General features: G+C 68.9%; 58 protein-coding genes and 1 pseudogene (2 of these 59 cut by a window edge). 30 read left to right on the plus strand and 29 right to left on the minus strand.

What is annotated here, in order from left to right:
• Positions 1–696 carry the 5' portion of an HAD family hydrolase gene (locus BDK92_RS32660; protein WP_246017378.1) on the minus strand. It extends 84 nt beyond the left edge of the window, so the window shows 696 of its 780 coding nt (coding positions 1–696); its start codon is at positions 694–696; its stop codon lies off the left edge, out of view.
• A 108-nt stretch (positions 697–804) separates the two neighbouring features.
• Between BDK92_RS32660 and BDK92_RS32665 the strand changes: the two genes are divergently transcribed.
• Positions 805–1,737 (plus strand): hypothetical protein, encoded by a 933-nt coding sequence (locus BDK92_RS32665; RefSeq protein WP_121160202.1) that lies wholly within the window; start codon positions 805–807, stop codon positions 1,735–1,737.
• Positions 1,738–1,794: 57 nt separating this feature from the next.
• Here the strand turns inward: BDK92_RS32665 and BDK92_RS32670 are convergent, their stop codons facing one another.
• Entirely contained in the window at positions 1,795–3,063 is a 1,269-nt protein-coding gene (locus tag BDK92_RS32670; protein ID WP_121160203.1) for an MFS transporter, read from the minus strand.
• Between the two features lie 131 nt (positions 3,064–3,194).
• Between BDK92_RS32670 and BDK92_RS32675 the strand changes: the two genes are divergently transcribed.
• On the plus strand, positions 3,195–4,160 hold the full coding sequence (locus BDK92_RS32675) for a GNAT family N-acetyltransferase (RefSeq protein WP_121160204.1): 966 nt from the start codon (positions 3,195–3,197) through the stop codon (positions 4,158–4,160).
• A 40-nt stretch (positions 4,161–4,200) separates the two neighbouring features.
• Here the strand turns inward: BDK92_RS32675 and BDK92_RS32680 are convergent, their stop codons facing one another.
• Positions 4,201–4,869, minus strand: coding sequence for an HAD family hydrolase (locus BDK92_RS32680; RefSeq protein WP_121160205.1), 669 nt, complete (start codon positions 4,867–4,869; stop codon positions 4,201–4,203).
• Between the two features lie 99 nt (positions 4,870–4,968).
• On the opposite strand from BDK92_RS32680, the gene BDK92_RS32685 reads away from it, so the two are divergent.
• Complete coding sequence (locus BDK92_RS32685; RefSeq protein ID WP_246017379.1) at positions 4,969–5,514, plus strand: GNAT family N-acetyltransferase; 546 nt, start codon at positions 4,969–4,971, stop codon at positions 5,512–5,514.
• A gap of 3 nt (positions 5,515–5,517) precedes the next feature.
• Here the strand turns inward: BDK92_RS32685 and BDK92_RS32690 are convergent, their stop codons facing one another.
• The 4 genes from BDK92_RS32690 to BDK92_RS32705 form a co-directional block, all read right to left on the minus strand.
• Complete coding sequence (locus BDK92_RS32690) at positions 5,518–6,453, minus strand: DUF2332 domain-containing protein (protein WP_121160206.1); 936 nt, start codon at positions 6,451–6,453, stop codon at positions 5,518–5,520.
• A 67-nt stretch (positions 6,454–6,520) separates the two neighbouring features.
• On the minus strand, positions 6,521–6,769 hold the full coding sequence (locus BDK92_RS32695) for a zinc ribbon domain-containing protein (protein WP_121162788.1): 249 nt from the start codon (positions 6,767–6,769) through the stop codon (positions 6,521–6,523).
• Between the two features lie 107 nt (positions 6,770–6,876).
• A complete protein-coding gene (locus tag BDK92_RS32700; RefSeq protein ID WP_121160207.1) occupies positions 6,877–7,434 on the minus strand; it encodes a hypothetical protein in 558 nt (185 codons plus the stop codon).
• Between the two features lie 71 nt (positions 7,435–7,505).
• The gene (locus tag BDK92_RS32705; protein ID WP_121160208.1) at positions 7,506–8,435 is read right to left on the minus strand and encodes a LysR family transcriptional regulator; all 930 of its coding nucleotides are present in this window, start codon (positions 8,433–8,435) and stop codon (positions 7,506–7,508) included.
• Between the two features lie 120 nt (positions 8,436–8,555).
• Here BDK92_RS32705 and BDK92_RS32710 point away from each other — a divergent pair, with 120 nt between their 5' ends.
• Together BDK92_RS32710 and BDK92_RS32715 are read left to right on the plus strand one after the other, a co-directional pair.
• The gene (locus BDK92_RS32710; protein ID WP_211349713.1) at positions 8,556–8,900 is read left to right on the plus strand and encodes a YybH family protein; all 345 of its coding nucleotides are present in this window, start codon (positions 8,556–8,558) and stop codon (positions 8,898–8,900) included.
• 31 nt (positions 8,901–8,931) lie between these two features.
• Positions 8,932–10,461 carry an MFS transporter gene (locus tag BDK92_RS32715; RefSeq protein WP_121160210.1) on the plus strand — a complete coding sequence of 510 codons (1,530 nt, stop codon included), beginning with the start codon at positions 8,932–8,934 and terminating at the stop codon, positions 10,459–10,461.
• Positions 10,462–10,467: 6 nt separating this feature from the next.
• Here the strand turns inward: BDK92_RS32715 and BDK92_RS32720 are convergent, their stop codons facing one another.
• From BDK92_RS32720 to BDK92_RS32735, 4 genes are all read right to left on the minus strand, one after another.
• Positions 10,468–11,028 carry a hypothetical protein gene (locus tag BDK92_RS32720; protein ID WP_121160211.1) on the minus strand — a complete coding sequence of 187 codons (561 nt, stop codon included), beginning with the start codon at positions 11,026–11,028 and terminating at the stop codon, positions 10,468–10,470.
• Between the two features lie 291 nt (positions 11,029–11,319).
• Positions 11,320–11,931, minus strand: coding sequence for a peptide chain release factor H (gene prfH, locus BDK92_RS32725; protein ID WP_425462328.1), 612 nt, complete (start codon positions 11,929–11,931; stop codon positions 11,320–11,322).
• A gap of 14 nt (positions 11,932–11,945) precedes the next feature.
• Entirely contained in the window at positions 11,946–13,145 is a 1,200-nt protein-coding gene (locus BDK92_RS32730; RefSeq protein WP_246017380.1) for an RNA ligase RtcB family protein, read from the minus strand.
• Positions 13,146–13,421: 276 nt separating this feature from the next.
• A complete protein-coding gene (locus BDK92_RS32735) occupies positions 13,422–14,075 on the minus strand; it encodes a TOPRIM nucleotidyl transferase/hydrolase domain-containing protein (protein WP_121160214.1) in 654 nt (217 codons plus the stop codon).
• A gap of 362 nt (positions 14,076–14,437) precedes the next feature.
• Between BDK92_RS32735 and BDK92_RS32740 the strand changes: the two genes are divergently transcribed.
• Both BDK92_RS32740 and BDK92_RS32745 read left to right on the plus strand, forming a co-directional pair.
• Entirely contained in the window at positions 14,438–15,169 is a 732-nt protein-coding gene (locus BDK92_RS32740) for an NPP1 family protein (protein ID WP_246017381.1), read from the plus strand.
• Positions 15,170–15,257: 88 nt separating this feature from the next.
• On the plus strand, positions 15,258–15,782 hold the full coding sequence (locus BDK92_RS32745) for a GNAT family N-acetyltransferase (protein ID WP_121160216.1): 525 nt from the start codon (positions 15,258–15,260) through the stop codon (positions 15,780–15,782).
• A gap of 116 nt (positions 15,783–15,898) precedes the next feature.
• Here the strand turns inward: BDK92_RS32745 and BDK92_RS32750 are convergent, their stop codons facing one another.
• Positions 15,899–16,642: a VOC family protein gene (locus BDK92_RS32750; protein WP_121160217.1), complete on the minus strand. Its 744-nt coding sequence runs from the start codon at positions 16,640–16,642 to the stop codon at positions 15,899–15,901.
• Between the two features lie 444 nt (positions 16,643–17,086).
• Between BDK92_RS32750 and BDK92_RS32755 the strand changes: the two genes are divergently transcribed.
• Complete coding sequence (locus BDK92_RS32755) at positions 17,087–17,611, plus strand: M15 family metallopeptidase (protein ID WP_121160218.1); 525 nt, start codon at positions 17,087–17,089, stop codon at positions 17,609–17,611.
• A 110-nt stretch (positions 17,612–17,721) separates the two neighbouring features.
• Here the strand turns inward: BDK92_RS32755 and BDK92_RS32760 are convergent, their stop codons facing one another.
• The gene (locus tag BDK92_RS32760; protein ID WP_121162789.1) at positions 17,722–18,879 is read right to left on the minus strand and encodes an FAD-dependent oxidoreductase; all 1,158 of its coding nucleotides are present in this window, start codon (positions 18,877–18,879) and stop codon (positions 17,722–17,724) included.
• Positions 18,880–18,980: 101 nt separating this feature from the next.
• Between BDK92_RS32760 and BDK92_RS32765 the strand changes: the two genes are divergently transcribed.
• Both BDK92_RS32765 and BDK92_RS32770 read left to right on the plus strand, forming a co-directional pair.
• The gene (locus BDK92_RS32765; RefSeq protein WP_121160219.1) at positions 18,981–19,577 is read left to right on the plus strand and encodes a TetR family transcriptional regulator; all 597 of its coding nucleotides are present in this window, start codon (positions 18,981–18,983) and stop codon (positions 19,575–19,577) included.
• Between the two features lie 240 nt (positions 19,578–19,817).
• Positions 19,818–20,741, plus strand: coding sequence for an NBR1-Ig-like domain-containing protein (locus tag BDK92_RS32770; protein WP_211349450.1), 924 nt, complete (start codon positions 19,818–19,820; stop codon positions 20,739–20,741).
• 203 nt (positions 20,742–20,944) lie between these two features.
• Here the strand turns inward: BDK92_RS32770 and BDK92_RS32775 are convergent, their stop codons facing one another.
• Positions 20,945–22,195, minus strand: a complete 1,251-nt coding sequence (locus BDK92_RS32775; RefSeq protein WP_246017382.1) for a peptidase inhibitor family I36 protein — start codon at positions 22,193–22,195, stop codon at positions 20,945–20,947.
• A gap of 297 nt (positions 22,196–22,492) precedes the next feature.
• Here BDK92_RS32775 and BDK92_RS32780 point away from each other — a divergent pair, with 297 nt between their 5' ends.
• Positions 22,493–23,401, plus strand: a complete 909-nt coding sequence (locus tag BDK92_RS32780; protein WP_121160220.1) for a leucine-rich repeat domain-containing protein — start codon at positions 22,493–22,495, stop codon at positions 23,399–23,401.
• A 29-nt stretch (positions 23,402–23,430) separates the two neighbouring features.
• Positions 23,431–23,628, plus strand: coding sequence for a hypothetical protein (locus BDK92_RS32785; protein ID WP_121160221.1), 198 nt, complete (start codon positions 23,431–23,433; stop codon positions 23,626–23,628).
• Positions 23,629–23,722: 94 nt separating this feature from the next.
• Here the strand turns inward: BDK92_RS32785 and BDK92_RS32790 are convergent, their stop codons facing one another.
• From BDK92_RS32790 to BDK92_RS32800, 3 genes are read right to left on the minus strand one after another with little or no spacing between them, the layout of a single operon-like run.
• The gene (locus BDK92_RS32790; protein WP_121162792.1) at positions 23,723–24,340 is read right to left on the minus strand and encodes a GNAT family N-acetyltransferase; all 618 of its coding nucleotides are present in this window, start codon (positions 24,338–24,340) and stop codon (positions 23,723–23,725) included.
• Between the two features lie 52 nt (positions 24,341–24,392).
• On the minus strand, positions 24,393–25,100 hold the full coding sequence (locus BDK92_RS32795) for a response regulator (RefSeq protein ID WP_121160222.1): 708 nt from the start codon (positions 25,098–25,100) through the stop codon (positions 24,393–24,395).
• On the minus strand, positions 25,097–26,317 hold the full coding sequence (locus BDK92_RS32800) for a sensor histidine kinase (protein WP_121160223.1): 1,221 nt from the start codon (positions 26,315–26,317) through the stop codon (positions 25,097–25,099). Before BDK92_RS32800 ends, BDK92_RS32795 begins: the two co-directional genes overlap by 4 nt.
• Before the next feature lie 110 nt (positions 26,318–26,427).
• Between BDK92_RS32800 and BDK92_RS32805 the strand changes: the two genes are divergently transcribed.
• Together BDK92_RS32805 and BDK92_RS32810 are read left to right on the plus strand one after the other, a co-directional pair.
• Positions 26,428–27,348, plus strand: a complete 921-nt coding sequence (locus BDK92_RS32805; protein WP_121160224.1) for an ATP-binding cassette domain-containing protein — start codon at positions 26,428–26,430, stop codon at positions 27,346–27,348.
• On the plus strand, positions 27,345–28,193 hold the full coding sequence (locus tag BDK92_RS32810; RefSeq protein WP_246017383.1) for an ABC transporter permease: 849 nt from the start codon (positions 27,345–27,347) through the stop codon (positions 28,191–28,193). The genes BDK92_RS32805 and BDK92_RS32810 overlap by 4 nt, the downstream gene beginning before the upstream one ends.
• Before the next feature lie 65 nt (positions 28,194–28,258).
• Here the strand turns inward: BDK92_RS32810 and BDK92_RS32815 are convergent, their stop codons facing one another.
• The 4 genes from BDK92_RS32815 to BDK92_RS32825 form a co-directional block, all read right to left on the minus strand.
• The gene (locus tag BDK92_RS32815; protein ID WP_121162794.1) at positions 28,259–29,089 is read right to left on the minus strand and encodes a sugar nucleotide-binding protein; all 831 of its coding nucleotides are present in this window, start codon (positions 29,087–29,089) and stop codon (positions 28,259–28,261) included.
• Between the two features lie 59 nt (positions 29,090–29,148).
• Positions 29,149–29,874, minus strand: coding sequence for an alpha/beta hydrolase (locus tag BDK92_RS32820; protein WP_121160225.1), 726 nt, complete (start codon positions 29,872–29,874; stop codon positions 29,149–29,151).
• Positions 29,875–29,975: 101 nt separating this feature from the next.
• Entirely contained in the window at positions 29,976–30,143 is a 168-nt protein-coding gene (locus BDK92_RS39365) for a hypothetical protein (RefSeq protein WP_170208772.1), read from the minus strand.
• A gap of 222 nt (positions 30,144–30,365) precedes the next feature.
• Positions 30,366–31,241: an alpha/beta fold hydrolase gene (locus tag BDK92_RS32825; protein ID WP_121160226.1), complete on the minus strand. Its 876-nt coding sequence runs from the start codon at positions 31,239–31,241 to the stop codon at positions 30,366–30,368.
• Between the two features lie 93 nt (positions 31,242–31,334).
• Here BDK92_RS32825 and nudC point away from each other — a divergent pair, with 93 nt between their 5' ends.
• Both nudC and BDK92_RS32835 read left to right on the plus strand, forming a co-directional pair.
• Positions 31,335–32,282, plus strand: coding sequence for an NAD(+) diphosphatase (nudC, locus tag BDK92_RS32830; protein ID WP_121160227.1), 948 nt, complete (start codon positions 31,335–31,337; stop codon positions 32,280–32,282).
• Positions 32,283–32,476: 194 nt separating this feature from the next.
• Positions 32,477–32,935: pseudogene (locus BDK92_RS32835) on the plus strand (transposase family protein); the annotation flags it as partial.
• A gap of 63 nt (positions 32,936–32,998) precedes the next feature.
• On the opposite strand, the gene BDK92_RS32840 reads toward BDK92_RS32835, so the two are convergent.
• The gene (locus BDK92_RS32840; RefSeq protein WP_121162795.1) at positions 32,999–33,352 is read right to left on the minus strand and encodes a nuclear transport factor 2 family protein; all 354 of its coding nucleotides are present in this window, start codon (positions 33,350–33,352) and stop codon (positions 32,999–33,001) included.
• Between the two features lie 409 nt (positions 33,353–33,761).
• On the opposite strand from BDK92_RS32840, the gene BDK92_RS32845 reads away from it, so the two are divergent.
• The 3 genes from BDK92_RS32845 to BDK92_RS32855 all read left to right on the plus strand — a co-directional run bounded on the left by BDK92_RS32845 (position 33,762) and on the right by BDK92_RS32855 (position 36,527).
• Positions 33,762–33,947 carry a hypothetical protein gene (locus BDK92_RS32845; protein WP_121160228.1) on the plus strand — a complete coding sequence of 62 codons (186 nt, stop codon included), beginning with the start codon at positions 33,762–33,764 and terminating at the stop codon, positions 33,945–33,947.
• 309 nt (positions 33,948–34,256) lie between these two features.
• Positions 34,257–35,492 (plus strand): hypothetical protein, encoded by a 1,236-nt coding sequence (locus tag BDK92_RS32850; RefSeq protein WP_121160229.1) that lies wholly within the window; start codon positions 34,257–34,259, stop codon positions 35,490–35,492.
• A 108-nt stretch (positions 35,493–35,600) separates the two neighbouring features.
• On the plus strand, positions 35,601–36,527 hold the full coding sequence (locus tag BDK92_RS32855; protein WP_121160230.1) for a JmjC domain-containing protein: 927 nt from the start codon (positions 35,601–35,603) through the stop codon (positions 36,525–36,527).
• Positions 36,528–36,540: 13 nt separating this feature from the next.
• On the opposite strand, the gene BDK92_RS32860 is transcribed toward BDK92_RS32855, so the two are convergent.
• Complete coding sequence (locus tag BDK92_RS32860) at positions 36,541–37,209, minus strand: hypothetical protein (RefSeq protein WP_121160231.1); 669 nt, start codon at positions 37,207–37,209, stop codon at positions 36,541–36,543.
• Between the two features lie 355 nt (positions 37,210–37,564).
• On the opposite strand from BDK92_RS32860, the gene BDK92_RS39370 reads away from it, so the two are divergent.
• A complete protein-coding gene (locus BDK92_RS39370) occupies positions 37,565–38,215 on the plus strand; it encodes a DUF4328 domain-containing protein (RefSeq protein WP_170208773.1) in 651 nt (216 codons plus the stop codon).
• Positions 38,216–38,376: 161 nt separating this feature from the next.
• On the opposite strand, the gene BDK92_RS32870 is transcribed toward BDK92_RS39370, so the two are convergent.
• Positions 38,377–38,946, minus strand: a complete 570-nt coding sequence (locus BDK92_RS32870; protein ID WP_121160233.1) for a TetR/AcrR family transcriptional regulator — start codon at positions 38,944–38,946, stop codon at positions 38,377–38,379.
• Positions 38,947–39,045: 99 nt separating this feature from the next.
• Between BDK92_RS32870 and BDK92_RS32875 the strand changes: the two genes are divergently transcribed.
• From BDK92_RS32875 to BDK92_RS32895, 5 genes are all read left to right on the plus strand, one after another.
• Positions 39,046–40,008: a zinc-dependent alcohol dehydrogenase family protein gene (locus tag BDK92_RS32875; RefSeq protein ID WP_121160234.1), complete on the plus strand. Its 963-nt coding sequence runs from the start codon at positions 39,046–39,048 to the stop codon at positions 40,006–40,008.
• Between the two features lie 211 nt (positions 40,009–40,219).
• Complete coding sequence (locus BDK92_RS32880) at positions 40,220–40,582, plus strand: nuclear transport factor 2 family protein (RefSeq protein ID WP_121160235.1); 363 nt, start codon at positions 40,220–40,222, stop codon at positions 40,580–40,582.
• A gap of 125 nt (positions 40,583–40,707) precedes the next feature.
• The gene (locus BDK92_RS32885) at positions 40,708–41,031 is read left to right on the plus strand and encodes a hypothetical protein (RefSeq protein WP_121160236.1); all 324 of its coding nucleotides are present in this window, start codon (positions 40,708–40,710) and stop codon (positions 41,029–41,031) included.
• A 176-nt stretch (positions 41,032–41,207) separates the two neighbouring features.
• On the plus strand, positions 41,208–42,140 hold the full coding sequence (locus BDK92_RS32890) for a hypothetical protein (RefSeq protein WP_211349451.1): 933 nt from the start codon (positions 41,208–41,210) through the stop codon (positions 42,138–42,140).
• Positions 42,141–42,595: 455 nt separating this feature from the next.
• Entirely contained in the window at positions 42,596–43,174 is a 579-nt protein-coding gene (locus BDK92_RS32895) for a serine hydrolase (RefSeq protein ID WP_170208774.1), read from the plus strand.
• 12 nt (positions 43,175–43,186) lie between these two features.
• Here BDK92_RS32895 and BDK92_RS32900 read toward each other — a convergent pair whose 3' ends face one another.
• The gene (locus BDK92_RS32900; protein ID WP_211349452.1) at positions 43,187–43,882 is read right to left on the minus strand and encodes a TetR/AcrR family transcriptional regulator; all 696 of its coding nucleotides are present in this window, start codon (positions 43,880–43,882) and stop codon (positions 43,187–43,189) included.
• Here BDK92_RS32900 and BDK92_RS32905 point away from each other — a divergent pair.
• On the plus strand, positions 43,849–45,225 hold the full coding sequence (locus tag BDK92_RS32905) for an erythromycin esterase family protein (RefSeq protein WP_147457199.1): 1,377 nt from the start codon (positions 43,849–43,851) through the stop codon (positions 45,223–45,225). The two genes, BDK92_RS32900 and BDK92_RS32905, sit on opposite strands and share 34 nt — an antisense overlap.
• A 241-nt stretch (positions 45,226–45,466) precedes the next feature.
• Here the strand turns inward: BDK92_RS32905 and BDK92_RS32915 are convergent, their stop codons facing one another.
• Entirely contained in the window at positions 45,467–46,150 is a 684-nt protein-coding gene (locus tag BDK92_RS32915; RefSeq protein WP_484199174.1) for a TetR/AcrR family transcriptional regulator, read from the minus strand.
• On the opposite strand from BDK92_RS32915, the gene BDK92_RS32920 reads away from it, so the two are divergent.
• Positions 46,097–47,092 carry an alpha/beta hydrolase gene (locus BDK92_RS32920; protein WP_121160241.1) on the plus strand — a complete coding sequence of 332 codons (996 nt, stop codon included), beginning with the start codon at positions 46,097–46,099 and terminating at the stop codon, positions 47,090–47,092. The two genes, BDK92_RS32915 and BDK92_RS32920, sit on opposite strands and share 54 nt — an antisense overlap.
• A gap of 191 nt (positions 47,093–47,283) precedes the next feature.
• Here BDK92_RS32920 and BDK92_RS32925 read toward each other — a convergent pair whose 3' ends face one another.
• Positions 47,284–51,024 (minus strand): S8 family serine peptidase, encoded by a 3,741-nt coding sequence (locus tag BDK92_RS32925; RefSeq protein ID WP_246017385.1) that lies wholly within the window; start codon positions 51,022–51,024, stop codon positions 47,284–47,286.
• Between the two features lie 368 nt (positions 51,025–51,392).
• Entirely contained in the window at positions 51,393–51,833 is a 441-nt protein-coding gene (locus BDK92_RS32930; protein ID WP_121160242.1) for a VOC family protein, read from the minus strand.
• Between the two features lie 348 nt (positions 51,834–52,181).
• Between BDK92_RS32930 and BDK92_RS32935 the strand changes: the two genes are divergently transcribed.
• The 3 genes from BDK92_RS32935 to BDK92_RS32945 all read left to right on the plus strand — a co-directional run bounded on the left by BDK92_RS32935 (position 52,182) and on the right by BDK92_RS32945 (position 54,588).
• Positions 52,182–53,363 carry a low temperature requirement protein A gene (locus tag BDK92_RS32935; protein WP_170208775.1) on the plus strand — a complete coding sequence of 394 codons (1,182 nt, stop codon included), beginning with the start codon at positions 52,182–52,184 and terminating at the stop codon, positions 53,361–53,363.
• Positions 53,364–53,486: 123 nt separating this feature from the next.
• Complete coding sequence (locus BDK92_RS32940) at positions 53,487–54,050, plus strand: P-loop nucleotide/nucleoside kinase family protein (RefSeq protein WP_211349453.1); 564 nt, start codon at positions 53,487–53,489, stop codon at positions 54,048–54,050.
• 46 nt (positions 54,051–54,096) lie between these two features.
• Entirely contained in the window at positions 54,097–54,588 is a 492-nt protein-coding gene (locus BDK92_RS32945; RefSeq protein ID WP_121160245.1) for a YcxB family protein, read from the plus strand.
• A 130-nt stretch (positions 54,589–54,718) separates the two neighbouring features.
• On the opposite strand, the gene BDK92_RS32950 is transcribed toward BDK92_RS32945, so the two are convergent.
• Positions 54,719–55,260 carry the end of a TerD family protein gene (locus BDK92_RS32950; protein WP_121160246.1) on the minus strand. 1,618 nt of this gene lie beyond the right edge of the window, so only the last 542 of its 2,160 coding nucleotides appear in the window; its start codon lies off the right edge, out of view — the gene reads right to left on this strand; the stop codon is at positions 54,719–54,721.

Genomic DNA, 55,260 nt, shown 5'->3' on the forward strand with positions numbered 1-55,260 from the left:
GGTGAACAGGCGCAGCAGGCCGGAGAGTTCGCGCAGGGACGTGATCCGAAGGCGCTCGTCGGCGGAGCCCTCGTTGTGGCGATCCAGATGTACGGCGTGTAGCCCGGCGGCGCGTGCCGCGACCACGTCCAGGTCGTGCCGGTCGCCGACGTGCACCACCGCCCCGGCCGGCAGCCCCCACCGCTGGCATGCGGCGAGGAAGGCGCCAGTGGCGGGCTTGGCGACGCCCAACTCCTCGGCGGTGTACACCGGCCCGACCCGTTCCAGCAGCCCGACCCTGGCAAGCTTGGCGTGCTGCTGCTCGACCGTACCGTTGGTCAACACCGCTGTTCGAAGCCCCATTCGGGCAAGTGTCTCCAGCGTCTCTGCCGCGTCCTCGAAGGCCCGCCAGGACCGTTCGTACCAGTGCAGGTACCCGCCGAAGACCCGGTCGAGCTGCTCCTCGTCGTCGGCGAACGGGACACCGATGGTCGGCAGGAAGTCGCGGAGCCGCCGACGACGCTGCTCCTGGAAGCTGATCCGCCGCTCGCGCCAGGCGACCAGGTGCCGTTCCTGCGCCGTGGACCAGGCTGCGATCACCTCGTCCGTCGCCGCCACCCCGAGGGTCGGCAACCAGGCGCGGAGCGCCTCGGTCACGGCTGCCTCGTGGTCGACGAGAGTTCCGTCCAGATCGAGCAGCACCCCTCGAAGATTCACCCACCGAGCCTAGACGCGGTCCTACGCCTACGGGTTGGGCACGCCGCCTGACCCGCTTCGCCGACACCGTCCTGGGCGGGTTGGCCCGAGTCGTCTACCTTCTGCGGCATGCCACGGTTTCCGCGCCTGATCACCCGGATCGAGGGTGAGCTGATCCGCGCCTACGGCTTCGCCGCCCCTCCGTCGACGACGGTCACCCCCGAACCGGTGGCCGCCTTTCCCGTGCCGGAAGGCATCGAGGTGGAGAGTCCGACGGTGGCGCCGGACCTTAGTCGTGCGGCGTACGCGGCCTCCGGCGCCGTGGTCTGCGTCGATCGCGAGGGACGGACGCTCTGGCGGCTCGACGGGGTCGGTGACCGCGTTCCGGAGTCCGGGCTGGCGGCCACGAGCTGCGTCTTCTCGCTCGACGGTACGGTCGTGTGGATCTACACGGTGGACGGTGTGGCTCTGTGGATCGCCGTCGCAGCCGACACCGGAACCGTCGTCGACCGGGCGGTGCTGGACGGCGCCGGGGCCGGCGGGCGTCAGTTCGTCCACCCGGACGGTGTGCACGTACTGCTCGGTGTGGCCGAGGAGCAGAGCACTCTCCGGGTGCACCGTGCCCGGCTGGAGCGGAGGACCATCGAGCTGACCACGTACCCGTGGGACGACCGGAGGCTGGTCGACCTCTCGCCGGCCGGAGACTTCCTCATGACGATCCACCACGACCAGCGTGATGTCGCATTCCACAGCTACCCGGAGGGGGAGGTGGTGATCCGGGTACCGGCCGCGTCGTTCGGTTACGACGACAACACCTACCCGGCGTTCATCATCGACGGGGGCTACCTGGACTCCGACACCGCGATCGTCACCCTCGCCGGCGACCTCGACGAGACCCTGGAGTGGGAACTGAGCCACTACGTCGACGTGCGCACCGGGCGCAACGGCGAAATGGTGGAGCGGGAACCCGGACCGTACCGGGACGGGACGCTGGTGCCGCTCGGCGACGGGACCTGGCTGAGCATCGACATCGACCACCGGTTCCGGCGCAACGTCCGCTGATCAGGCCAGCGGCCGTCGACCCGCACCGGCCGCCGTCAGCCGGCGCGACCGTCCGCCTCAGGCCCGTGCCGGGTCTACCTGTCGCTCGTCGGGCGCGGGTTCTTCGTCCGCGTGGGCGATCAGGGTCAGGTTGCGCCAGAGGGCCACGACGAAGATCGCCGACCCGATGAACGCGAACCAGAAGGGTGCTGTCACGTCGATGCGTGCGGCGAGCAGACCGCCCACCGTCGAACCGACGACCAGCCCGCCGAAGACACAGGTCATGTTGACACTGCCGACCCGTCCCTGGAACTCCGTCGGGACCGCGCGCTGCCGCACGGTGACCGAGGTGGTGCTCCAGATGAAGGCGTGTGCGCCGAAGACGAAGAGGACCACCGACGCCACCCACGCCGACGTCGTGAGGGCCAGGGCCAGGTGGGTGAGGGTCTCGATCACCAGTCCCACCCGCATCACGTTGCCCAGGCTGACCCTCCGGGTGATCCACCCGTAGAGCGCGGTGCCGGCGAGGCCGCCCACGGCGGAGACGGTGCTGAGGATGCCGAAACCCACGGCGCCGAGGCCGAGCCGTTCGGTGGCGTAGAGCACCAGGACCGACCAGGCCGCACCGAAGGTGACGTTGAAGATCAGGATGGTCAGGGCAAGGGTACGCACCGCCGGGTGCCTCATCGTCCATCGCAGCCCCTGCACCATGTCCCGCCCGACGCTGCCACGGGTCGCGGGATCGCGACCGTGAGTGGGCAGTTTGATCTGCCACACCAAGGCCACCCCCCAGCCGACGAGGACGGCCTCGGTCACGAACGGCCAGGCGCTGCCGGCCGCGAACAGGGTGGCGCCGATCGCCGGGCCGCAGAGCTGGTTCAACGTGATGAAGCCGGTCTGCAGCCGGGAGTTGGCGATCGCCAGGTCGTCGCGGTGCACCAGCATCGGGAGCAGGGTGGAGGTGGTGTTGTCGGCGAAGACCTCCGTGGTGGCGAGCAGGCCCAGCGCGAGCAGCGCTCCGGTCACCGAGGCGCTGTCGGTGGTCAGCATCACGACGAGTGCGCCGAGGACCACCGTACGGACCACGTTCGCGGCGATGATGATCCGGCGGCGGTCGAACCGGTCGGAGAGAACACCCGCGTAGAGGCCGAAGAGCAACGGCGGTGCCCAGCGCAGCAGCGCGGCGAGCGAGACGAGGAATGCGTCGGTGGTCAGGGAGGCCACCAGCAGCGGTCCGGCCGCCAGGGCGATGCCGTCGCCGAGGTTGGTCGCCCAGGACGAGGCGAGCAGCCAGCGGAATCCGGTACCGAATCGCGCTGGGGCGGTAATCTCGACGAAACGGCTCACAAGGGGTACACCCTAAGGGTCCGCGTACGTTCCTGTCGTGCCGATATCCGGGTGGACCCGTCGAGGCGCGGTCGATGAAGTGGCCCAGCTCATAGGGCGGATTCACCCGGCCCGAACCTACAGTCGATCTCGTGAGTGCCTCCCTGAACTCGGCAAACGTCACGATCCGGCCCATGACGGCGGCGGATCTGAAGCCGACCATCGAGCTGTTGGTGCTCGCCGCGGGCGCGGACAAGCGGCACCGGCTGACCGAGAGACTCACCAGCGCGGCGGCAGACGAGATCCACTACGCGTTTGTCGCGGAGCGGGCCGGCACCGTGATCGGCGCGGGCAAGCTGACCAGCGAACCGGTCTTTCCCGGCACCGCCTCGACGCTCGTCGCGGTCGCGGAGGAGCACCGGGGCGGGGGTGTCGGGACGGCCCTCGCCGCCAAGCTGTCCGAGGCGGCGCGGGAGCTCCCGCCCGGGACCGTGGTGACCAGCACCCTGCGTGACGACCTCGACCGTGGCCGGCGCTTCGCGGAGCGCTACGGCCTGGCGGTCACCCACCACAGCGTGGGTTGGCGGTTCGACCTCGCCGGTCGGGGCGAGGAGGTTACCGGTCTGGCCACGGCCGCCGCCGAACGGGCCGGTATCCGGATCCAGGTCACCGACCTCAAGTCCGACGACGCGACCGTCATGGCATGTGTCGGCCGTACCCTGGTCGGACTACCGGTGCCCGGCGGCGAGAACCAGGATGTCGATCTGGCGCAGATCCGCAGATACTTCTCCGACACGTCGGTGGTACTGCTGGCCGAACCGCTCGACCCGGGCCAGTCGGCGCCGTGGGGTCTGAGTATCGTCGACGAGCAGGTCGGCACCGGTGACTGGTACACGGTGTATACCGGTGTGGAAGTCGCCCGCCGGGGTGCGGGCGTGGCCAGCGCGCTGAAGACCGCCGCCCTGCGGTACGCGTACGACGTCGGCGCGGTTGCCCTGACCACCCACAACGACGACACCAACGAGCCGATCCTGCGGTTGAACCGCGCCCTCGGCATGGCGCCCAGCGTCGGCTACTGGAGCCTTGCGGGTACCCCGGACGTGGCCGACCCGGCCTGACCGCGCGTGCCTCGTCAGAGGCGTACGCCGGAACACCTGATCACCTTGGTCGGAGGAGCGCGGCCAGTCCGGCGAGGTCGGTGACCTCGTACGCAACCGGCGTCCCGTCCGGCGCGACCCTGCCACGGCGGTTGACCCACGCCGCCCGGATGCCCGCCGCGTGCGCCCCGCGTACGTCGGCGCCGAACGAGTCGCCGACGTGCATCACCTCGTCCGGCCCGAGTCCCAGCGCGTCGAGCGCCCGGGTGAACATCGCCCGGTCCGGCTTGTACGCGCCCACGTCCTCGCTGGTCACCACGGCGGTGAAGGTCAGGCCGTGGAGTGCCGTCGCCGCTTCCAGGTCGGCGCGGTCGACATCCGACACGACACAGACCGGCACGTCGAGGCGGGAGAGGAACTCGCGGGTGCCGGGGCGCAACGGCGGCGACCGCCAGTGCGTGAACTGCGGCACGCAGAGCGCGGCGGCGTCACCGGGGCAGCCCACCTCGCCCATTACCGTGGCGAGGCTTTGCGAGGCGCATTCGCGCAGCGTACGGAACCAGGGCCCGGAGGCGACCGCCTCGTACTCCCGGCCCCAGGCGGCGCCGACCTCGGCCCCGGTGACCGGCCCGGCCGCGCTGGCGGCGACCCGGCCGGCGATTGCCGCCATGATGTCGTCGTCGTCCTCGACCACCGTGCCGTAGAAGTCGAGCAGCAGCCCTCGGAGCACGGTCCAGAGCCTAGTGCTGCGCGGCCGGTCAGCGCGGTGGGTTGACCGGGCAGGCCGCCCCTGGCACTCGCGTCCGGGGTGGCGTGGCAGTCTTGCCCGGTGATCGAACAGCATCAGGTCGCGACCTCGACGCCGGACGTGCGCATCGTGCACCTGAATGGACCGGCGTTCCGGGCGCTCGCCGACGGTGATCTGGTGGCGGCGAACGAGGCCAGCCCGGTGCCTGTCTCGGCCTACTTCGTGGGTCCGGACTGGCGGGGGACGTGGCGGATGCGCAGCCGGCAGGTGGAGCAGGACCCGGCCAGCGCGGCGTGGGTCACCGGCGTCATCTGGGACGAGCAGCGGCGGCTCGCGGTGGGCCGGGCCGGCTACCACGGGCCTCCGGACGCGGCGGGGATGGTGGAGATCGGGTACGCGGTCGATCCGGCGTACCGCAGACGTGGTTACGCCCGCGGGGCGCTGGAGTTCCTGCTGCGACGTGCCGCCGAGGAGTCGACCGTGCGTACGGTCCGGGTCTCCATCAGCCCCGACAACGTGGCCTCCTACCAGTTGGCCTCGCAGTACGGATTCACCAAGGTCGGGGAGCAGTGGGACGACGAAGACGGCTTGGAGATCGTTTACGAGGTGACCGCGGATCGGCGGTAGCCGTCACCCGAACCAGGTGATCTGCTGCCCGTGTGACCGGGTCCAGGCCAGTGGCGTCCCATCCAGCGCGAGCACGTTGTACAGCGCGCCGACCGGTGGCTTCGGCAACGTCCCGTAGGGCAGCACTTCCGGGTCCTCGTTCGAGACCCAGTGTCCGGGCAGTTTCCGTACCGCCGCCGCGAACGCCTCCCGCCGCGCCGTCGACACCTGATACAGCACGGAGGTGTGGAAGACGACCAGCGTCGCGTCGGCCGGTGCCCGCGCGGCCAGCGCCGGCAGGTCGTCGACCATGTCACCGCGTACGAGCAGTGGTGGCTCGACGGCGGCGACGGACGCGGCCGCGCGTAGCCGGGCTCGGCGGTGCGTGTGCTCCGGCCAGATCAGCGCGTCCAGCCAGGCGACATCCGCTGGGTCGGTCACCCGCAACGGGTTCAGGTCCAGGCCAGCGCGCCACACCACCTCGGGTAGGACGGTCGGCGGCGCCACCCCGATGGCCGCACACTCCAGCACCGGCTCGCCCGAGCCGATCGCGTGCTGCCCGTAGCGGTAGGCGTACCGGTCGGGGTAGAGGCAGAGCCCGGCGGAGGCACCGACCTCCAGCAGCGCGAGCGGCTGCGGCAACGCGGCGAGCACGGGCAGGAGTACGGCACATCGCCCGGCCTCGTTCGTCTGGGTGGCCCGTACGCGTATCTCCGCCTCGATCGTCGGCCAGTTCGCCACCGTGTAGTCGTGGAACTCGGCCGGGTCCTCCACCGGACCGCCGAGGAAACGTACGACGCCGAAGAGCAGGTTCGGTTGCCGCTTGTGCGGTGGCAGCGTCTCAAGCAACTCCAGGATCTTGTTGTCCCGCGACACCGCGTACGCCAGCCGCTCGTACGCGGGTGACACACCGTGCGCCTCGCGGGCGGCGAACTCGGCGTACGTGACAGCGGTCGTCATGCCCCGATGATCGCAGCGAATTCGCGCGCCGTGGGCCCGCCGGCCGGGCGGCGTGTACCTCGATCCGCTATGCGGTCCCGGCGTCGAGCAGTCGACGGGCCTCGGTGGCGCTCACCTTGACCGCGGCACCGCAGTACGGGCTGGCGCAACGCAGCAGGTGTCTCGTCCTGACCGGGATCAGGGGGATGAAGAACAGGCTGAGTCTGGTGACCTCGCGTACCACCAGCAGGTTGCCGTGACGGCCGCAGACCCGGCACGTCGCCGTCACCGTGCCGACGTGATGAGCCTTCGTACGCCAACCGAAGATCAGGAACATCGGTACCTCCCGGGGTGAGGACGGGGCCACAGTCGCGGACGACTCTCCCTACGATCATGGCGTCACGGCACCGACCGACAACCGGTAGCCGTTCACGGGACGCGCGCTCAGCGGAGCGCGTACGCGCGGGTGCGGGTCAGCGGCGCGAGTCCGGCCAGGATGAGAAGTGCGCCGACCGGCAGCAGGTCGAGGTTCACCCCGATCGACAGGAATCCGGTGAACACCAGCACCGGGCTCCAGGCGGGAAGCCGGCGCGGTCGTGTGGTCACCAGCATCGTCAGCAGGGTCAGGATGCCGAGCTGGAAGAGGATCGGGCCGATCATCTCCAGCGGGTCCGGTAGTGGTGCGGCGTCACGGAGGCCCGCGAACAGGTCACCGAGGATCACCCAGAGAAAGCAGGCGACACCGAACAGGCCGGCGACCGTGGCAAGGTTCGCCAGCAGTCGGGTCCGGACCGTGACGGCGGGGGCGACCTGTCGCAGCCCGATGGTCAGGATGCCGAGAGCCACGAACGCGACGAGGAAGAAGGCATGTCCGAGGTTCCAGGCGGGTCCCGGTCCGTGGTCCCCGTCCAGACCGTCGACCAGTCGGAGTACGCCGTACAGGAACAGCAGGGCCGACGCGAGAACGGCGGGGATACGTACGTGGGGCGGCGTAGTGATCATGTCACGAGAGTCGCAGCGTGCTGACGTACGGCCTATCGGGTGTGCCCCCGATTCGTCCCCCGGTTGGCGCCTTACTGGTTGGCGTGGGAACCGGATCGGGCCAGGTCCCGTAGGGCGGGGGCGGGCTTGCCGAAGGCGTGCCGTGCGTGGCGGAGCAGCTGGCGCAGCGCGGGGCTCTGTGCGGCCCTCCAGACGAGCGAGAGCAGGGCGGGTGTCTCGACATCGTCGATGGGGAGGGCGACGAGCCGGTCCCGGTGGTGCGCGACCATCGAGTCGCAGAGGATGGCGACGGCGAGCCCCCGGGCGGCGAGATCGGCGATCGCGTCCGCGGCGCTGGCCTGGAGCGCGATCACCGGCTGCCGGCGCTGTGCGGCGCACGCCTGGTCGAACACCGTGCGCAGTCCGGTGCCGGGTGGCATGCACGCGACCGGATGGGCTTCCAGGTCGCGCAGGGTGACCCGCTGCTGCTGTGTCAACGGGTGCCCGGTCGGGACTGCCGCGACGAGTCGCTCACTGACGATGGTCAGGGTGTGCAGCCCGGCCAGGGTGGCGGTCGCGCTTCCGGCGAGTGCGAGGTCGAGGGTGCCGGCGCGTACCCCCTCGACGAGCCGGTCGGAGTTCTCCTCGAGGAGTGAGAGCTCGACGCCGGGATGGGCCCGGTGGAACGCGGCGAGTGCGTCGAAGAGCGGTGTGACGGTGCAGCCGATGACCATTCCGATGGTGAGCCGACCCCGGACGAGGTCGGTCACCTCGTCCACCGCCTGTCCGACCGCCCCGGCGGCGGCGAGCGCGGCGCGGGCGTGGTCGAGTGCCGCCTTTCCGGCGACGGTGAGGGTGGCGGTACGCGCCGAGCGGTCGAACAGTTCGGCACCGACCTCACGTTCGAGCTGGCGGATCTGGGCGCTGACGCCGGACTGGCTGATGTGTACGCGCTCGGCCGCTCGGGTGAAGCTCTGCTCCTCGGCCACCGCGACGAAGTACTCGAGCTGCCTCAATTCCATGACCGGAAATTCTAGCCACCAGTAGAAGCATCTGTTGGACTTCTGGTTCGAGGTTGCCCAGGCTGGTCGAGTCGAAGCCACACAGGCCAGGAGAGATCGATGCCGGAGTACGAGAAGGCCATGCGCCCCGAGGACATCACCCGCTTGTTCGTCGAACGGTCGAACGCCGGTGACGCGGCCGGAGTCGCCGCGTTATACGAGGAGGACGCGGTGTTGGCGTACCCGCCCGGCGGTCGGACGGTGGGCCGGGAGGCGATCCGCAGTCTGTGGGAAAAGGTGTTGGACAACCGTCCCCGCTTCGAGCCGGAGGATCCGCTACCGACGTTGATCAGCGGCGACATCGCCCTCACCTCGACCCCACCGAGGGACGGGGCCGGTGCCCGTGCACAGGTCCTCCGACGCCAGTCCGACGGGAGTTGGCTACGCCTGCTCGACCGACCCGAGTTCGTTCCCCCGACCCGCTGAACCACCCGCCCCGAGGAACGTAGGTACCGACATGCGCAAGTGGCTGCCACTGACGACGATCTGCCTGGGTACGTTCATGCTGCTGATCGACGTCACGATCGTGAACGTCGCCCTGCCCGACATGGTCGGCGACCTGGACGCGTCCTTCGGTGCCCTGCAATGGGTGATCAACGCGTACGCGCTCGCGCTGGGCGCACTTGTGCTCGGCGCGGGCTCGATCGCCGACCTCGTCGGGCACCGCCGCACGTACGTCGCCGGGCTCGTGATCTTCGCGGCCTCGTCACTGCTCTGCGGGCTCGCCCCCAACCCGGGTGTGCTGATCGCCGCCCGTACGGTGCAGGGCATCGGCGCGGCGGCCATGTTCGCGACCACGTTCGCGTTGCTCAACAGCACCTACGCGGGCCGCGAGCGGGGCAGCGCGTACGGCATCTGGGGCGCCGTCTCGGGCGCCTCGGCCGCCGTCGGCCCGATCCTCGGCGGTCTGCTCACCGACGGCGCGTCGTGGCGTTGGATCTTCTTCGTCAACCTGCCGATCAGCGCGATCGCCATCACGCTCTGCCTCACGATGCTCGGCGACGGCCACCGGACCGGCCGGGGCAGGGTGGACATCGCCGGCATGGCCAGCTTCACCGCCGCGGCGGCCTGCGCGACGTACGCGCTGATCCGGGCCAACGAGGACGGCTGGTCCGATCGTGGAGTCTGGTGGCTGCTCATGCTGGCAGGGCTGCTGCTGGCCGGGTTCGTCGCGATCGAGGCGCGCTCACGACACGCGATGTTCGACCTCGGACTGCTGCGAAACCGATCGTTCGTCGGGGTGCTGCTCGCCGGACTCCTGATGACGTTCGCGGCCTTCGCCGTGTTCACGTACACCTCGATCTGGCTGCAGTCGGTGCTGGGAATGAGCGCGATCGGTGCCGGGCTCACCGGCGTGCCGATGTCCGTCACGGCGTTCGGTGTCTCGGCCGTCCTGGGCCGGATGCTGCACGGCCGGCGGCCGGATCTGGTGATCGGCGCGGGGCTGTTCTTCATCGGCCTCGGCTGCCTGATCACCGTCGCGCTCGTGCACGGTTCGGCGACCTGGCCGGCGTTGATTCCGGGACTCGCCGTGATCGGCGTCGGCGTCGGCCTGGCGACACCCATCCTCGGTTCGGTCTCCATGTCCCTGGTGCCCGCCGAGCGTGGCGGCATGGCCGCCGGTGCGGTCAACACCACCCGTCAGCTCGGGTTCGCCTTCGGCGTCGCCGCGTTGGGCAGCGTCTTCGCCGCCCGCGCGGAGAGCAGTCTCTCCGCACACGGCGTCCCGGACGCGCAACAGACCGCGCACGCCATCGCCGGCGGACAGACGCCCGCCCTGCTGCACTCCGCCCCGGCAGAGGGCCGACAGCTCCTCGACAGCGCGGCGCACGCCGCCTCGGTTACCGGTGTCCAAGCGACCTTCGCCGTAGCCGGAGTCGTCGGCATCCTCGCCGCCCTGCTCGTCGTGATCCTCATGCGACCCGTCCGGGCCCGCGCCATTCACGAGGACGAGCTTCCGCCCGTGCCGCAGCCGACCCGCCCCTGACCCCGGTCAGCGTACGAACTCGATTTTCCGCATGTGATCGGGATAGAGGTTGACCCTGCCCGTGTCGGGGTTTCCGATGAATTCGCAGCCGGCGTCGATCGTCCCCTGGAGATTTTCGCCCGAGGTCAGGACGATGCGGACATCCGCTCTGCCGCCGAATGACAACGCGACATCGGAGCGCAGGATGTCGATCGACACCATCTGCTCGAACGCGATGTTCTGTCTCTGATCGAAATACACGCCACCGCCGCCGTTGATGCAGAACCCCATGGTACGGGCGGGCATCCGGATCGTCGTGCCCTCAGTGGTGGTCCAGACGGCCTCCGCCTGGGACCACGGTTCCTCTGCTACCGCCCCGGTGACCGAGGCCGACGTGGCGGGACGCCCGGTCGTTCCCGTTGCCGTGACTCCCGGAGGCCGTTCGTCCCCGCCACCGATGATCCCCAACTGCAGCAGTACGGCGAGCAGTCCGCCGACCCCGGTGATGATCGCCGCGACGGCGGCGAGGATGCCGGGGGCGGAGGAATGCCAGAAGCCCCGTGTCCGTGGTTCGTCGCCCAGAGTCATCGTCGACGGTGTCCTTTCGTTCGTCACACGGTAAGCCGCTGAGCCGCCTGGCACTGTCAGCTATGCGAGAGCATCGGCCGTCCAGCCCTCCGGTGACGATTCTCGTCCGTAATGGGCGCCGTTCATAGACTGAGGCCGCATTGTTGACGCATTCCATTGGAGGATCACTCCCGTGACCGCACCGGAACCGGCACCGACATCGGACGAGGACGTGTCGCGGTCGCACGGCGCGTACCGGTCTCCCCGGGTGTGGTGCGGTCCGAGAAGTCGCTCGTAGTGATCGATCACGCTTCAGTGTCCCGGTCCCGACGTCTCCGGACGCTCGATCCGGGTCGGGTTGCCGCGTTCGAGTTCGTCGTGGATGCGCCACCGGGCGGTGATGACGGCACGTCCCGACGCCTCGTCGCCGTACTCGATGCGCTGCCGTAGTCGCCGCATGGCGATGCCGCGATTGAGGCTGAACTGCCGCTCGGTGTCGACCACGACGACGATCCCCGAGGGGCGGTGGGTTGCCCGCACCGCTGTGCTGGCCTTGTTGCGGTGTTGACCGCCAGGACCGCCGGTGCGGCAGGCGACAATATCGACATCCGACTCGGAGAACCCCGTACGCGGGGTGTCGACCTGGCACGGTCGGGCGGTGACGTACCAGTTCTTCCTGCCGGTTTCGGACCGGTAGGGACTGGGGGCCTGCCAGCACAGGGTCCCGGTCCACGACGCGGCGAACACCTCGGCGCCGGGCCCCGCGATCCGGACCAGGACCGATCGATGGGTCCCCGGCCGGTCACCGGGGACGGTCTCGACCCGATGGGTCGTCAGGTTCTGCCGGGCGGCCTCGGCCTCCAGCCGGGACAGCAGCCGGGCCAGGGCCCAGGCACACTCCTGTGGGCCGCGCCCGGCTGTCATGAACAGGTGGACGGTCACGACCGGCCTCGCTTGCGACGCTGCTCGCGACGATCACGTTCAGGAGTGGAGCCGAGATCGGGCGTCTTGTAGGTGACCAGGGGGACCGTGGTGGCCACGGGCGTGGCCAGGTCGTGGTCGACGAGGTCGGCGATCACCTGCTCGATGCGTTTGTACGCCCCCGGTGCCTCCTCGAAGAGAAGTTGACGGTCACCGCACACCACCAGCGATCCCATCGGCGTACGGCGCAGCTCCTCGACCGTGTGTTTGGCCCGGCCCCGGCGCAGGGCGTCGGCGCGCGACATCTTGCGGCCCGCGCCGTGCGCCACGGAATGGTTGGCCTCCGGCCCGGCGTGGGCGGCGACGAGGTAGGAATGGGTGCCTCGGGTGCCGGCGATGAGCACGTCGCGGCCGTCGCCGGGCGCGGCCCCCTTGCGGTGCAGGTAGACCCCGTCGCGGAGTTCGACCAGGTTGTGGCACTGGTCGACGATCGGCTCGGTCGGCTCGGCGCCGAGCGCGTGGGCGACCCGGGCGGCCAGCAGCCGCCGGTTGAACGAGCCCCAACGGACGGCGCCGTCATGCATCGCCAGGTACCCGGCCGGGTCGGGAGTGGGGCCCGCCCCGTGGACCTCGGTGTGTGCTCGCAGGATCCGTTCGCCCAAGCCCCGGGAACCGCTGTGCACGATGAGTACGAGGTCACCGGCGGCGAGACCGAGACGGATCGCCTGGTCCGGCTCGAAGACCGTCCCGATCCGTGCCAGCTCGACGAAGTGGTTGCCCCGGCCGACCGTGCCGAGACCCTCGATGTGACCGGCGGGGATCTCGCCATCCAGCACGGCCCAGGCCGGGTCGTCGGCATCCTGCTCGGGGTCTAGCGCGCGGTCGAGGTCGGGGAAGCGGGCGGCCAGCTTCTCGGGCACGGCGCGCTTGAGCTTGAGGGGGAACACGGCGATGCCGCAACCGATGTCGGAGCCCACCAGGAACGGGTACAGCACTGTCGACGCCATGGCGGCCCCGATCGGGGCGCCCTTGCCGGGGTGCAGGTCCGGCATGGCGGCGACGTGGATCATGCCGTCGAAGGCGGCCACCTGCCGGCACTGCGCGACGGCGTCGGACTCGATCCAGCTGGTGGGGGAGGCGAAGACGGTGACGGTGGCCGGTCCGGTGGGCAGCGTGGACTGCGGCAGGGTGTCCTGCCGGGAGTGTTGCACAGACAAGGACGATCTCTTCCCTGGGAAGGGGGCATGGACGGATGGCATTGCGGCACGGTTCGGTGCCGTGGGCCTGGGAGTGTCAGGGGTGCTGTCCGTCAGAACGTCATGGCATGACCTTGCCGGAATCCGCGGGACCAAGGCAAGCGATTTTCGGGCGTCCGGGCGCCGGGACGCGTTTCATCCCCGGTCGGCTACGGCGGGTTGCCGTACCAGGGGTGTCCGGCCTCATGTGATCGGCAACTCCGCGGGGAACGGGCCGGGTACGCCGATACGGCTGGGTCAGCTCGCGAGCAGGTGATCCAGTGGCCGTGGCACCTGGTCCAGGTCGAGGGCGCGGACGAGGGCGCGGGCGTAGCGGGCCTTACGACCGCTGGTGGTGCCCATGAAGCGGCGCAGTTGCCGGTCGACCGCTCGCCCGCGCTGCGCGGGCTGGTTCTGGAAGACCCGGAATCTGGCCAGATCCTGTTCGGCCGCGAGCACGCGCTCAACGCCCGAGGTGCCAAGCGCCCGGATCAGTTCGTCCTCCAGGTCGGCCACGCATACGTAGAAGCCGAGCGCCTCCATCGCGGACCGGGTCAGGCCGGTGCCGAGGCCAGTCTGCTCCAGGCCACGCCGGAAGTAGCCCTCCTCCGCCTCGTCGCAGAGCCCTCGCACGTTCACGGCGAGCCCGGTCGCGCCGAAGATCCGCAGAAACCGACCGACGCCCATCGCGCCGCCGAGGGAGAGGACGCACACACCCTCGTCAGCCAGATCACGGTTGCGGCGGGCGGCCAGCGCCTCCACCGCGCTCTGGTCGCTGACCCCTTCGACGAGCACGACCGTGGACAGGCCGTCGCCGGCCAGTTCGCGGGCGACCGTGGCGGCGGCCGCGGAGTCCGTGCCGCCGGCCGCCCATCTGCCGACGGCGACTCGGAAACGATCTGGTTCTCGCACGGATCAGAGTCTGGCAATGGCAGGTCGGGGCCGCCACCGGAATTTTGTGGACGTGGACGGCGGTTGATCGTCGCGCCGTCGCGCCGGCCCGGTGTCCATCGTGCCCGGCGGGGCAGGAGCCCGGAAATCGCCCGCAATTCATGCGTTCTTCTCGTGTCTGGACATTGACCCCCAGGACGGCTTTGTGAAATATAGATGATCACGCGTGGGTCGACGGACCGGCCAGCGCGCGTCGATTCCAGGAAAGGCGAGGAATGGCACACACGTCATCGCCGTCTGCCATGCCGGGGTCTCCCTCGGTGTGGTCCTCCGGCACGTTCGTCAGGCGTCAGCGTCGTCTTCTGTCCCGGATCGTGGCCGGGGTGGCCGCGCTCGGGGTCATGATCCCCGCGACGGCGGCGTACGCCGATTCGCTGCCCAACCTGCCGGCGAACGCCGGAGGGTACGAAGCATCGTTCTCGCCCGCCTACGACTACGACACCGACGGCTGCTACGCCGTGGCGGCCATCAGCCCGGACGGCACGATCAACCCCGGACTGAACACCACCGGGGCCATCAACGGCAGTTGCCGGGACCAGTCGGATCTGGACAGGTCGCAGACGTACGCCCGGTCGAAGTGCAACAACGGCTGGTGCGCGATCGTCTACGCCAGCTACTTCGAGAAGGACCAGGCGGTGCACGGGAGCGGCCTCGGCGGACACCGGCACGACTGGGAGCACGTCATCTCCTGGGTCAACCAGGCGTCCAACCAGGTCGAGTTCGTGACCACCACGCAGCACAGCAGTCAGCGGACCTACACCCGTTCGCAGGTGCGTTTCGACGGAACGCACCCCAAGGTCGTCTACCACAAGGACGGCGCGTCCACGCACTTCTTCCGGCTCGCGAACGGCAACGACGAGCCGCCGGAGAACCACTACCACGGCTGGCGTTACCCGCCCACGGTGGACTGGAACGGGTGGCCCAGCGCCCAGTTGCGGGACAGACTGATGAGCGCCAACTTCGGCTCCGCGACTATCAAGATCAAAGATGGTTCCTTCGAATACCTGCTCAACGTCTCCAAGCCCGCCGGGATACCGTTCAACCCGCAGGGCTGAGCCGGGCGGCCGTCGGACGGCCCACGTGCAGACGTCGGTCGTCCGGTGGTCGGGGCGCGTCGTTCGCTACCACGCTATCGTCGCCGCCATGCCCGAACTGATCGCGCCCACCGTCCGCCTGCACACCGCCTGGCTCGAGGCGCATCAGGAGTGGGGCCCCGGCCGCCACGAGGACGGGTTCGGGCTGCGGCCGTCCGACGAGGTGGACTCACCGGCGGGGTTCGCGGCCTGGGTGGCCCGGCTGACCGACGAGTCGAACCCGGCACAGCCGCTCGACACCGACCAGGTGCGTTGCACGTACCGATGGATCGTCGAAGGCGACCGGGTACTCGGGGGGATCGCGCTGCGGCACGGGGCCAACGATCCCCGGCTCCAGGTCATCGGTCACATCGGCTACGGCATCCGGCCGTCCGCGCGTCGGCGAGGGCTGGCCACCTGGGCGCTTGGCCGAATGCTCGACGAGGCTCGTGCGCTCAGCCTGGACCGGGTGCTGATCGTCTGTGCGGTGGACAACGTCGCCTCTGCCAGGACCATCGAGCAGCACGGCGGCGTACGGGAGGACCTCCGGGAGACGGAGCTCGGCCCCGCGTGGCGGTACTGGATCGCGATCTAGCGGCACTGCCCATCAGCCGGCTGTCCCCGGCTCGATGCCGATCCGCGCCAGCGCCTCGTAGGTGAGCGCGAGGACGCTCCGCCGGTCGATCGGTCACGCGGCCACCGGCCGGTGCGTCAGGTGGCGGTCGGCATCCATCCGTCGAGCAGCGTGGGGTCGGCCACGGCGGACTCGACCTGACGCCGCTCCTCCGTGGTCAGGACGAGTTGGCTGAGCCTGGCGCCCCACTCCGGCACTCGCTGCGGCTCCTCCAACGCCGTCGACAGCTCGATGAGCACGGCCAGCGCCACCGCCTGCTCCACTGCTGGCGCCGAGTCGCCGTGGCGGCGCAACCCCGAGTTCAGCGCGCGGAGAGCGGCCCGGTCGTCCTGCTTGAACTCCTGCAGATTCCGGGCGTTGTCCAGGACCCGGGCAAGCCCCTCGAGCTGCTTGGAGCCGCCGTACTCCAGTGTTTCCGGCTCGTCGCGCTGAATAAAGACGATCGAGTTTCCGGACGGGTCCATGACGGTGAACCGGGTGGCGCCGGGCCGGTACCGGGTGATCCGGGGGAGCCCCTTGGAGAGCACTTTCCCGTACGTGTGTCGCATCGCCTCGGTGAACGCGGCGTGGTACGGCGCGACCGCGTCGACCATCACCAGGCAGCCGCCGGTGTTCTCCACCGACGGGTCCACGCCGCTGGCCGCGCGCCCGTAGTGCAGTGCGAACCCGCTCCACCGGAACGCCAGGTACAGATAGGGCTTCGTCTGCTCGTAGGCCACGGCGAAGCCAAGGGCGCGCCAGAAGGCCAGGGTTTCGTCCGGTGCCACGCAGGGCAGCAGCGGCACGGTGCTCTCGTTCGGCTGGATTTGGTCCTCAGACATCGTCGGCGCCTCAATGTTCGAAAGGGCGGGCCAGGCAACAGTCTGCCAAATCCGCGGCCAGCTCGCACATGGCGAACCCGACCGGCGCCGTCCACCGAGGCCGACGCCCCGATACTCGGTGACAAAGGCGTAGACCAGGTTGCCCGTGCCGCAAAGGGCCGACGTTTGCCGCCTGTCGAGGAAAATTAGGAACCGCCGGCTGACAGGTGCGATAGCCCGTCCGATCTGCGGTAAGGACATGAAGCGTCGCCGTTACAGAGCTGTAGCGGTTCTATTGCCGAGGCGTGCCAATCGCCGAACGCCGTCAGGACAATCCGCGGGTGCAATGGTCAGCAGGTAACCGGGCGATCCGCCCGGTCGCGATGGAAAGGCGCCCTGATGACAGCCCAGCCCCCACGACCGGCCCCACATCGGCGAACGGCTCTCGCTGTCGCCCTCGTCTCCATGCTGTCGCTCGGTGCGGCCGGCTGTGCCGCAGTGGACAAGGCTCACTCGATCGTGGGCCACGCCGCCGCGGCCGGCCCCGAGCTGACCGTTGCCAATGGGTATATCCCGGATGGGCAGTCGGTGTCGCCGTTCGCCAACGACGTACCCGCCATCGCCAAGCTCGACCCGGACCTCCGGGCGGCGATACAGCGGGCAGCGCGCGACGCCGCCGCGGATGGGGTGCAGATGGGGATCAACAGCGGTTGGCGTAGCAAGCGCCTCCAGCAGAACCTGCTCGATGAGGCGATCAGGAAGTACGGCAGCAAGCAGGAGGCCGGCAAGTGGGTCAACACCCCCGACAAGTCCAGCCACGTCTTGGGCAAGGCGGTGGACGTCGGACCGACTGACGCGGACAGCTGGCTCAGCCAGCACGGCAACGACTACGGCCTCTGCCAGACCTACAACAACGAGATGTGGCACTACGAGCTGGCGGTGGCGCCAGGGGACACCTGTCCACAGCCGCTCGCGCCCGACGGGATTTGATCTTGCCTGGTCGTGAATCCACGCCCTAACCATGCGCGCCCTCCGGAGTTGGTGGTGCATCACGACCGACCGCTTCGCCTTGTCGCTGCCCCTGCCCTGTCGGCTGGGTATCAGCGGGCCGACCGTTCGATGCCACGCCGAACGAGACCGCGAACGACGGGAAGGGTGATCGCCCGGATGGTCATTTCACTGCTCCAGACGTGGAACCGGCTGGGTGGCGCGTACTGGTGCATTCCCCGGCGGGCGAGTGCCTGCCGCCTGGAGACCTCCGGGCGCAGATCAGCTTCCCATTCGGCCAGTGCCGCCGGGATGTTGTCGCCGTGCTGCCGCAGGGCGGCGCCGAGCTGATCGGCGCCGGCAAGCGCGAGGGCCGCGCCGTGTCCGGCGAAGAGCGTGACGCACCAGGCCGCGTCTCCGAGCACCACCACCCGACCGCTGCTCCATTGCGGCATGACGACCTGGCTCACGGCGTCGAAGTAGGCGCCAGCCGGGTCCTTCTCAAGATGGCGGATCGCGTCCGGCACGCTGCCGCCCAGATCTCCGAACGCCGTACCGAGCGCGTCCACCGGCCCGCGTCCGAGTTCGGCCCCCGGTTGCGCGCACCGGTAGGTGAAGAACGCCGACGAGCGTTGCGGGCCCAGGTTGACCATAGCCGCGGTGCGTCCCGGGCCGATGAACGTGGTGGCGGACGGCTCCGGAACCCCCGCCACCGGGTGGGGCAGGGGAAAGGCACCCACGATGTACGGCAGGTCGACCCGGAAGCCTGCGCCGAACACTGCCGTACGGGTGGTGGAGTGCACGCCATCGGCGCCGACCAGGAGGTCGACGTGCTGCACGGTGCCGTCGCTCAGCGCGACCCGTACCAGGTCGGTGTCCTGGTCGATGGAGGTGACGGTGGTGCCGAAGCGGATCTCGGTGCGGTCGCGCACGGCTTCGTAGAGCGTGGATTCGAGGGTGCCGCGGAACACGGACAGCGCCCGTTTGCCGAGGGCGGCCTCGGCGAGGGCGGTTGGCACGGTGAACTTGGGACGTCCGTCGGCGCGGGTCAGTACGGTCGTGAACAGGCCCAGGTTGTGGGCGGAGAGCACGGGGAGCAGGCCGAGGCGCTCGGCGGCGTCGTAACCCGGTCCGAGCAGGTTCACCATGTAGCCGCTGCTGCGCCGGGTCGGGGCGCGCTCCACCACGATGGTGTGCCATCCGTCCCGTCCGAGCCGCAGGGCGGTGGCCAGCCCGGCTATGCCCGCGCCGACGATCACTGCACGCTTCATCCCACACTCCCGCTCGGCCAGAATGGGCATCTGCTCAAACGAGTATGAGCGCTTGTTCATTCTGACGCAACGTCGACTCCGTCAGCGCCTAGACTTCGGGCATGCCGCGCGGAGTCGCCATCCCCGAACCCAGACAGCACCTCTTCGCCGCTCTCGAACAGGTGATCGCGAAAGACGGGCCGAGCCGGCTCACCGGCCGTGCCGTGACGCGCGAAGCCGGCGTGGCCACCGGGCTGCTCTACGCACACTTCGCGAACTTCGACGACTTCCTGTGCGGTTACGGGGTCGACCGGACCTTCCAGATCTCCAGCGAGGTGGCCGGCCTGCCGGGGCGGGCCGGGTCCGGCACGGTCGCCGGGAATCTGTTTGACGCGGTCCTGGCGACACCGCCGCGCACGCTGCTGGCGTTGACCCGGCTGATGGTCTTCCGGCCGGACCTGGTCGCGAACATCGAAGCGGTGCTGGGAACCGGAACTGCCGGCCTGCAAGCGGTCGAGCGCGCCATCGCCGGCTATCTGACCGCCGAGCAGCAACTCGGACGGGTCCCCACGGAGGCCGACACCGAGGCGCTCGCCCTGGCGGTGGTCGGCGTGCTGCACCACGTCGCACTCACCGAGGAGACCGGCTCAACGGCGCAGACCCGTATCCGTCGGGCCATGGCCACACTCACGGACGGCTTCCCGGCCGTCGCTTCCTAGCTTTCGTTGATCAGTGAGCGGCGAGGGTCGCTGAGGACAGCGTGCCGGTGACACCCGCTGTTAAAATCGCCGCCATGATGTGCCCTGCAACGGGAGGGCACGCCTGGGGCCTTGGCCGGCCGGATAACGGCAGTCGCAGACTGCCAGGGAAGGATTCGTCCAATCATCCCTAGGCCGAGGACGTGGGCCGCTTGGCTCCGTTGTGCTCATTACAGAGGGTGAGAACGCAAGGAGCAAGTGGTGGCGGGCGACCTTCCGAACGCTTCGGCAGACGAGACGGACAACGAGGACGCGGGCCGTCGGGGCAGGAAAGCGACGCCGCCGAACCCGGACGGCGGTCCCGTCGCGGCGTTCGCCCATGAACTCTGGGATCTCAAGCGCCGCGCTGGCGACCCGTCATACGCCGCGATGCGTACCAGACTCGGCGCGGCGGTGTCGCGGTCGTCTCTGTCCGCAGCGACCCGCGGGACCGCACTCCCGAGCTGGGAGACGACCTGGGAGTTCGTCCGGGTCCTGGCGGTCGACACGCTCGGTGCCGACGCGGACGACACCAGACGGGAATGGTGGGCTCGCTGGAAGGCCGCCGGTGCCGCCGAACCAGGAGGTGCCAACGCACCACCTCAGGTGCCTGCACCGCCCGGGGAGGCTCCCGAACCCCAGGCAGCGGGAACCCCTCCCAGACCCGTTGTCCGTCTGACCTTTACCCAGCTGACCGCGGCCGTTGTCGCGGCCCTGGTCGTGGTCGCCAGCGTCGGACTGCTGGTCGGTTGGTCGTTCGCGCCGTCTGCCGAGCCCGCGCCGGAGTCCACGGTCGACAACGCCCATCTCGATGACGCCGCTTTCGAGGGTGACATCACCATCCCGGACGGCACCGTGGTGACTCCTTCCCAGGTGTTCACGAAGGTGTGGCAGCTTCGCAACACCGGGCAGGTCCGGTGGGAGGGCCGTTATCTGACCCGGATGAACACCACCGAGTGTTCGGCGCCCGGCATGGTGCCCATCCCGACCACTGATCCCGGCGAATCAGTGCGGATCACGGTGCGGGTCACCGCAAGCCCCACGCCTGCCCACTGCAAGATCTACTGGAAGGCAACCGACGCCTCGCGGCGCCTACTCTTCCCCGACAAGAATCCGATCTTCCTTGACGTGACCGTACGCGAGTAAAAACGACCCATACCGGGAAACCGCTGCGAACCCTGTAGGCCAGGGCCCCCGTCTGGCCTGCTGTGGGGTAGGCAGCGAAGCCCCGGCGGTGAGAAGTCATTGGACGGACTCCCAATTACCGGAGCTTCGCTGCCCTGCATGCCGACCAATCGGGTCACGTCAACCCACGGACGCAACAGTCCGGGGTCTGTGTGCCGTATCGATCAGTCGCCGTAAGGGTTCTGAATCGAGACGTGGACGTGGTCATAGTGACCGCCGGTCACACCGGATCCGGCCGTGTACGTGCGCCAGCCCTCGGACGAGCGGGCGACGCTCCAGATCATGCCGTCCCAGATCACGTAGCGGACATCCAGCTCGCTGGCGTACTTCTGCAGCCACCGGGCCAGCTTCCAACCCTGCGCTTCCTGCGCCGCGTTGGGGTATGACCCGATCGCGTCCGAGATCGTGCAGTCCAGGGCGTTGCCGGTGTTGTGGTTGGTCGTCGAGGCCTCGTAGCTGCGGTAGTCGCCCACCCAGCAGTGGGTCTCACCGGTGAGGTTGGCGATCTGGTTGTCGACGAACTGGGTGCGGTCAGTGGCGTTCGGTGCCCGGCTGGCCGCCGACGGGTGCGGGTTGGACGGCGGTGCCGGGTAGGGACCCGGGTCCTCGCCACCGCCACCACCGCCACCGCCGCTGGTTCCGCCGATCCGGTGGGAGGCGTTCTCGTTCTTGATGCCCGCGTTGAGGTTGACCTTCCCGCCGGCCGGGATCGTCTGGCTGGCGCCGGCGTACCCGCTGTTGTAGAACACGGTCACCGACTGGCTGGTGCGGTTCCACGCCGCCGCGGCGTTGTTCTTCACGCACAGGCCCTGACCGTTGCCCGCGCTCTTGAACTCGTAGCAGGTCGGCTGGCTGTCGCCGTAGTTCGAGACCGACGTCGCGAAGTCGGACACCGAGCCCTGGTGGTCGCTGTTGTAGTACAGGCAGAACTCGTCGTCGTGACACACCCCGTCACGAGCCGCCGCCGGGGCGCCGAACCGGTGGGCGGCGTTCTCGTTCTTGATACCCGCGTTGAGGTTGACCTGGCCGCCTGCCCCGATCGTCTGGCTGGCGCCGGCGTACCCGCTGTTGTAGAACACGGTCACCGACTGGCTGGTGCGGTTCCACGCCGCTGCGGCGTTGTTCTTCACGCACAGGCCCTGACCGTTGCCCGCGCTCTTGAACTCGTAGCAGGTCGGCTGGCTGTCGCCGTAGTCGGAAATCGATGTCGCGAAGTCGGACACCGAGCCCTGGTGGTTGCTGTTGTAGTACAGGCAGAACTCGCCTGTCTCACAAACCCCGTTACGAGCCGTCGCCGCGTAGGCGGGGACCGCGCCGAAGAATGCGCTGATCAGCGCGCCGATCAGCGCGACGAGAGTGAATCTCTTTAACACTACACGCCCTTCTTCACCTCTGCGGAATACGATGAAAGGCACCGAACCGCCACTTCGGAGAGACGATGCCGCGGGAAGGACGTTAGCGGCGGGTTGTGGCCAGCCCGACGATGCAATGACCAAACATTAGCTCTGGTCATTTGGTCAAACCTGCGCCCCAGGCGGGACCACGTCGGTCCGCGTCGGTCGCAGAGCGGGCCCAGCCGGTGCCTCGACCACGAACCTTCATGGCGGCCGCCGTCGTGATCCAGGGGACCGGGGCCGGGCCCTGGTTTGCCAACCGATGCTCCGGAGGCAGAATGGGTGGCCACCCTTGAAGATCCAGCGGGAAGGCGCGCGGTGAACCTGTTCCAGGACAGTCGCTACGAGTACCTGTACCCGCCGACCGGCGAAGGGATCTACTGCGTCGGCAACGCGGCCGAGTGTGATCACCTGACGTACGACGGCACGGCGGTACGTATTCCGTGGGCCGGTGCCCCCGGCCCGGATGAGCTGTCCAGAATCCGTTCTCTGCAACTGTTGCCGACCGTGGCGCAACTGGCCCGGGGGAGCCTGCCGACGTTCCTGCCCCGGCTGCCGGCGGTGCGATCGGTGTCGATGCCGAGCGGGCTGCTGCCCCGACTGGACGTCGGCAACGCACCGCCGGGCCTGGCGATGCTGATGGTCGTCGACAAGGCCGACGCGCCGGCACCGCGTACGAAAATCGAGCTGGACGCCGTCCTGCCCGACCTGCGTGGGCTGATGTTCCTGGCCCCGGCGGCGAAACCGAACCTGATGGACTTCGTGGATCCCCTGCCGTCGGCGTTGGAGTTCCTCCACCTGGAGGCGAACGGACGGCTTGCGACGCTGGAGCAGCTGCGGGCGCTGGAGCGGCTGCGCCACCTGGAACTGGTGCGGGTACGCGCTTTCGACGTCTTCGACCACATCCGCTCGCCGTTGCGGGTGCTGGAGATCGGTGGGGCACGTCAGGGCTTTCCCATCGAGCGGCTAGCCACCGTCGCATCCCTGCGGAGCGTACGGCTCAACGGTGTCTACACGGAGATCGACTGTGCGATCTTCCGGGACCTGCCGGAGCTGGTCGAGCTGGACGTGTTGAACTGCAACCGGGTCGGCAACGTCGAGGCGCTGCTGGACTGCCCGAAGCTCACGAGTGTGCGGCTTCTCAACTGCAAGAGGCCGTTCGACACGCGTACCCGGGCGATGTTCCGGGATCGGGGTTTCGCCCGTCTGGACATCGACTTTGCCTGACGGCCGTTCGGTCGATACGGTCTGCGCCAATGACATCAGTGATTCTGCAACGCGTTCTCGCGGTCATCCTGCTGCTGATCGCGTTCCTGGCCCTGGCCGCCTCGAAGGCTTTTCCGTTCCTGGACGACATCCCCGGCGTGGCGAAGTCGGCGATCGCGGTCGCGGGAGCGGCGTGCGGACTGACGGGCGTATGGCTGTGGTTGCGAAAGACGCCGGACCAGCCGTAGGCGTAACGCGAACGGCCCGGGCCGGTGCCATCGAACGGGCCGGTACGGGCGACCTCCCCGCCACTGCGTCCGACCGCTCGACCACCCGCTGGCCTCAGCGGGAGCCGGTGCCCGCCGCCCACATCTCACGGGTCATCTCGTACTCCACCTCGCCCAACTCGGCGTCGGGCAGCGGATCGTCCCAGGTCGGGTGATAGGTGCGTACGTATCGCATGCCGACGGCCTCCATGACCCCGCGAGACCCGGTGTTCACGGCCATGGTCTGCGCGATGACCCGGGACTGACCGACGGTGTCGAAGGCGTGCCGCAGCAACGTACGGGATGCCTCGCTCGCCAGGCCCTGCCGCCAGTAGCGGCGGACGAGGCGGTAGCCCAGGTCGCTGACCGTAGGGTCGTCAGGCTGATCGGGACCGTGCGCCGGTGGAAGCATCATGAGGCCGATGAATTCGCCCTCGTCCGCCCGTGCTGGCGGCGTGGAGCCACGCCTGCCGCCGCCAGAGCCGAAAGCCATCCAGTAGCCCAGGCCGTCCACCCTGCCGGCTGAGTCCAGCCGCCGGGTGTGGGACTCGATCACCTCGTCCCTTGACCGGGCCCGGCCAAAGATGAAACGAAGCACCTCAGGATCGGAATCGAGCTGCACCTCGAGTTCGAGGTGCTCATCGGCGAGTGGCACGAGCAGCAGACGAGCGGTACGCAGGATGGGTTGCGGCACACGGTGAACGATCACACAGCGACGGCGACCGCGCGACTCCATTTGCCGCCGGTCAGCGTGGCTTCGGCGTCACCAGGCCGGTCTCGTACGCGGTGATGACGAGCTGCGCCCTGTCCCGTGCACCGAGCTTGCTGAGCAGCCGCCCGATGTGGGTCTTCACGGTGCCGAGCGTCACGTGCAGGTGCTGCGCGATCTCCGTGTTGGACAGCCCACGGGCGATCAGGGTCAGCACCTCACGTTCCCGCTCCGTGATCACCTCCAGTCCGTGCGGCGTACCGGCCGCCGCCAGGGCCTGCCGGGCGAACGTGGCGATCAGTCGCCGGGTGACCCGGGGCGCCAGCAGCGCCTCACCGGCGGCGACCACCCGGATGCCGGCCAGCAGGTCGGCTGCCGTGGCGTCCTTGACCAGGAACCCGCTGGCGCCGGCCCGCAGGGCGGCGTAGACGTACTCGTTCAGGTCGAAGGTGGTGAGGATGAGTACCCGTACGGAGGCGGTCTCCGGCGCCGCGCAGATCTGCCGGGTCGCCTCGATGCCGTCCATGTCCGGCATCCGGACATCCATCAGCACCACGTCGGGCAGGTGCTGCCGGGCCAGCCGCACCGCCTCCGTACCGGTGCCCGCCTCACCCACCGCGACGAAGCCCGGCGACACGTCGAGCAGGGCCCGGAAGCTCTCCCGGATGAGAGCGTGGTCGTCGACGAGGAGCACGCCGATGTCCGAGGAGGACGGCTGACCCGGGGCGGACGGAATCTCCGTCATGCGGTCTCCTCCGTCGCGACGTACGGGATGTCGGCGACGACCTGGAAGCCGCCCTCCGGGCGGGGGCCCGTGACCAGCGTGCCGCCGTACATCGTCACCCGCTCACGCATGCCGATGAGGCCCTGCCCGACGGCCCGGCGGCCCGACGACCGGTGCGCGCGGCCGTCGTCGAGGATCTCGATGTGCACGCCGCCGTCCCGGGCCCGTACCGTCACCTGGCAGTGGCCGGCGTTCGCATGCTTCATCACGTTCGTGAGCGACTCCTGGACGATCCGGAAGACGGTGAGGCCGATTGCCTCCGGCAGGTTGTCAGCGCCGTCCAGGCGCAGATCCACCCGCAGCCCGGCGGATCGTAACCGCTCGGTGAGGTCGGACAGGTCGGCGGTCCCGGGTGACGGGCTGAGTTCGGGGGCCGGATCGGTATCCGAGCGCAGCACGTCGAGCAGCCGTCGGATCTCGGTGAGCGCGGCCCGGCTGGTCCGCTCGATCGTCACGAGGGCAGCCCGCGTCTCCGCGGGTCGTTCCGCCGCGATGTGGTTGGCCACGGTGGCCTTCACCGCGATCAGACTCATGCTGTGCCCGACGATGTCGTGCAGTTCCCGGGCGATTCGCAGCCGCTCGGCGGCCACCGCGTCGAGGGCGAGTTGGCGCGCGAGGCCGGCCTGGATCGTCCGGCGCCACCGGACGATCCGCCCGATGGCCCAGGCCAAGGTCAGCACAGCGGTGACCAGGCCGAGATCGAACACCCACCACAACGGCACCTCACTGTCGGGCGCGTCGGCCGCTACGATCCCCAACCTGTCGTAGAGCCACGCAATGGTGGCTGCCGGCGCGGCGAGGCTGCCGACCAGGGCCACCGATGCGGCGACGGGGCCCGCTGCGCTGGCCGCCGTGTAGAGCGCCAGCCCGACGGGCGCGTAGGTCACCCAGATGACCCCGGTCCCCACGACGCCGGTCGCGGTCGCCGCCGCGGCAACCACCACCACGCAGCCGAGCACCGGCATCGGCCACCGGCGGCGGACCGCCAGCGGAAGCCCCACCGCGGCGCCGGTCAGCCAGGCGACCCATCCCGGGCCGGTGAAGGCCGGACCCGGCGGGTCGAGTGTGGCGCTCGCCGCCAGATACGCCAGCACCACCGCGACCGTGGTGTCCACGACGGTGCTGCGAAGCTCTGATCCGGTCGGCCGTGGCCGGCTTTGGTCCTGCCTGGAACGCATGCGCCTCACGCTATAGCGGCGGCCATGACGGCGCGTATGACCGTGGTATGACACGGATTTCCGACCCTGGTCAGACGCGCGGGCCAGCCCACCCTTGAAACCATTTTCCTATGATCGTGGTGAAAGAGCTGACCAAACGGTACGGATCAACGCTGGCACTGGACCAGTTGTCGTTCGAGGTCCATCCGGGGCTGGTGACGGGTTTTCTCGGTCCGAACGGGGCCGGCAAGTCCACCACCTTACGAATCATCCTCGGCCTGCACCGACCGACCTCCGGCGAGGCGTTGATCGACAACCGCCGGTACGACCGGATCCGCCGCCCGCTGCACGAGGTGGGCGCGGTGCTCGACGCCGATGCCGCCCACCCGGGTCGTACCGCCTTCCACCATCTCGCCTGCCTGGCCCGGAGCAACGGCATCGGCAAGGCCCGGGTGACGGCGGTCCTGGAGCAGGTCGGCCTGGCGAGCGTGGCACACAAACGGGTGGGCGGATTCTCGCTCGGGATGCGTCAGCGCCTCGGGATCGCCGGCGCGCTACTCGGCGACCCGGCCGTGATCCTGCTCGACGAGCCCGTCAACGGGCTGGACGCGGCCGGGATCCGGTGGATCCGCTCCACACTGCGTTCCCTCGCCGCGGAGGGTCGCACCGTGCTGCTCTCCAGCCACCTGATGAGCGAGATGGCGGTCACCGTCGACCAGGTGCTGATCATCGGTCGGGGCCGGCTGCTCGAAGCGACCTCCGTGACGGAGATGCGTGACCGGTTCGAACGCGACGTACTCGTGCGGTCTCCGCGTGCGGCCGAACTCGCCCCCATCCTGACCGGCCTCGGCGCGTCCGTCACCGCCACGAAGGACGGTGGGCTCGTGGTGGTCGGCGTGGACGCGCCCACCATCGGCGATGCCGCCGTGACGGCGTCGATTCCCATCCACGGGCTGACGCCCCGCAGCGCCACGCTCGAGGACGTCTACCTGGAGATGACCAGCGAAGCGGCCGACTACCGGGCCGCCGAGAAGGAGGCGGTACGACCGTGACCACAGTGCAAAACAGTCCGGGTACGGCGGACACCCGCAGCACCGACGCGCCGACAGTGCCGTCCTCAGGGGTGTTCCGGGACGCGGTGGCCGCCGAGTGGATGAAGATCCGGACTCTTCGGTCGACGTACGCGTTCCTCGCCGGCGCCGTGGCGGCAACCCTGCTCGGGATGCTCGTCCTGTTCCTCCTCATCGGGTCCTTCGACCAGGCGACAGCGGCCGAGCAGGCGAACTATGAGACAGCCGACCTGACCGTGGTGGTCATGCCGTTCGTGATTTTCTTCGTCGGGTCGATCGGTGGCATGTCGATCACGAGCGAGTTCGGCACCGGCTCCATCGGCCCCGGCCTGCTGGCCGTGCCGCAGCGCCGGGTTCTGCTGGGCGCCAAGGCGACGGTGGCCGGCACGGTCGGCATGCTCTGCGGGTTGCTGTTCGCACTGCTGGCCGCGGTCGGCGCGACCCTGTTGCTGGGCGACCGTCCTGCGCCACTCAACCCCTGGCAGACCTGGACGGACGCGATACCGACGGTGCTCTGCGCGGCGCTCGTCGTGCTCGTCACCAGCATCGTTGCGACGGGTCTGGGAGCCGTGCTGCGCTCGACCGCGTCGACGCTGGTGACCCTGGGCGGCCTCGTCCTGGTGGCCCCGATCTTCGCGCACTTCCTGCCGACGACGTGGCAGCTGCGGTTTGGTTCGATCCTCCTCCCGAACCTGACACCACAGGTCGCGGGCGTCGACAACCCGTACCTGCTGTCGCAGACCGGTGCGGGTGCGGTGCTGGTCGCGTACGCGCTTGTCGCGCTTGGCGCTGGGGCATTGACCTTCGGTCACCGCGACGCATCCTGACTCAACCCCTCGAGGCGGGTCCGGCTGGTCGTCCCGCCCCGCTGCTCGGCATCGTGCTCCGCCGGTCAGGTCGGCGTGGGTGCGAGGAAGTCTCGTGCTCCTCGGAGCCGAGTGGTCAGCCGTGCCTGTGTCCGGGTGCTGTCCAGGCGTACGTCGACAGCACCCGGAAGGTCCGTGTCGGCGCGCCGGCCGGCGGGGAGCGCGGCCTGGTCGAGACCGTCGCGTCGGGCAATCAGCACGCCGAGTTCGTACCGGCTGACGGCGTCGGCACCGGCAACATGGTGGACCCCGGTGTGTGACGATGCCGCAAGTTCGAGTAGTGCCGAGGCCAGGTCGGTGACGTCCACGGGGCATCGCACATCGTCGGTGTAGAGGGCGCCGGTCACGGCGCCGGACGCCAGCGCGTGCACGAGCCGCTCCTGCGGGGAATCACCGTCACCGATGATCAGTGAGGTTCGGGCGATGACGGCGGACGGGGTTATGCCCTTGACCGCGGTCTCCGCCGCGGCCTTGGCGGCACCGTACGGTGTGGTGGGGTCCGGTTGGTGCGTCTCGTCGTAGCTGATTGCCGCACCGGAGAAGACCGCGTCGCTGGACACGTGCACGAGTCGGGCACCGATCGCCGCCGCGGCGAGGGCGACGTGCGTGCCGCCGTCAGCGGTGGTTGCCCAGTCGGACTGCCGGTACGCGGCATTGATGACCACGTCGGGGCGCATCCGCAGGGCCAGCGCTGTGACGTCGTCGCGGCACCGGATGTCGACCATGTGCCAGTCCACGCCAGTGATCGACGGAACGTGAGTGTGGAAGGTGGCGACGACGCGGTGACCGGCGAGTTGGGCCTGACGGGTGACCCTCCGTCCGAGAAGGCCACTGCCGCCGATCACAAGAAGATCCACGAGGCCACGGTAGTGCAACGAGAGGACCGAGATCCTTCGTGACGCCGACTGTCGCCGCTTCAGGTCACGCCGTTCGAGGTGTCGCCGGAGCGAAGCCACCCGGTGGCGTGCTCGACGACGGCGACGGGAACCTCATGGCCGCCGTCGAACTCCTGGTAGGTCACGCTGTAGCCGAGGGTCTGCAGTCGGGGCACCACCCGTCGGCTGCATGGGTCGATGGGTAGGACCCGGTCATTGGTTCCGTGGGAGACGAAGACGCGTGGCTGTCCGTGGGTCACGAGCGGCGCGGCGAAGCCCGGAGAGAACGCGATCACCGCGTCGAACAGGTCGCCGTTGGTCAACCCGAGTGACAATGCGTACGACGCGCCGTCGGAGAAGCCTCCGACCATGATCCGGCTGACCGGGTACGAGTCGAAGACGCGTTCGAGCACCCGGTCGATCCTGCGTACGTCGGGCCCGAAACCGTCGATGATCAGATCCCAGGTGCTGGCCGTCGACTTCGGTGCCACCAGGAGCAGGCGATGCTCGTCCGCGACGGGTAGCAGCAGGTCCAGGGCCTGCCGTGGCGAACCGCCGGCCCCGTGCAGCAGCAGCACCAGGCGGTAGGGCCGCCCATTGGCCGGCGTGGGCGCGTACGTGAGCGCCAGCAGTTCCCCGGTCGGCCCGTCCTGGGTGAGCAGTCCGGTCCGGGCGTCGGCGGACACCGGTGGGTAGGGGCGCACGGACAGGCGCCCGTGCCGGGAATTTTCCTCGGGCTGGACGTGGGGAAGAGCCGGCTCGCTCATACGCCCTCCTCCTTCCGACTTCCTGGCGGTCCGGTCCGTCCGACGGCTTCGCGACGCGCATGCAGTTCAACCCCCGGCGCGGATCGGGTGGTACAGGGCGGTCACGGGCGTGGCGAGACCCGGGTCCAGCGCTCGTCGCGTCGCCCTCCGGTCGCCGCTGTGCAGCGCGGACAGATCCAGGCGTGCACCTCACCGCCCGGCTGGCGGCTCCCGTCGTCGTCCGTCCACTCGCGCGACGCCGCCACCGCCGCCGATTCGCTGGCTCTCATCGGTCCGGTCCTCTCTCCGACGAACCGGCTCGGCCTGACGCGCCGCCTGCCGACCGACGCCGATGCCAGTGTCCGGGCCGGCTGAATACCCGTGGCCGGTGGCACCAAACGGCGGCGTCCCCGACTGTCGGTGACGCTCGCGTTCCCGTCCGCTCTGTTCCCTCGCCCAGGTTCTGTCTCGCGATCATGAATTCGTTCGTAGACACTTCGTGCCCACGGCGGTCAGTCGGCGTCCAGCACCTCGCGCAGCCTTGCCGCGAACTCCTCCGGCTTGCCCGCGTAACCGAAGTGACCACCGAGGAAGCCGCCGTGGTGGCTCGGGAACACCACGGCCTCCTGGCCGAGCAATGTCGCAGTGCCCACGGCCGTACGAGCGGTGTACGTTCCCGTCGACTCCTCGCCGACCGCGATCACGATCCGGGACGGGGCAGCGCTGAGCACACCTGCCTCGGGGCGGTAGTCGCTGATCGCCCACGAGTTCTTCGACAGCAGCGGATCGTCGCGGGTGCCGTCGTCGTCGGTCGGTATGCCGAACATCGCCGGGTCGGGCGCTGGCTGGGCGAAGTAGGCGTCGGTGAACTCGCCCTGCCAGGAAGTCATCGCGATGAACGCGGCCATGCCCGCACCGGTGCCCCCCGCCTGGTACGCCTCGTGAAATCCGGCCCGGGCGCGCTCGGCTGCCGTGGCGTCGGGGAGCACAGCGTTGATCGGAGGCTCGTGCGCCACCAGCGTGACGACGTCACCAGGGTGGGTCGCGACCAGTTCGAGTGCGGTCACCGCACCGCCGCTGCTGGCGAACACGTCGACCGGGCCAGCGCCGAGCGCCTCGATCAGCAGGTGCAGGTCGGTCGCCTGATGCTGCGGGGTGTGGTCGGACCGGCCGTCCTTACGGATGCTGCGGCCCAGCCCGCGCGGGTCGTAGGTGACAACCGTGCGGTCCGTGAAGTACGCGGCGAGCGCTTCGAAGCCCTCCGCCGTCATCGGCTGGCCGATCATGAGCAACGCGGGGCGCCCGCCGGACGGGGGGAGCGGGCCGCGGACGTCGTAGACCAGGTCGACGTCGGGCGTGACGAGGGTGTGCGTCTGGGTATCCGTCATGCCGGTGAGACTACGGCCGGCATCTGACTTTCGGCGGTTCTGTGAAGGTGTCGGTGGTGGGTGGCCCACCTGCAGGTAGGGCAAGATCCAGGCATGGCGTTCGACGGTTTGGCGTACACCGAGACACCGGGTGACCGGGCCGCGAGCTTGCGGGATGATCCGGGATGGGTTGACGAGCAGTTGGGACGCGACGACACCCGGACCGTACCGATGTGGCACGACGGCCCGCTGCTGACAGCAGCCGGTCTGCCGGTCACGCTCACCGGCAGGGCAGGGCGCGCCGTGCTGGCAGTGGCGAGCCAGACAGCCCTGCTGGGTCTGGACGGCACGACGGCGCATTTCGCCGCCGACCTCACCGGCGTCGACGAGGCCCGGGCGTTGCGACTCGCGAACGCGTACACCCGCGCCGACCTGCGTACCCTCGCCACCACCTTGCCGGGCCCGGTCATGGCAATGCTGGCGTACGCGCGCGGCCTGCTCTACTGGAACCGCCATGCCCGGTTCTGCGGGGCTTGCGGCGGGCCGACCGAGAGCACCCATGCCGGCCACGTCAGGATGTGCCACGCCCCGGACTGTCGACGGCAACTGTTCCCCCGGATCGAGCCCGCGGTTATCGCGCTGGTCGAGGGGCCCGGCCCTCAGCCGCGGTGCCTGCTCGCCCGCCACCGGGGCTCAGATCCGGACGGCTTCTCCGTGCTGGCCGGGTTCGTCGAGATCGGCGAAAGTCTGGAGGGCGCCGTACGCCGTGAGGTCGCCGAGGAGGCCGGCGTCGCGGTCGGTGCGGTGACCTACCGGGGCTCGCAGGCATGGCCCTTCCCGGCCGGCCTCATGGTCGGGTTCGTCGCGCAGGCCACCGACGAGACCATCGCCGTCGACGGCGTGGAACTACTGGAGGCCCGTTGGTTCACCCGCGCCGAGATCGTCGACCGCATCGTCAACGGCCCCGGATCGGGCCCGGCCGACTCCATCGGTGGACGGCTGCTGCGCTCCTGGGCTGGCCTCGACCCGACGCCGGAGTGCGAACCGGGGCGGTCCGCATGATCCAGGAGAGCGGGCGTTCGAGGTAGGAAGCTCCTGCCAGCCTGTAACCCCGGTGGCCGACGTGGAAACAGAGTGAGCACTTTCCAACTGGGTTTGCGCAGGTGGAGGCAGGGCGAGGGTGCCGATGGCTGGTTGAGGTGAGGCTCCGGTAAGACGAGCAATCGACCAAGGAAGATGCCCCACCGGGAGCCTCGTTGCTGTCTTACCCCTCTTCGATCGCCCTGTCCAACCGCACGCTCAACCACCTCACCGGCCTGATCCGCACCCACCGCCACCAGCACCGCTCACACTGGCGCCGCCTCAACCCCGGCCAGCAAGCCCTGCTCGCGCTGGCGCATCTACGCAACGGTGACCCGTTCACCCGGCTCGGCGCCGGGTTCGGCGTCGGCACCGCGACCGCCTGGCGCTACGTCCGCGAAGCGATCACCCTGCTCACCGCCGCAGCAGACGACCTGACCGCCGCCATGGCCCGGATCCGCCGGCTGGCCTACTCGATCCTCGACGGGACCCTGATCCCGATCGACCGCGTCGCCGATCAGAAGCCGTACTACTCCGGAAAACACAAGCGGCACGGCGTCAACGTGCAGGTCATCGCCGACCCGGCCGGGCGCCTGGTCTGGGCCTCACCGGCCCTGCCCGGCCGCCACCGCGATCGTGCAAGCCATCCTGGCTCTACACCACATCGAGAACCCGACCTACGGCAGTTGAAGCGCTCACTAGACCGGGACGAAGTTGGCGGCCAACACCCGCCAGTTGCCGTCCTCACGCACCCACAGCCGGGTGTAGCGCAACCGCGCGGACATAACAGCACCGCCCTGAACGGCATCCACCGCAGCGACCGTGCGGGTCACCCCGGTCTCACCGTCTTCCTGGACGTCGAGCGACTCCTCCACCAGGTTAGTGATTCGCAGGGCCCCCGAGCGGTAGCTCTCCAGGTCATCTTCCTTCGTAAAAATCGTGCCGTCCGGTCCAGCACCCACGACCTGGGGGTGCAGAAGCGCGTCGAGGGACTCGACGTCGGCGGCGCGCTGAGCCGCTTGGAGCTGCCGTTCCGCAGTATGGAGATCCATCCACCGATCCTCTACAGCGCCCCGCAACAAGACAAGCGGGTTCGCTCGCGGCAGAACGGCAATGTCAGCCCAGTACGGCGTTCGCGGCACAACCGAACTTCGGCATGACCCGGTCGGCCACCTGAGAGGGTCCTCTACCTTGCTCCGAAACGCGAACAGCCGCTTGCGGCGTGTACAGGATCCGGTCGACCTTCCACTCTGCCTCCGACATACGCCGGAGCTACTCCGCTCTCGCGCTGGGTGCGCGCCCCTGGCCGACTTTCGTCAAGACTCCGTCAAAATTCGGGAGTTGGTTGTCAAGGGGCTGTGAAGGGCGATTGCGTGGCCCGACTCCCTCACTTGATCATGGCACTACGGCAGGGAAGGGTTCAGAACTTCAAGTGGCTGCCGAAATGTTGAAGGAGTTGGAATGGAAGCGTCCGAATCTCTCAAGGGTGTCCAGGCCAAGCGGCTCGCGCTGGCCGTCGTCGCGGCGGCGGCACTCGGCGGAGCGGTTGCCGTGCCGGTTCTCGCCGCGGATCACTCTCACGATTCCTCGTCGCAGCAGGTTGAGGCGTGGGACCGCGACATGCACGGCGAGCCCTACTACATCTGACAGTGACGGGTTCGCGGTGACGACTGCACGGTCGTCTGTATCCGACTGACGTACCGATCGCACTATGTGAATCCGTCGGTTCACTGGAGCAGGCGGTATGAGCGCGGGCGGATGACCGCTGTCGGCACTGGGCCGCGTTCCGAGGCAAATGGCACGCGGACCCGATGGCTCGCCCGGATCAGTCGGAAGCGCGTAGGCACAGGCCGCCGTGATCATGGAGTCAAGTGCTCTCTGAGCGGGGTATGCCTGTGCCTACCGCCCTCCCGGCTGAGCGAATTGTTCGGCACCGCGAGGAAAAGACCTACGATCATGAAACTGCCGAAGTACCGCCCGGCCCCCGGTGTACGCGCTCTGACCGAGCGGTTGCTGTCTCTCACCACCGCTGGCGTGCCGGCTGTCTGCCCTGTCCACGTCGGTCTCGGTGAGCCGGTCGTCAGCTCCACCACCCTCGGGCACATCACGTACAACATCGCCCTGGCCCTGGTCAACGGAACGGCACACGCACTCCCTCCCTTCAATACTTTTCCACGCCCCGAACGGCGCATCCTCGATGCCGCGAGCTGGGATCGCGTCGATGCGACGGGTGCCGACTTCGCCCAGATGCCGGTCGACCTCGCCAGTGAGCTGTGGCACCAGGTGGACCAGGCGTGTCGCGACCACGGCTCCCTGACGATCGCGGAACGCTGCGTGTTGAGTGACCTCCTGCTGCGCCTCGGATATCCGCTGCGCGCCGGTGAGATTCTCGGTCTCCTCGACGCGGACATCGTCGGTCACCCGATCCGTCCCGAGACGGCCCGCTCCGATCTGGCTGTCCTGCTGCGGCTCTATCCAGACGCGCACCCTCTCATGGAGGACTGGGCACTGCGAGCTGCCGCGAGCACCGCCGTGCCACCCCAAACCCGCGTCCGGCTCGCCAACTACGTCGTCGTCGCGAACGGTAAACGCGGTGCCGACGTACCCGCCGTGCACCTTGCCGCCGAACTCGGGCGGGAGGCCATGGCCGAGGTCACCGGAAACGGCATGGACCGGTACCTGACCGAGCACACCCTCTACCGGGCGATCGCCTACGAGCCGTATCTCCGTGGGGACATGACCCACACCATGGAACTCCTCGACCGAGCCGCCGCCGCCCTCGCTCAAGCCGAGCCGGACACGGGACCGCTGGAAATCCTGTCCTGGAAGGACCACGCCTTCCCCATGTTCGAGACCCTCTCCAGGACCCTCATCGGCCAGGGAGAGGTGAGCTGGGCCCTGGGATCCACCGCAGATCTCATCGCCATCAGCCCGTACGACCACCGGGTATGGGAACTGCGCGCCCATGCACTCGTCGCCTCCGACGATCTCCACGAGGCTGTCGGCGCCTGGGAACAGATACTGCCCCAGGGCGGTCTGCCGGTCGCCTCCGCCGCCTTCTACCTCGGCTGGGCACATCACCAACTCGGCGACGCCGGCAAGGCCCAGGAGTACTACACCCTCTCTCGGGCGGTCGACCCCACACCCGTGGAGCTTGCCGAGCACATGACGTACCTGACCAGGGGGAATTGAACGAGGTTGACTCGGAGTTCGGCGGGCGGGTGTGGAGGTCCGAGCGTGAGGGGTGGCGTGAGCGCACGGGCGAACGGAACAACAGAGCTAACGGGATATGGAACTGACATGAGTGATTTTGTGATCCTCCGCGATCTGGTCGGAGATGTCCCCGCTTTCCTCGCGGAGTCCTGGCATCGGGTTTCCACAGTCCTGCGGCCGGCGGATCCCCCGGTGAACCTCTTCACTGTGCAAGACCTCGAGCGGTCACTTTCCGGAGGGCTGCTCCGATCCCCATATCTTGGCGTGGTGGAGTCGGGCGAGAACCCGACAGGCCGGGAATTCACCACCCCCCGGACTGTGGCCGAACGGGTTGTCTCGGACCATGTTGACCCGGAGAAGGTTGCCCGGCGAGTTGCCGAGGGCGCGAGTGTGCTCCTACGCAACATCGAGCACTGGCACGCCCCCACCACTGCCTTCGCCTACAGACTGGGCACCGAACTGGGCCGTCCGGTGGAGGCGTTTTTCTTTCTCACGCCCCCGGAACGCCAGGCTCTTCCCCCGCACCGGGACGACGCCGACGTGTTCGTCGTCCAGGTGCAGGGTCGCAAGGAGTGGACCGTTCACGAGACGCCGACCGACGGGCGGTGGGACCGGGGCAGAGCCGGGCGCCCCGGGAAGGTCGCGGTGCGAACCCGTCTGGAGCCAGGTGAGGTGCTCTACCTGCCCCGGGGAGCGGCCCACAGCGCGGTCGCGGCGGATGGGTCTCTCTCCGCCCACCTGTCTCTGACCGTCCGGGACATCGGACTCAGTCAACTGAGCGCGGTCGTGCAGCAGTATCTCGCGGCGGATCTGGACCTGCCCTCCCGCCCGGTCGAGGAGGCGGCACTGATCGAAGCGTCCGCCCGCCTGCTGGAACATCAGACCAGCCGCCTGGCCGAACTAACTCCGCAGGACCTGGTCGATGCGGCACGTACGGCGATGCTCGCCCTGCGCCACAAACCGCCGGTCACACCCGACTTCGGCGCGAGCGCCGGACAGGGGTGCGCGAGGTAGTGAGCCCAGGGTGCTAGGAGTCCTCCACCCGTAGACAACCCGTGCCGCCGTCGGCGGAAAGGAACGCGAGTGCCACCGGAGCGGAACCGAGATTGAGGTAGAACGGCGTCCAGTTCGTTGCCAGACGCAGTAGTGGCCGCCACGGCCCGCCCGCAGGGCAGTCATGCTGGTCGGGCGGCAGGGCCGTACCGCCGATCTTGTCGTGGTCGATCGCCTCGACGTAGCGGTCCCGATCTTCGGACGGTAGTGCCAGGTAAACGTCGAGCGACAGGGGTTCGGGATCCTCGTCGCGAACGAGGTCGACCGTGTACTCCGCAGGTGATCCATCGTCGTGGTAGAGCGTCGGGCCGCTGGCCAGCGAGACGGTTGGCCCGGCGAAGGTACCGGGCTGGACGACCACGGCGTTCTCCCCGCCGTCGGCAAAGATGACGTCCGGGTCGAACTCCTCGGTGTCGCGTCCGTGGTCCCCGTGGGTGACGAAAACGTAGGCGAGCCGTCCTGGCCCGTCGCCGACGAGTTCGAGCGCGATCTGGCAGAGGAAGCGCATCGGCGTGCCCCAGGCCGCGCTGAGCGGCCACTGCGGCGGCCCGAGCCAGGTGGGCTGACCGCCGAACTTGGTGATCGGCTCGGTCACGGGCGTCTCGGCGCGGCGGTAGTCCACGATTCGCCACACGGCAACCATGGCGCAGACCGTAACAGGGTCCCGCACTTTTCGCGGTGCGCTGACTGGTGATCGTTGCTCAGCGACCGCAATGGGCGGGGCACCCCGTCCGCATCCGGGGTACGCGCTCGCTCCGGCGAGTCGCGCTGCCGCACCGAATGTGGTCGCGGCGCCGTGCCCGGATCCGTACGCTGACGCGGCTGACCACAATGGAGGAACCTGTATGCGCTGTCAGACCTGCTATGCCGAAGCGGCGCCGACGACCCTGGACTGTGCGGTGTGCGGCACCCCCAAGGGTGCCCCGGCGGTTATTCCGGGGGCGCGAACGTACCGTCTGACCGGCGTCGGACGGGCGGCATCGATTGTGGTCGGTCTCGTGGTCGTGTTCGATTTGCTGATCGCGCTCTGGCCGGTCGTGGGAGGTCTGTTGGCCGAGCGCGCCATGCGTGACCTCGACCCGGACGCGATCACCGGGGCTGCCCTCGTCTCGGCCCTGGTCGAACTGGTGTCCCTGGTGCCGTTGACCGCTGCCGGCGTGCTGGTCATCGTCTGGTGTTTCCGGGCGCGGGCAAATCTGGATGCGTTCCCGGGTGCCGTGCCGGCGCTGCGGAAGGGCTGGGCGGTCGCCGGCTGGCTGGTGCCGGTGGCGAACCTCATCGTTCCGGCGCGGGTGATGGCGGGAATCGCCCGGGACAGCCTGTGGCGGTCGAGCACGCCAGCCCTGGTGCGGATCTGGTTCGGCAGTTGGCTTCTCTACCTGTTTGTGGGCCAGGTCCGTACGCTCTCCGACAACCAGACCTTCGAAGCGTTGCCGACGACACTCTACGGTCCTGACGACTACCAGTTGTACGTCGACTACTACTCCGCGGCGCTGGGGCCGAATCTGCTGGTGGCGTTGCTCGGCGTGGCCGCTGGCGTGTCCCTGATTCTGCTGGTCACCCGGGTGTCGGCCGCACAGGACACCCGAATCGAGCGTGGCCTGCCGGCCGTCCCGGTAATGCCCGGCATGCCCATGGCCAGCGCCTGAGTGATTCCGCGCTCCCGTTGGAGGGGCGTCGAGAACGTCGGTGAACGGCTGAGGGCTCCTGTCGCCTCCGAGTACGGAGTCGGCAGGAGCCCTCTGTGCGTACTGCTGGAGTCGGGTCGGCGATCTGCCCCGAGAACTGCTGTAGCGTCCGCTTGTGCCGATCAAGCGCGGAATGCGCGAATCGCGAGCACGGCGAAGCGGCGGGAGGCCGCAACCCGGGCGTTTGTCGATGTGGCGTGCAGGCCGCCGTTTGCCATCAGCATGAGGATGAGGTCGTCCAGGATGAAGTCGGGCCGCAGGTGGCCGGTCTCCTTGGCGCGGCGCGCAAGCTCCGCGAGCGAGGCGAGCGCGTGTTCGCGTCCCGTGGCCAGATCGACAGCGTGCGGAAAGGCCGAGGTGAACGCCGTGGTGAAGCCCCGGTTTCGTGCGTGCAGCTCGCAGAGCTTCTCGATCACGAGGCAAAAGCCCTGCCACGGATCCGGGTGAGCCAGCCCCTCCTCGGCAATGGCGTGGCACGCGTACATCTGCTCCGCGAAGGCCTCGGCGGCCAGCGCCTGCTTGGTGGGGAAGCGGCGGTACAGGGTCGCGGGGCCGACCCCGGCGCGCCGGGCTATCTCGCGCATCGGCACGTCCAGGCCTTCGGTGGCGAACACCGCCCGAGCCGCGTCGAGGATGCGCTCGCGGTTGTCCTGCGCGTCCGAACGCAACGTCTGAGGCAAACGGTCGATCACTCTCTCACTTTAGCTAAACGGACGCTGGCGTCCGCTAGCGTCCCCGGTAATCAGGGTCTCCCCACAACGGGTTGATCCAAGTTAGGAAAAGGAACAACAGTGAAGGCAGTTGCGATCAAGGAGTTCGGGGGTCCCGAAGGGCTGGCGGTCATCGACATCCCAGACCCGGCTCCCGCTCGGGGGCAGGTGTTGATCGCCAGTGAGGCGATCGGCGTCGGCGGCGCCGACGTCATGATCCGAAGAGGTGCTCTTGCCGCCTACGGCTTCCGGCAGGGCCATGTCCCAGGCGGCGAGGTCGCGGGCACGGTGACCTCGGTGGGCGATGACGTCGACCCCGCATGGGTCGGGCGGCGCGTGTGGGCGTTCACCGGTACGGGCGGCGGCTACGTCGAGCAGGCGATCGCGTCGATCGGAGAGGTGCTGCCCCTCCCGGCAACCCTTTCCGCTGTCGATGCCGTAACGCTCGGGAGCTCCGGGGTCGTGGCCCACTTCGGTCTGACCCACGCTCACTTCAAGTCGGGCGAGGCCGTGCTGGTGCGCGGCGCGGCAGGCAGCATCGGGATCATGACGGTCCAGCTCGCGGCTCTAGGTGGTGCCAGCTCCGTGGCAGTCACCACCTCCTCCCCCGAACGTGGTCGTCGGCTGCGCGACCTCGGCGCGACCCACGTGCTGGACCGAACAGGAAGAGGAGGACCGGGCGACCCCGTGGGCTACGACGTCATCATTGACGTCGTAGCAGGTGAGGAGATGCCTTCGTTTTTCGACAGGCTCAACCCCAACGGTCGACTCGTGGTCGTCGGCGCGGTCGGGGGCCAGCCGCCGGCAGACTTCGGTACGGGGTTGATGGCCGCATTTCAGAAGTCGATGTCCTTCGCTACCTTCAGTGCCGCAACGGTAACGGAGTCCGCCCGACGTGCCGTGCGGGTGGAGCAGTTCGCCGCCGTGGGTCGTGGCGAACTCCGGACGGTGGTGCACGAGATCCTGCCGCTGGAGCACGCCGTACTGGCGCACCAGAAGATGGATGCTGGTGAGGTCTTCGGGAGGATCGTGCTGATCCCGTAGTCACCCGGTCAGCACAGCCGACTGTCGCGACCGTCGCCGCACCGCTGGGGGGCCCGGCGTCCGCAGACGTGATGCGCACGTGGTTCGCCGAATACACCGACGACGAGGACTGAGTCAGTGTGGTGCCCAACGTCCTGGTCAGTAGTGACACGACCGACCGCAGGTCGGGCGGCAAGGAGCGGCGCAGCCTTCCAGAAGGACGAGACCATCAGTGCCTGACGTCATACTGCGCCTGTCCCACGATTTTGACGAAGCCGAGCTACATGCCGACACCGACCGGCTGGAACGTCTACTAACAGACGACTTCGTTTCCATCGGTGAACGGGGATTCGTCTTGAACAAGGAACAGTGGATCGCCCGTCATGGCGATTTCCGGCTTATCAGCTGCCTGACCACCGATGCCCACGTCCGGCGCTACGATCGCACCGCGATCCTCCATGGTGCACAGCGTGTCGAGGCGACGTGGCTCGGCGAACGCATGGCCCTGAGCGTTCGATTCAGTCAGGTGTGGGTGCAGCAGGCAGACACCTGGCTGCTTGCATCAATCCAGTTCAGTACACTTTCCGCCGATTGACACGGCTGGTGTGCTCGCCGCAGGTGGGGCACCTCCGCCCGCCGGCCGTGTGACCGTGCGCCGACCTCCTGACACGTGGCGGCCACGACGGGAGCGACTTCGACACACCAGCCCTATCCTGTGGTATGCCCGCCTGTGATATCTGCAACGAGCCACCTGGCCCGAGCGCGCAGCGATACTCTGCGGCGCAACTGCGCTCGGCCGTCGACACCGGCTACCGGCCGGAGGCCGCCATCGAGCACCACAAGCGTCTGGCCAGCCAGCTCGGGCTCAACCTGAGCGACGACCACTGGTTCGGAGAGTGGGTCGCGCAGGTGCGCCGGGACCAGACGGACTGGCTACTGTGTCAGTCCTGCGGGACCGGACTCGAGGCGCACTTCCAGCGGCGCGCGGACGTCCCACCGCAACTGCCGCCGCCGCGCCGGCGTCTGTTCGGCTGGCGCCGGTAGCCCCCGCCCGGGTCCGACGGTCTCCGGTCCAGCAACCTTCCGGGGCCCGATCTCCTGGGCGCGGTGACGGCGTAAGCCGGCGAGTGATCGTGGGGCAGCGAACAGTGAGTGTTGTCGATACGGTGATCGTGGCGCACCGGCCGGTGCGCTCGCCGCACCACATGACGGGGAGTTTCATGCTGCTCAGACGCTTGACGACGATTGGTTTCGCCGCCGCGCTCATCAGCGCGACCGTGCTGACGACCGCCGCCACGTCGGCTCAGGCGGCACCGACCAGTGTGACGTCGTACTCGTTCGCCAGCGAGGCTGGCGACTACATCGGCAGCGGGCAGACCCGCGCCTACCAGGCGCCGTCGGCCGACATCCAGCTGTCCGGCACCGCCGGGCACGTGACGATGCGGGTCGAGGCCGGTTCGGAGTGGTGGAGGGTCGAGCTGGCCGCGCCGAACGGTGACGTACTCCGGCCCGGGCGGTATCTGGACGCGGAACGGGCCGCCTTCCGTACCGGCCGCTCGCCGGGACTTGATGTGTCGGGGACCGGGCGAGGCTGCAACCAGGTGTACGGCAACTTCTGGATCGATCAGATCGGCGTCGCCGCCGACGGTACGGTGACGATGCTGGACGCGCGATTCATTCAGCAATGCGAGTCGGAGACCGCGCCGCGCTTGCAGGGGACGGTGAAGTTCGCCGCGTACCCGTTGTCGTACCGGTTCGTCAGCGATGCCGGGGACTACGTCGGGGGCGGGACCACCAAGTCGTACACGAACGCCACGTCGGTGTTCGACCTCAGGGGTGATGCGAACGGTGTGTCGTACTCCGTGTCCGGTCAGCGCGACGACTGGACGGTCGACCTGTACCCGCCCGCGGGCGAGACGCTGCGGGTGGGGACCTACACCGGCGCTCAGCGCTACCCGTTCAACGACGCCGGTCGCCCCGGCCTGTCAGTGAGCGGCAACGGGCGCGGCTGCAGCACGCTGACCGGGCAGTTCACGATCCAGGAGATCGCGTTCGACGCCTCGGGTGAGGTGATCGCACTGTTCGCGACGTACGAGCAGCACTGCGAGGGCGGTACGCCCGCCCTGCGCGGTACCATCCGCTACTTCGCCTAGGCGAGCGGGGGCGCGACCACGCGGTCGCGTCCCCCGTCACCAACCCGGCCGTACTCACGCCTCGGACCACGGCGATCGTTCCTCGGCCGTGATGGCGACGTAGGCAACAGCAGGAGACCGACATGCGCAAATTGATCGCAGATGAATGGATGACCCTCGACGGGGTCGTTCCAGGCCCCCGGCTACGACGGGGAGGACAGTGACGGCGGCTTCCAGCACGGTGGCTGGCACATGCGTCACATGGACGAGATGACGACGAGCTGGGTCACCAAGACCACTGTCGAAACCGGTGGTTTCCTTTTCGGCCGCCGCACCTACGAGATCTTCGCGTCGTTCTGGCCGACCGCTCCCGACGAGCTCGCCACGGACGCTGCGCCAGTTCGTGGCGGAGGAGATCACCGGCCCACTCGGCGCCGACTTCCAGTTCGGGGTGGCCGACCGGGACCTGCACCGCGTTGCGGACATCGTCCCGCCGCCACCCGTGTCGCTCGATCTGGAGGCACTCGACAGGGGCAGTCCGGCGTACCGCACCTTCACCGGCCCGGTCGTGGCGCCGGAGGACGCCAACACGGCGGGCTGGCGGGCCGCCGAGATCGGCGCCGGCAACGGCCACGGCAATGCCCGCTGCTGTTGCCCGCATCCTGTCCGTACTGACCCTCGGCAGGATGGTCGATGGCGTACGTCTGCTGTCGGAGCGCACCGCCGAGCTGATCCTCGCCGAGCAGACCGCCGGCACCGACCTGGTCAATGGTTTGTACCTGCGGTGGGGGCTCGGTTTCGCGCTGAGCGACCCTCGGACGCTGCCGTGGGTGCCGGCCGGCCGGATCGGCTACTGGGGTGGCTGGGGCGGCTCGATGGCGATCGTGGACCTGGACCGGCGTATGACCATCAGCTACGTGATGAACAGGGTGGGCGGCGGCATTCTCGGGTCCGACCGGGCTGAGGAGTACGTGATCGCCGCCTACCGCGCCGTCGCCACCATCTGCGTACCCGACAGTCAATCTGCTTGCCGGGCCGATCCGTTCCGGCAGTGACTGGACGTGGGGTCAATCGCGCTGTCGCAGGGGTGTTCGTGGTGGCAGCGCACCGGCACGGGCCGCTCCGAGCGCGATCTTCGCGGCTTGGTCGGCGATGGCCTGGTCGAGGGGCTCGGAAGTGACCAGCAGCCGTAGGTAAATCGGCGCGATGAGGGCTTTGACCAGTTCGGCCGGGTCGGTGTCCTCCGGCAGGTCCCCGCGCTGGACGGCACGCATGATGACCGGCTCGGCCCGGCGTATGCGGTCGGCGAAAAAACGACGTTTGACCTCAACGATTTCAGGTATGTGGGCGGCCCCGACGAGCATCGTGCTGATGATGGTCTGCCCGGTGGTGCTGGTCAACGTACTGATCAATGATTGTGCCAGTTCCCGTAGGTCGCCGTCGATGCTGCCCGTATCGGGGATCGGGACGTCGGTTGCGATGCGGTCGGTGATCGCGTCAACGACCAGGGTCTCCCGATCTCGCCAGCGCCGGTAGATGGTTGTCTTGTTCACGCCAGCTCGCTGGGCCACGTTGTCGATACTCAGGGCGGCGTAACCGTCCCCGCCGAGTTCGACAAGCGTTGCGGCGAGGACAACGTTGCGCACCTTCTGCCCGCGACCAACCGGCCGTGGTTTGGCGGCCGGGGCGCTCTCCCGTATCAACGCAACTCCTTGTTGCTCAGCGACATGTGAGGTGGCACGATCACTGTATCGCAACTCCATGTTGCGATAGCGTGCAGACCGCCAACTGGTCCATCGAACGACAGGAAGAGCATGTGGCCGCCCATGGAACCTTTACCGACTGGCTTCGGCTGCACGCCATCACCGCCGACTCGCTGGACCCGGAGGCACCGCTCGACGACCTTGAGCCGCTGCGCGAAATGATCGGCACCGCCCGTGTCGTGGCGATCGGCGAGAACGCCCATCACGTGCGGGAGTTCTATCTGCTGCGACACCGCCTGCTGCGATTCCTCGTTGAACGCTGCGGGTTCACTGCCTTCGCGTTCGAGGCGCCGTTCACGGAAGCCCACGCCATCGACGCCTGGGTCCAGGGCGGTCCGGGAACGGTTCACGAGGTTGCCGCCGTAGGTGCGGGCGCCGGCAACCTCGGGCGTTGTGCCGAGATGTACGACCTCTTGACCTGGATGCGTGAACACAACCGCGACGCGGCGACTCCATTGCGGTTCGCCGGGAGCATCATCTCCTCCCGCCAACCGGCGCTCGCCGCCGTCGCCGATTACCTGCGGTGGGCCGACCGCGACGCTTTGCCCTTGCTGGAGCAGATTCGCACCCTTGCCAAGGCATTCCACCACACCTCGATCTTCAGGGTCCTAGACCAGTACACCGCTTCGGAGCACGCCGTTCAGGACGCCATGACCGCCACGATCAGCCGGCTGCTGGGTCGGATGGAAACGATGACCGCCTACCAGTGCAGCCAGGGACGGGAACGCGAGCACGCCACCGCGCTGCAGCACCTGCGTGGTGTCTGGTACGGCGATCACTCCCTACGCGACTTCGCCGGGCGCGGTATTCCCACCGGCTCGGCCGCCGCCGATGCCTTCCTGGCCGAGTCCGTGCTACGGCTCCTCGCCGACGGCCCATCCGACGGCAGAATCCTGCTGGCCGTGCACAACTGCCACATCCGCAAGACCGTGGTCGCCCACGAGGGAGCGTTCGGGCTCTTCCCTGCGGGCTACCACCTCGCCCAGGCGCTCGGTGAGGACTACATCGCCATCGCCGCCACCAGCGGTGGTGGCCGTACCGCAGAGGTGCGCCCCGAGTCAGGACATCCGTTGGGTTTCCAGGTCCACGATCACGCCCAGCCACCACTCCCAGGCACCAGTGTCGAGTCGACATTCGTTACCGAATCGCCCCTGACCATCGCCGACCTGCGCACCGCCCGCCGAGCCGTGACCGACAGCCACACCTTCCAACAGATGCGCATGGAGCACTACCTCACCGACGTGGACGTGTTCGACGCGTACGACGCCATCGCCTACATCCCGTACACCACCTGCACCGACTACGTCGACGCCCAACCTCAATCAACCACACAGCAGCCATAGCCACGGCCGCACCCGCAGGTGTCTGTGGACTTAAGGGCTCTGTCTCAACTTCACGAGACAGGCCCTTCGGCGTTCGCTGGGGGTCGGGAAGTGTCTACGTCTGCCCAGAGGAATCGTGCTTGTCCTCTCCTAGGGGATCGCGGTCCATGCGGCCTTCGGAGCCAGCCGGGCCGACCTGCAACGCCTCGCCGATCTGGCCCTCACCCGACTGCCATGGGAGTGAATCAGGCCTGGGCTTCGGCTAGCGGAGTCCGCGTAGGACCATCTCGACCAGGGCGTCGACGTCGGCGTCGGCCATCGGTTCGCCCGTCATGCCCATCCGGTGGAGCAGGGTTCCGACAACGACATCGATGAAGAAGAGCACTCGGTTCTCCGGTTCGCCCAACGCGTCCTGAAGCGCGAGCCGGTAGGGGTCCTGCAGTTGGCTGGCAAGGATCTGGCGCAGGGCCGGATCGTTGACCGCATCGGTGAACACGCCGGCGAACGCCGCGCCGATCCCGGCCTCGCCGATCTTCGCCGCGGTCCAGCGGATAGCTGACGACATGACCTCCTCTCGGTTGGCGCCTTTCAACGGCGCCGGGCCGAAGGCGTCGAGGAGGCAGGCGGTGATCAGCGCGCCTTTGGATGGCCAGCGACGGTAGATCGTGGTTTTCGCGACGCCGGCCGCGGCGGCGATCCGGTCCACAGTGGCGTGTGCGTAGCCGAGCTCGTGGACCGTGCGCAGCGTTGCTGCGAAGACCGTGGCGTCGACGCCGGAGCGGGGACGGCCGGGTGGTCTGGTGGATGCGGTTGCTCGGGCCATAGCCACACGATAGCCGGTTACGCTACCGTGGGTATCGATACCATAAGTAGCGTAATCCGGGGAGGGTGTATGAACGACAAGACCGGTAGACGGCAGCCGCCGTTGGGCATCCGGGTGCTGCATGCCCTGCGAAAGGAGCCGGACTGGTTGACGATGCCAACCGAGGCGCTGGACGCCTTTCGCGAGGCGGAGAACCGCAGGCGGGCTTCGCCTCTGGCACGAGTGATCACCGGGTTTCCGGACCGCAGGGCCACCATCGGCTGGCAGCAACTGGCACTGCCGGACCGTGTTGTCCGGGTCCGGGTGTACCGGTCCTCACCCGGACCCGGCGGCCCGGACGCTGGCCCGGTCGGCCTGCCGCTTGTGCTCCACGTGCACGGCGGCGGATTCGTGGGCACGGCGGCGCAGAGCGACTGGGTGAACAGTCACCTCGCCGGGCGACTGCCCGCGGTGGTCGTGTCGGTCGAGCACCGGCTCCTCGCCCCGGGAACCCCGTTGTCGGCGGCGGTCGACGACGGCTGGGACGTGCTGCGCCACGTGGTCGAGCACGCCAAGCAGTGGGGAATCGACCCGGCACGGATCGCTGTCCTCGGGGAAAGTACCGGTGCCATGGTCGCTGCCCTGGCCGCTGTCCGGGCCAGGGACTCCGACCTGGTGCTGCGGGCCCAGGTACTGGTCAACCCCTGTGTCGATCTGACCTCGACGGCGTTCGACCACACCTCGGTAAGCGAGCACGCCAACAGCCCGACCCTCACCGTGACGCAACTGGAGCTACTCCGCCGGCTTGCCGTACCGGAAGGTACGGATCCGCGTGCCGTGTCGCCGCTGTACGCCGACAACCTGAGCGGGCTGGCCCCGGCGCTTGTGGTGGTGCCGACACTCGACCCGCTGGCGGATCACGGACGTACGTACGCCGAGCGGCTGCGCGAGGCCGGGACGCCGACGAGGCTCACCGAACATCCCGGCGCGACACACGCGTTCCTCAGCATGCCGGGCGTGGTGCCACAGGCGAAGGTCGCACGGGCGCAGATCGCCGAGTTCCTCCGCGACCATCTCGCTGAATGACGGGTCCCACGCCCGCCAGGGCCAACCCCAGCCGCTCCGGTGCTCGTCCGGCGCGGTTGCGGGTCAAACCGCGCTGCGGCCGCAAACCGGCTGCCGCCCGTGAGGAGACGCGACCACGCGGAGTCTGGACCGGTAGGCAGGGCGAGCAGACGGAGGGCGGGGACCGATGCCGGTCCCCGCCCTCCGCCCGATCACCGCAGGCCGAAGGCCCGGGTGATGCTCTGATCGATGCTGTTACCGCTGCCGTCCCGGGCGGTGGCGCGCAGGGTGACGAACCCTGCCGTACGCGGGGCGTCGATCCGGGTACGCCAACCGTCGCCCTTGCGCTGGAGCTTGGCGTGGTGCCACGTGGCACCGTCGTCGTAGGACACGTCCAGCGTCACCGTGCGGATGGCGGACGCCTCGGTCGCCATCGGCAGGTGCAGTGCGGTGACGGTGAGATCGGCGTTGCGCTTCGCCTTGCCGTCGACATCGGTGTCGATGGCGTAGTCGAGCTGGATCAGGGCCGGGTTCCACCACAGGACGCCCGGGCTGACCCTGCCGGAGGTGAAGCCCCATTCCGTCCTGGTGGCGGTGGAGTACGGCCCGGCCCAGGCGTCACGCCTGTTCTCCGACACGAGTCGGTACGGCAGCGGCTCCGGACTGAGCGTGTCGCTGCCCAACATCATCTGGTAGCGGTCGGTCTCGCCGACGAGCGTGTTGCCCTGGTAGAGCCGCAGGACGTTGTCGACGGCGAAGTTGCCGGAGGTACTGCCCTCGTGCGCGGTGCCCGAGTCGCCCCAGCCGGGGATCAGTGCGGAGATCGCGTCACCGTCCCCCCGGAAGACGGTGCTGGCCGTCAGCAGCCGGGGCCGTTGCACCGGGCCGAACCATCGCTCCTCCTGGACCGAGCCGGCCCGGTAGACGGTGGGGGCCGACTGCTGGCTCTGCTCATCCGGCACCTGGACGTTCGTGGACCATTGCGTCCCGGCGGTGACCCAGTCGGTGCGCTCGCCGCGTGCCGGGACCTCGTGGTAGTCGATGCCACTCAACGTCCCCGACGGGGTGACGCCGGAGCGCATCTCCAGCGCCCGGCCGGATCGCCAGTTGCGGAAGGACATGTCGACTCGGGCCAGGTCGCGCGGAGTGACCCGCTCAGCAAGGTCAGCCGGAACAGCACCGGTGTAGTTGTGGACCAGGTCGTAGACGTACTCGGTGGTCGGGTGGGAGGTGACGTCGAGCCGGACCCGCCGTTCGTGCCTGATCCGGGCGATCAGCTGCTCGCCCTCGTCCCGGGTGAGGGTGGCCACGGTGACCGGCGGAGGGTCCTGCGGTGCCCACACCGAACCCGGCCACGGCGCGAGGCGCCCGTCGCCGTCGTTCACCACGAGCAGGAGACGGGCGCCGGCCGACGCCGCCGCCGCGGCCTGCTTCTCCAGGGGTACGGCGTCATTGCGGCGCACCACGACGGCTTCGCCACGCGCGTTCAGCTTGGTGTACCCGCTGCTGCCGCCGTCGCCGGCGAACACCGCGTCGAAGTGTTGATCACCCCGGGGCAGCGGCGTCCCGGCCCGCTGTACCCGCAGGTCGTCGTAGTCGTGGCCGCTGGCCGTCACCGTCAGTGCGGGCTGCGCCATGCGCCACTGGGTGCCGAAGGCGAACTTGCCCTTCGTGACCTTACGGTCGGTGGGCAGCACCCAGACGCTGTCGTACGCGGGATCCGGGTACCACGCGTCGGTCCAGGGGTTGCCGCCGAAGTCGCGGAAGAGTTCGAAGCGAGCACCGTCCACGGTTGAGTCCTGCGGCGTGGTCGTCGTGGCCCGGCGGGCCTTGGTGGCGTCGAAGACGACGGTGCGGTCCTGGTCGAGGGTGATCTCCGGTACCGGCAGCACGCCGAGCCCTCGCGAGGATGGCCCGTTCGCGCCCTCGAGGTCGGTCCTGAGCCACGCCGCGTACGTGCCCGGGGGAAGCCGCAGGTCCAGGGTGCCGGTTCCGTCGATCTGCTGCTGCAGGACGGTGTTGTCCTGCCCGAGCAGGACGAGATCTCCCCCGGTCGGTTTGCCGCTGCGGTCCTTGGCCGTGAAGGTGAGGCGGTGGCGCACGCCCTCACGGCCGACGGCGAGCGAGGTACGGGTGCGGACCGCGCCGGAGGCATCAGTGGCGGTGAGGAAGCCCGCGAAGGGGTTGTCGGCCGGCACGCGGTCGAAGTCCGTGGCCACGGTCACCGAGGTGACGCCGCGCGCTGGGACGGTGATCTGCCGGGACGACAGGGTGAAGAGGTCGACCGGGCCACCGTCAACGGTCGCGGTGAGGTCGAGGGTGACGGGGCTGTCGCCGAGGTTGGTGTACCGGACTTCCCGTTCGACCCGGCCCTTGGGCGCGGTCGGCCACTCCGGGTATCCGAAGTCGGCGCTGGTGGTGGCGACGACGGACGCGGCCGTGGTCGCGGCGATGTCCAGCCGGCCGTTGCCGCCCTGGTACGGGTTGAGCCCAGCGATCGCCTTCGTGGTGCTGACCAGGGCTTCCTTGAGCTGCTTCCCGGTGAAGTCGGGATGTTGGGCGGCCAGTAGCGCGGCGGCGCCCGCGACGTGCGGGGTAGCCATCGAGGTGCCGTCGCTCAGGCGGTACCAGCCTTCGCCGGGGGAGTCCTGGGAGCGGGCGGCCAGGACGCCGACCCCGGGGGCGGTGAGGTCGGGCTTGAGGGCTCTGTCACCGACCCGCGGGCCCTGGCTGGAGAAGTCGGCGAGGACGTCGTTGCCGTTGACGGCGCCGACGGTCAGCGCGGCGTCCGCGGTGCCGGGGCTGCCGACCGTGTACGGGTTGGGACCGGCGTTGCCGGCGGCGATGACGAACAGCGCCCCGGTCTCTTCGCTGAGCTCGTTGACCGCCACGCTCATCGGGTCGGTGCCGTCGGTGGGGTCGGCCCCGAGGCTCATGTTGACGATCTTGGCGTGCTGGTCGCGGACGGCCCACTCCATGCCGCTGATGATCCACGAGTCCTGGCCGGCGTTGTCGTCGCCGATGACCTTGCCGACATGCAGCCGTACGCCCGGGGCGACGCCCTTCTCCTTGCCGTCCGAGGCTGCGCCGGTGCCGGCGATGGTGGAGGCGACGTGCGTGCCGTGGCCGAAGACGTCCTTCACCGTCTCGCCGGGCACGAAGGACTCGGTGGCGGCGATCTGGCCGGCGAAGTCGGGGTGGTTGACGTCGATGCCGGTGTCCAGCACGGCGACGTCGATGCCCTGGCCGGTGTTCCCGGACGCCCAGACCTGGGGTGCGCCGACCTGCGCGGTGCTGTCGGCGAGGGTGGCCTCGACCTTGCCGTCCAGCCAGATCTTGGCGATACCGCCGCTGAGTGCGAGCCGCTCGCCGGTGGAGCGGGCGGCCTTCTCCTCACCGCCGGTGATCGAGGACCAGAAGGTCTCAGAGCGGTCGACGTTCAGCGCGGCGCCCTGGATGCTGTCCAGTGAGCGGACGTCGCGGGCGCCCTCGGGTGCCGAGGCGGTACGGGAACGGGCGGCGGCGTCGGTGTAGGTGACGATCAGCGGGAGCTGGTCGCGGTGCGCGTCGTCGTATCCGTCCGCCACCAGCTCCGTGATGTTGAACAGCTGCTTGTCGAGCAGCCCGGCGCTCACGTACGGCAGCACGCCGTGCGGGTAGACGTACGTGTCCCCTCCTGCCCGGGACGAGGTGAATCCCGTCAGCCGACCGTCGGCGTCCCGCACCTGAGGACTGAGGCTCCCGTCGGCCGTCCTGGTCGCGGTGACCTTCTCACCGGTGATCAGGGTGACGGTGAGGGTGGTCGCAGGAGCCGGCGGTGCGGCAGACGCGATGGAGGAGAGGGGCGGGGGGTCAGTGGGTCCGGCCGAGGCCAGGGCGGGCGACGGCGCGAGCACCGCGAGAGCGGTGAACAGCGCTATCGACCCGCGTCCGTGGAGGCGTGGAGGTAGCAAGAGGTTTCCTCAAGTTGATCAACACATGAAACGCACATGTTAATGTCTCCGCTGTTTGTTTCGGCGGTGGATCTTGGCTGTTTCACGATGGGGTGAGGCGGTGGCGACGTCTGGGCTGGTCGGTCGCGACGACGCCCCAAGGGCTGGCCTCGGGGCAGAGCCGGAACAGCGAAAGGGTGCGTCTCAGATCAACGGCGCACACCATGCCGTACCTGCGGAGCACCGGAAGCGCCGCGCAGGTGCCACAGCAGCTGAAACCCGACCATGGCCGGTGCCCGGCAAGCACACCCCTGGCGGGGTGTCTCAGGTACTGGCCCTGGCCCATCGGCGCTCGGGCGCGGTTGGGTGCACGGTCCCTCCGGCGGCGTTCAGCTGAGTTGTTCGGCCAGTCCGACGATGATCCCCTCAGGGCCACGGACGTAGCAGAGCCGGTAGCTGTCCTCGTACTGCGCCAGCTCGCCGACGAGTTCGGCGCCGTGGGTGCGTAGGCGGGCAACGACGTCCTCGATGTCGTCGACGGCGAACATGACGCGCCGAATCCCCAGTGTGTTCGCCGGTGCGTCCTTCGGCTCGGCCCTGATCGCCTTCGGCGTGTGGAACATCGCCAGCTCGATTCGGCCGTGGCCGTCAGGGGTCCGCAGCATGGCCACGTCCTGTCGGACGTCATCGATCCCGATGACACGCTCCACCCAACGTCCCTCGACCGGCCCCTTGCCCTCCAGTTCCAGGCCAAGTTCGACGAAGAACGAAATAACACGGTCAAGATCGTCGACAACGATGAGGACGTTGTCCATCCGCTGGATCGTCATGCTGGGTCTCCTCCGGTTGTACGGCCACGGTGCCCGTATCCACCCCTGGGACGGGGCCGTCAGGCCGTTCTCGACATCTTCTTCGGGAACCTCTTGACGTGGCAGTGCCATGACGCGCACCCTGCCGCTTCGGCCGAAACACCGCAGGTCAGAGCCACTCGGCATCCTATGGCCAACGCTGATGTTGAGCCGGGCCGAGTCGCAGCCACGTCAGGCCGTCCAGGCGCCAGCGTCAGCCCGTGTGCGCCGCTGCTGTCTCCTGCCACGCCGGTCGGGGGAATCGTCGATCCGGAGACGGGCCGCGCCGGCGCCGCCGATAATCTCGGGAGACACGGCGGGAGGCCGGGCATGACCACCGAAGGGAACGCGGCGCTGGTACGCCGGCTGGACGGGTCGACCCGGGCCACGCTGCTGGAGCTGCTCTTCGACGTGGTCTTCGTGGCCGCCCTCGCGCTGTCATCGAACCTGTTGACCGAAGACCTCACCTGGCCCGGCAGCGGTAAGGTGCTGCTGCTGCTGACAGCCATCTGGTGGACCTGGTCGGTCACCGCGACCACGACCGAGTTCTACGACCCGCAGCAGCGCCCGATCCAGGCCATCCTGATGATCGCCATGATCGGTTCGGTGGGAATGGCGGCAGCGCTGCCGATGATCACCACCGGGCACCTGCTGGTCTTCATGATCTCGTACGTCGGCACGCACCTGAGTCGCTGCATCATCCTGGTCACCGCCTTGTACTGGCAGGGGCACCAGGCGGCCAGGGAGCGGGCCACCCGGTTTTTGTTCTGGTTCACGGTGTCCGGCGTCTTCTGGGTCACCGGCGCGCTGTCAAACACTCCGAACTGGGGTCTCTGGGCCGTCGCCATGACGATCGACCTGGTCGCCGCGGCGGCCCGCTATCCCACGCCCTGGCTGGGCCGGGTGCCGGTCGCCCAGTACATGCGGACCACCGGTCACCTGGGCGAGCGGTACCAGCAGTTCGTCATCCTGGCCCTCGGCGACATCATCCTGTTGCCCATTCTGCAGGTCAGCCGGGGCCACCTCGACTTTCTCCGGCTTATCGCCCTGCTCTGCGCGTTCACCACCATGCTGCTGCTCTGGCAGATCTACGCCTTCCGGGCCGGCGAGTTGGTGCGGGCGGCCGGGTCCAACGCGGGCCGGCCGGCGCGGCTGGCTCCGTACACCCATCTGGTAATGCTGGTCGGCGTCGCCGCCACGGCGGCCTCCTTCGACCTGGTCGTCGGCCGGCCGACCGGAACGACACCGGAGCCGTGGCTCCTGCTGATCATCGGCGGCCCGGCGTTGTTCGTCATCGGCCGCTTCCTGTTCACCCTGCTGGTCTCCGCCGTCGTACCGTCGTGGCGAGTGACCTGGCAGCTCCTGCCGCTGCTGGTGCTGCCGTGGGCCGGCGGCTGGCCGCCGGTGCTGGTCGCCGTGCTCGTGGCGCTCGGGCTGGCCGGTCACATCCTGGTCCCCGGCGCGGACCGGGAGACCACGCCGGGCCTGCGGATGCGGCGAACCGGCGAATGACCCGCAACAGTCAGGCGAGGTGTTGACCGGCCACTCGGCGAGGTAGCGGGCGCAGGCGTCCGTCGACTCCCGCCCGGTCCGGGCCGCGCGGTATCTCGCGAACACCGCTTTGACGGAGATGGCTTGGCATCCGCACCCGACGACCGACACTATGACGGTGTGCCGATCCTGTTTCTTATCGTCGGGCTCCCGGGTGCTGGCAAGACACGGCTGGCCCGCGAACTGGCGGCCGAGTATCGAGCCCTGCGTTTGACGCCCGACGAGTGGATGATCCCGCTCTTCGGTGAATCTGAGGGCGACGGGCGACGAGACGTCTTGGAGGGCCGCTTGCTGTGGCTCGCTCTCGAGGCAGCAACGCTGGGCACCAGCGTCGTCCTTGACTTCGGCTTCTGGAGCCGTGACGAACGAACTGCAGTACGGGCGATTGCTAGCGAGCATGGAGTAGCCGCCCGGGTCAATTACCTGCCGATCGACCGCGAGACCCAGATCGCGCGCATCTCGGAGCGCTTCAACCGCGCTCCGGAGACGACGTTCGCGATGACGGCCGCTGATCTTGACGCGTTCGCGTCAACCTTTGAGGTGCCGACGTTGGATGAGCTGAACGACGGGCCTCTGGACGGGCCACCCACCGGCGGATCGTGGCGGGCGTGGGCAGCCACTCGGTGGCCTTCTTTCCCGGCACGCTAGGACGGCCGTCGCCGGGCATCCGGAGATGGGGCACTATCGTTCTGGCGTGCACATCCGTTTTGACGTACCAGCCGATCCCGCCTACCCGGGCCGCGTGGCCGCTGCGCTCAGCAGCGATCGGCTGCGCAAGTACGGTTATATCGGCGCCGTGCTGGCGGCGGTCGGGGCGATCGGTTTCGCCGTCTCGCGGGAGTTCGCGTGGGGCGACCAGATTTCGCCGCTGTGTACGGCGATGGTCGTCGCTGGCCTGCTGTCGATGCTGTACTCGCCGTGGGTGCGGTTGCGCGCCCGGCGCCGCTCCAGTCGCTACGCGGTCGAGGGCGCCTACGACATCACCGACGACAACATCATGATGCGCAGCGGCTCGGAGTCCGGTGGCATCGCCTGGGACGGGGTCGCCCAGGTAAAGGACACCCCTGAGTTCTGGATCGTGTACGTCGGCCGGATGCCGGCGACTGTGATCCCACGCCGCCTGATGTCCGCCGAGGACGTCGAAACGTTGCGTGCCTTCATGGCCAAACGTGGGCTGCTTCAGTAATCGGTGTCCGGTGCGGGTGGCGCACAGTCGAGGAGAGCGCGGGCGCTGAATGCCAGATTCTCCGCTTGCGCGGAGATCCCGAATCGAACGGAATAGAAGGAAGCGCCCGCATAGCCTCGGCTGTCGCCGCTTACTCGGGGATCAGCTCAGTAAGCCTGTCCAGAGTGTATGTCTCCGATCCTTCCGGCAGGTTGTCGGGCGCCTCGATGCCGATGAAGGTGACCGGCCCGTCCGGCAACCGGCCGTTCCACGTCGTCACCTCGGCCCGGGTGCGCCAACGGTCGACAAGGTAGGACACGGTGAGATATCGCCGCTCCATCAGTGCTCGTACCCGGTCGGCCGTGGTGAACGTGTTCTCCTCCACCCGGTTGAATGACGGCGTACCCCGCAGGTACAGGTGCAGCCACACGGCCTGCCAGCCATGCTCGCTCCTGGCGAACACCATCGGCAGTGCGACCCGGCCCTCTCCGCGCAGGTGCGAACGCGCCCGTACGGTCCGTGCGTCGAATGGGGCGCCGAGCTGGTCCCGTGTTCGGGTCTGGTACCCGAACATCGACTCGGCGACCTCGTCGAACGACTCGCCCGCATAGATGTTGACCTGCGGAACCACATAGTGCCCGTGGGCTGTCAGGGGCACGTCGATGAACTCGGTCGCACCGTTCGCCGCGTCGG

The organism is Micromonospora pisi, from assembly GCF_003633685.1.
Taxonomy (GTDB): Bacteria; Actinomycetota; Actinomycetes; order Mycobacteriales; family Micromonosporaceae; genus Micromonospora_G; species Micromonospora_G pisi.

What these genes read in the sequence shown, in the direction of transcription:
- BDK92_RS32665 (WP_121160202.1), top strand. Translation starts at nt 805, where the DNA reads ATGCCACGGTTTCCGCGCCTGATCACCCGGATCGAGGGTGAGCTGATC.
- BDK92_RS32935 (WP_170208775.1), top strand. Translation starts at nt 52,182, where the DNA reads ATGACCACCGAAGGGAACGCGGCGCTGGTACGCCGGCTGGACGGGTCG.
- BDK92_RS32785 (WP_121160221.1), top strand. Translation starts at nt 23,431, where the DNA reads ATGACATCAGTGATTCTGCAACGCGTTCTCGCGGTCATCCTGCTGCTG.
- BDK92_RS32915 (WP_484199174.1), bottom strand. Translation starts at nt 46,150, where the DNA reads ATGCAGCACCCGGATGCCCAACGGCGGCTGCCGTCTACCGGTCTTGTC.
- BDK92_RS32860 (WP_121160231.1), bottom strand. Translation starts at nt 37,209, where the DNA reads ATGGTTGCCGTGTGGCGAATCGTGGACTACCGCCGCGCCGAGACGCCC.
- BDK92_RS32825 (WP_121160226.1), bottom strand. Translation starts at nt 31,241, where the DNA reads ATGACGGATACCCAGACGCACACCCTCGTCACGCCCGACGTCGACCTG.
- nudC (WP_121160227.1), top strand. Translation starts at nt 31,335, where the DNA reads ATGGCGTTCGACGGTTTGGCGTACACCGAGACACCGGGTGACCGGGCC.
- BDK92_RS32715 (WP_121160210.1), top strand. Translation starts at nt 8,932, where the DNA reads ATGCGCAAGTGGCTGCCACTGACGACGATCTGCCTGGGTACGTTCATG.
- BDK92_RS32885 (WP_121160236.1), top strand. Translation starts at nt 40,708, where the DNA reads ATGCCCGCCTGTGATATCTGCAACGAGCCACCTGGCCCGAGCGCGCAG.
- BDK92_RS32800 (WP_121160223.1), bottom strand. Translation starts at nt 26,317, where the DNA reads ATGCGTTCCAGGCAGGACCAAAGCCGGCCACGGCCGACCGGATCAGAG.
- BDK92_RS32695 (WP_121162788.1), bottom strand. Translation starts at nt 6,769, where the DNA reads ATGTTCCTGATCTTCGGTTGGCGTACGAAGGCTCATCACGTCGGCACG.
- BDK92_RS32755 (WP_121160218.1), top strand. Translation starts at nt 17,087, where the DNA reads ATGCTGTCGCTCGGTGCGGCCGGCTGTGCCGCAGTGGACAAGGCTCAC.
- prfH (WP_425462328.1), bottom strand. Translation starts at nt 11,931, where the DNA reads ATGACAGCCGGGCGCGGCCCACAGGAGTGTGCCTGGGCCCTGGCCCGG.
- BDK92_RS32765 (WP_121160219.1), top strand. Translation starts at nt 18,981, where the DNA reads ATGCCGCGCGGAGTCGCCATCCCCGAACCCAGACAGCACCTCTTCGCC.
- BDK92_RS32795 (WP_121160222.1), bottom strand. Translation starts at nt 25,100, where the DNA reads ATGACGGAGATTCCGTCCGCCCCGGGTCAGCCGTCCTCCTCGGACATC.
- BDK92_RS32805 (WP_121160224.1), top strand. Translation starts at nt 26,428, where the DNA reads ATGATCGTGGTGAAAGAGCTGACCAAACGGTACGGATCAACGCTGGCA.
- BDK92_RS32840 (WP_121162795.1), bottom strand. Translation starts at nt 33,352, where the DNA reads ATGGATCTCCATACTGCGGAACGGCAGCTCCAAGCGGCTCAGCGCGCC.
- BDK92_RS32845 (WP_121160228.1), top strand. Translation starts at nt 33,762, where the DNA reads ATGGAAGCGTCCGAATCTCTCAAGGGTGTCCAGGCCAAGCGGCTCGCG.
- BDK92_RS32820 (WP_121160225.1), bottom strand. Translation starts at nt 29,874, where the DNA reads ATGAGCGAGCCGGCTCTTCCCCACGTCCAGCCCGAGGAAAATTCCCGG.
- BDK92_RS32705 (WP_121160208.1), bottom strand. Translation starts at nt 8,435, where the DNA reads ATGGAATTGAGGCAGCTCGAGTACTTCGTCGCGGTGGCCGAGGAGCAG.
- BDK92_RS39365 (WP_170208772.1), bottom strand. Translation starts at nt 30,143, where the DNA reads ATGAGAGCCAGCGAATCGGCGGCGGTGGCGGCGTCGCGCGAGTGGACG.
- BDK92_RS32890 (WP_211349451.1), top strand. Translation starts at nt 41,208, where the DNA reads ATGCTGCTCAGACGCTTGACGACGATTGGTTTCGCCGCCGCGCTCATC.
- BDK92_RS32745 (WP_121160216.1), top strand. Translation starts at nt 15,258, where the DNA reads ATGCCCGAACTGATCGCGCCCACCGTCCGCCTGCACACCGCCTGGCTC.
- BDK92_RS32900 (WP_211349452.1), bottom strand. Translation starts at nt 43,882, where the DNA reads ATGGAGTTGCGATACAGTGATCGTGCCACCTCACATGTCGCTGAGCAA.
- BDK92_RS32850 (WP_121160229.1), top strand. Translation starts at nt 34,257, where the DNA reads ATGAAACTGCCGAAGTACCGCCCGGCCCCCGGTGTACGCGCTCTGACC.
- BDK92_RS32855 (WP_121160230.1), top strand. Translation starts at nt 35,601, where the DNA reads ATGAGTGATTTTGTGATCCTCCGCGATCTGGTCGGAGATGTCCCCGCT.
- BDK92_RS32920 (WP_121160241.1), top strand. Translation starts at nt 46,097, where the DNA reads ATGAACGACAAGACCGGTAGACGGCAGCCGCCGTTGGGCATCCGGGTG.
- BDK92_RS32710 (WP_211349713.1), top strand. Translation starts at nt 8,556, where the DNA reads ATGCGCCCCGAGGACATCACCCGCTTGTTCGTCGAACGGTCGAACGCC.
- BDK92_RS32750 (WP_121160217.1), bottom strand. Translation starts at nt 16,642, where the DNA reads ATGTCTGAGGACCAAATCCAGCCGAACGAGAGCACCGTGCCGCTGCTG.
- BDK92_RS32930 (WP_121160242.1), bottom strand. Translation starts at nt 51,833, where the DNA reads ATGACGATCCAGCGGATGGACAACGTCCTCATCGTTGTCGACGATCTT.
- BDK92_RS32700 (WP_121160207.1), bottom strand. Translation starts at nt 7,434, where the DNA reads ATGATCACTACGCCGCCCCACGTACGTATCCCCGCCGTTCTCGCGTCG.
- BDK92_RS32720 (WP_121160211.1), bottom strand. Translation starts at nt 11,028, where the DNA reads ATGACTCTGGGCGACGAACCACGGACACGGGGCTTCTGGCATTCCTCC.
- BDK92_RS32760 (WP_121162789.1), bottom strand. Translation starts at nt 18,879, where the DNA reads ATGAAGCGTGCAGTGATCGTCGGCGCGGGCATAGCCGGGCTGGCCACC.
- BDK92_RS32690 (WP_121160206.1), bottom strand. Translation starts at nt 6,453, where the DNA reads ATGACGACCGCTGTCACGTACGCCGAGTTCGCCGCCCGCGAGGCGCAC.